The sequence below is a fragment of the Cocleimonas flava genome (assembly GCF_004339015.1).
In the GTDB taxonomy this organism is placed as follows: Bacteria; Pseudomonadota; Gammaproteobacteria; order Thiotrichales; family Thiotrichaceae; genus Cocleimonas; species Cocleimonas flava.
Map to the genome: position 1 here is coordinate 1210629 of NZ_SMFQ01000002.1, position 57671 is coordinate 1268299.

General features: G+C 40.9%; 56 protein-coding genes and 1 tRNA gene (2 of these 57 cut by a window edge). 32 read left to right on the forward strand and 25 right to left on the reverse strand.

Annotation, left to right across the window (positions count from 1 at the left end; genetic code table 11):
- The 8 genes from EV695_RS05520 to EV695_RS05555 all read left to right on the forward strand — a co-directional run.
- A protein-coding gene (locus EV695_RS05520; RefSeq protein ID WP_131904891.1) for an NAD(P)/FAD-dependent oxidoreductase crosses the window boundary here: on the forward strand, nt 1–33 show its 3' end. The gene continues 1344 nt to the left of window position 1, outside the view; the window shows 33 of its 1377 coding nt (coding positions 1345–1377); its start codon lies off the left edge, out of view; it ends in the stop codon at nt 31–33.
- Nucleotides 30–791 carry a DUF1365 domain-containing protein gene (locus EV695_RS05525; RefSeq protein WP_131904892.1) on the forward strand — a complete coding sequence of 254 codons (762 nt, stop codon included), beginning with the start codon at nt 30–32 and terminating at the stop codon, nt 789–791. Before EV695_RS05520 ends, EV695_RS05525 begins: the two co-directional genes overlap by 4 nt.
- 60 nt (nt 792–851) lie before the next feature.
- Nucleotides 852–2090 (forward strand): SAM-dependent methyltransferase, encoded by a 1239-nt coding sequence (locus tag EV695_RS05530; protein ID WP_131904893.1) that lies wholly within the window; start codon nt 852–854, stop codon nt 2088–2090.
- A gap of 4 nt (nt 2091–2094) precedes the next feature.
- Nucleotides 2095–3705 carry an MFS transporter gene (locus EV695_RS05535; RefSeq protein ID WP_131904894.1) on the forward strand — a complete coding sequence of 537 codons (1611 nt, stop codon included), beginning with the start codon at nt 2095–2097 and terminating at the stop codon, nt 3703–3705.
- Between the two features lie 4 nt (nt 3706–3709).
- A complete protein-coding gene (locus EV695_RS05540) occupies nt 3710–4177 on the forward strand; it encodes a DUF3833 domain-containing protein (protein ID WP_243651481.1) in 468 nt (155 codons plus the stop codon).
- 25 nt (nt 4178–4202) lie between these two features.
- Nucleotides 4203–4754, forward strand: coding sequence for a chalcone isomerase family protein (locus EV695_RS05545; protein WP_131904896.1), 552 nt, complete (start codon nt 4203–4205; stop codon nt 4752–4754).
- Nucleotides 4755–4795: 41 nt separating this feature from the next.
- Nucleotides 4796–5146, forward strand: coding sequence for a DUF4174 domain-containing protein (locus EV695_RS05550; RefSeq protein ID WP_165874623.1), 351 nt, complete (start codon nt 4796–4798; stop codon nt 5144–5146).
- Between the two features lie 244 nt (nt 5147–5390).
- The gene (locus EV695_RS05555) at nt 5391–5981 is read left to right on the forward strand and encodes an LON peptidase substrate-binding domain-containing protein (protein ID WP_165874624.1); all 591 of its coding nucleotides are present in this window, start codon (nt 5391–5393) and stop codon (nt 5979–5981) included.
- Between the two features lie 20 nt (nt 5982–6001).
- Here the strand turns inward: EV695_RS05555 and EV695_RS05560 are convergent, their stop codons facing one another.
- The 7 genes from EV695_RS05560 to EV695_RS05590 all read right to left on the reverse strand — a co-directional run bounded on the left by EV695_RS05560 (nt 6002) and on the right by EV695_RS05590 (nt 11211).
- Complete coding sequence (locus EV695_RS05560; protein WP_131904899.1) at nt 6002–6217, reverse strand: TIGR02450 family Trp-rich protein; 216 nt, start codon at nt 6215–6217, stop codon at nt 6002–6004.
- A 3-nt stretch (nt 6218–6220) separates the two neighbouring features.
- Nucleotides 6221–6715, reverse strand: coding sequence for a thiol-disulfide oxidoreductase DCC family protein (locus tag EV695_RS05565; RefSeq protein ID WP_131904900.1), 495 nt, complete (start codon nt 6713–6715; stop codon nt 6221–6223).
- Nucleotides 6702–7232: a CIA30 family protein gene (locus EV695_RS05570; RefSeq protein ID WP_165874625.1), complete on the reverse strand. Its 531-nt coding sequence runs from the start codon at nt 7230–7232 to the stop codon at nt 6702–6704. The genes EV695_RS05565 and EV695_RS05570 overlap by 14 nt, the downstream gene beginning before the upstream one ends.
- A gap of 41 nt (nt 7233–7273) precedes the next feature.
- Nucleotides 7274–7804, reverse strand: a complete 531-nt coding sequence (locus EV695_RS05575) for a lipocalin family protein (RefSeq protein WP_131904902.1) — start codon at nt 7802–7804, stop codon at nt 7274–7276.
- Nucleotides 7801–9129, reverse strand: a complete 1329-nt coding sequence (locus EV695_RS05580) for a sensor histidine kinase (protein ID WP_131904903.1) — start codon at nt 9127–9129, stop codon at nt 7801–7803. The genes EV695_RS05575 and EV695_RS05580 overlap by 4 nt, the downstream gene beginning before the upstream one ends.
- A complete protein-coding gene (locus EV695_RS05585) occupies nt 9110–9814 on the reverse strand; it encodes a response regulator transcription factor (RefSeq protein WP_131904904.1) in 705 nt (234 codons plus the stop codon). Before EV695_RS05585 ends, EV695_RS05580 begins: the two co-directional genes overlap by 20 nt.
- A gap of 80 nt (nt 9815–9894) precedes the next feature.
- Nucleotides 9895–11211: a DUF4397 domain-containing protein gene (locus EV695_RS05590; RefSeq protein WP_131904905.1), complete on the reverse strand. Its 1317-nt coding sequence runs from the start codon at nt 11209–11211 to the stop codon at nt 9895–9897.
- Between the two features lie 217 nt (nt 11212–11428).
- Here EV695_RS05590 and EV695_RS05595 point away from each other — a divergent pair, with 217 nt between their 5' ends.
- The 9 genes from EV695_RS05595 to yidD all read left to right on the forward strand — a co-directional run bounded on the left by EV695_RS05595 (nt 11429) and on the right by yidD (nt 18102).
- Nucleotides 11429–11710, forward strand: a complete 282-nt coding sequence (locus EV695_RS05595; RefSeq protein ID WP_131904906.1) for an HNH endonuclease — start codon at nt 11429–11431, stop codon at nt 11708–11710.
- A 67-nt stretch (nt 11711–11777) separates the two neighbouring features.
- A tRNA-Arg gene (locus tag EV695_RS05600) sits at nt 11778–11854 on the forward strand.
- Between the two features lie 146 nt (nt 11855–12000).
- Nucleotides 12001–13293 (forward strand): acetyl-CoA hydrolase/transferase family protein, encoded by a 1293-nt coding sequence (locus EV695_RS05605; protein WP_131904907.1) that lies wholly within the window; start codon nt 12001–12003, stop codon nt 13291–13293.
- A gap of 226 nt (nt 13294–13519) precedes the next feature.
- Entirely contained in the window at nt 13520–14605 is a 1086-nt protein-coding gene (locus EV695_RS20465) for a c-type cytochrome (protein ID WP_131904908.1), read from the forward strand.
- Nucleotides 14606–14816: 211 nt separating this feature from the next.
- Complete coding sequence (gene hslV / locus EV695_RS05615) at nt 14817–15350, forward strand: ATP-dependent protease subunit HslV (RefSeq protein ID WP_131904909.1); 534 nt, start codon at nt 14817–14819, stop codon at nt 15348–15350.
- A gap of 239 nt (nt 15351–15589) precedes the next feature.
- Entirely contained in the window at nt 15590–16945 is a 1356-nt protein-coding gene (gene hslU, locus EV695_RS05620; protein ID WP_131905079.1) for an ATP-dependent protease ATPase subunit HslU, read from the forward strand.
- Between the two features lie 140 nt (nt 16946–17085).
- Nucleotides 17086–17451: a gamma-butyrobetaine hydroxylase family protein gene (locus tag EV695_RS05625; RefSeq protein WP_131904910.1), complete on the forward strand. Its 366-nt coding sequence runs from the start codon at nt 17086–17088 to the stop codon at nt 17449–17451.
- A 15-nt stretch (nt 17452–17466) separates the two neighbouring features.
- The gene (hisI, locus tag EV695_RS05630; protein ID WP_131904911.1) at nt 17467–17847 is read left to right on the forward strand and encodes a phosphoribosyl-AMP cyclohydrolase; all 381 of its coding nucleotides are present in this window, start codon (nt 17467–17469) and stop codon (nt 17845–17847) included.
- A 6-nt stretch (nt 17848–17853) separates the two neighbouring features.
- Entirely contained in the window at nt 17854–18102 is a 249-nt protein-coding gene (yidD, locus tag EV695_RS05635) for a membrane protein insertion efficiency factor YidD (RefSeq protein WP_131904912.1), read from the forward strand.
- Between the two features lie 46 nt (nt 18103–18148).
- Here the strand turns inward: yidD and EV695_RS05640 are convergent, their stop codons facing one another.
- Complete coding sequence (locus EV695_RS05640; RefSeq protein ID WP_131904913.1) at nt 18149–19534, reverse strand: PhoH family protein; 1386 nt, start codon at nt 19532–19534, stop codon at nt 18149–18151.
- A gap of 291 nt (nt 19535–19825) precedes the next feature.
- Here EV695_RS05640 and olsF point away from each other — a divergent pair, with 291 nt between their 5' ends.
- The 4 genes from olsF (at nt 19826) to EV695_RS05660 (ending at nt 25358) form a co-directional block, all read left to right on the forward strand.
- Nucleotides 19826–21577 carry a bifunctional ornithine lipid synthase OlsF gene (gene olsF / locus EV695_RS05645; protein WP_131904914.1) on the forward strand — a complete coding sequence of 584 codons (1752 nt, stop codon included), beginning with the start codon at nt 19826–19828 and terminating at the stop codon, nt 21575–21577.
- 172 nt (nt 21578–21749) lie between these two features.
- On the forward strand, nt 21750–23258 hold the full coding sequence (locus tag EV695_RS05650) for a Ppx/GppA phosphatase family protein (RefSeq protein ID WP_131904915.1): 1509 nt from the start codon (nt 21750–21752) through the stop codon (nt 23256–23258).
- 142 nt (nt 23259–23400) lie between these two features.
- Entirely contained in the window at nt 23401–24450 is a 1050-nt protein-coding gene (locus EV695_RS05655) for a glycosyltransferase (protein ID WP_131904916.1), read from the forward strand.
- A gap of 119 nt (nt 24451–24569) precedes the next feature.
- On the forward strand, nt 24570–25358 hold the full coding sequence (locus EV695_RS05660; RefSeq protein WP_165874627.1) for a DUF3530 family protein: 789 nt from the start codon (nt 24570–24572) through the stop codon (nt 25356–25358).
- A gap of 90 nt (nt 25359–25448) precedes the next feature.
- Here EV695_RS05660 and dsrE2 read toward each other — a convergent pair whose 3' ends face one another.
- The gene (gene dsrE2, locus EV695_RS05665) at nt 25449–25961 is read right to left on the reverse strand and encodes a sulfur carrier protein DsrE2 (protein ID WP_131904918.1); all 513 of its coding nucleotides are present in this window, start codon (nt 25959–25961) and stop codon (nt 25449–25451) included.
- A 202-nt stretch (nt 25962–26163) separates the two neighbouring features.
- On the opposite strand from dsrE2, the gene EV695_RS05670 reads away from it, so the two are divergent.
- Complete coding sequence (locus tag EV695_RS05670) at nt 26164–26898, forward strand: 16S rRNA (uracil(1498)-N(3))-methyltransferase (protein ID WP_131904919.1); 735 nt, start codon at nt 26164–26166, stop codon at nt 26896–26898.
- Nucleotides 26899–27107: 209 nt separating this feature from the next.
- Nucleotides 27108–27551 carry a c-type cytochrome gene (locus EV695_RS05675; protein ID WP_165874628.1) on the forward strand — a complete coding sequence of 148 codons (444 nt, stop codon included), beginning with the start codon at nt 27108–27110 and terminating at the stop codon, nt 27549–27551.
- On the opposite strand, the gene EV695_RS05680 is transcribed toward EV695_RS05675, so the two are convergent.
- Entirely contained in the window at nt 27536–31840 is a 4305-nt protein-coding gene (locus EV695_RS05680; RefSeq protein ID WP_131904921.1) for a DEAD/DEAH box helicase, read from the reverse strand. The two genes, EV695_RS05675 and EV695_RS05680, sit on opposite strands and share 16 nt — an antisense overlap.
- Before the next feature lie 130 nt (nt 31841–31970).
- Between EV695_RS05680 and EV695_RS05685 the strand changes: the two genes are divergently transcribed.
- Both EV695_RS05685 and EV695_RS05690 read left to right on the forward strand, forming a co-directional pair.
- On the forward strand, nt 31971–32987 hold the full coding sequence (locus EV695_RS05685) for an ion transporter (protein WP_131904922.1): 1017 nt from the start codon (nt 31971–31973) through the stop codon (nt 32985–32987).
- Between the two features lie 4 nt (nt 32988–32991).
- Entirely contained in the window at nt 32992–33426 is a 435-nt protein-coding gene (locus tag EV695_RS05690; RefSeq protein ID WP_131904923.1) for a hemerythrin domain-containing protein, read from the forward strand.
- Between the two features lie 80 nt (nt 33427–33506).
- On the opposite strand, the gene EV695_RS05695 is transcribed toward EV695_RS05690, so the two are convergent.
- Nucleotides 33507–34079 (reverse strand): PhnA domain-containing protein, encoded by a 573-nt coding sequence (locus EV695_RS05695; RefSeq protein ID WP_131904924.1) that lies wholly within the window; start codon nt 34077–34079, stop codon nt 33507–33509.
- Between the two features lie 81 nt (nt 34080–34160).
- Nucleotides 34161–34775 (reverse strand): DUF1131 family protein, encoded by a 615-nt coding sequence (locus EV695_RS05700; protein ID WP_131904925.1) that lies wholly within the window; start codon nt 34773–34775, stop codon nt 34161–34163.
- Nucleotides 34776–35102: 327 nt separating this feature from the next.
- Between EV695_RS05700 and EV695_RS05705 the strand changes: the two genes are divergently transcribed.
- On the forward strand, nt 35103–35705 hold the full coding sequence (locus EV695_RS05705) for a 3D domain-containing protein (RefSeq protein WP_207906956.1): 603 nt from the start codon (nt 35103–35105) through the stop codon (nt 35703–35705).
- Nucleotides 35706–35833: 128 nt separating this feature from the next.
- Here the strand turns inward: EV695_RS05705 and EV695_RS05710 are convergent, their stop codons facing one another.
- The 3 genes from EV695_RS05710 to EV695_RS05720 form a co-directional block, all read right to left on the reverse strand.
- Nucleotides 35834–36406 (reverse strand): YggT family protein, encoded by a 573-nt coding sequence (locus EV695_RS05710; RefSeq protein ID WP_243651483.1) that lies wholly within the window; start codon nt 36404–36406, stop codon nt 35834–35836.
- A gap of 75 nt (nt 36407–36481) precedes the next feature.
- Entirely contained in the window at nt 36482–37297 is an 816-nt protein-coding gene (proC, locus tag EV695_RS05715) for a pyrroline-5-carboxylate reductase (RefSeq protein ID WP_131904926.1), read from the reverse strand.
- Between the two features lie 30 nt (nt 37298–37327).
- Nucleotides 37328–38017 carry a YggS family pyridoxal phosphate-dependent enzyme gene (locus tag EV695_RS05720; RefSeq protein ID WP_131904927.1) on the reverse strand — a complete coding sequence of 230 codons (690 nt, stop codon included), beginning with the start codon at nt 38015–38017 and terminating at the stop codon, nt 37328–37330.
- A gap of 161 nt (nt 38018–38178) precedes the next feature.
- On the opposite strand from EV695_RS05720, the gene EV695_RS05725 reads away from it, so the two are divergent.
- The 4 genes from EV695_RS05725 (at nt 38179) to EV695_RS05740 (ending at nt 42441) form a co-directional block, all read left to right on the forward strand.
- The gene (locus EV695_RS05725) at nt 38179–39225 is read left to right on the forward strand and encodes a type IV pilus twitching motility protein PilT (RefSeq protein ID WP_131904928.1); all 1047 of its coding nucleotides are present in this window, start codon (nt 38179–38181) and stop codon (nt 39223–39225) included.
- 98 nt (nt 39226–39323) lie between these two features.
- On the forward strand, nt 39324–40487 hold the full coding sequence (locus EV695_RS05730; RefSeq protein WP_131904929.1) for a PilT/PilU family type 4a pilus ATPase: 1164 nt from the start codon (nt 39324–39326) through the stop codon (nt 40485–40487).
- Nucleotides 40488–40584: 97 nt separating this feature from the next.
- Complete coding sequence (locus tag EV695_RS05735; RefSeq protein WP_131904930.1) at nt 40585–41715, forward strand: PilT/PilU family type 4a pilus ATPase; 1131 nt, start codon at nt 40585–40587, stop codon at nt 41713–41715.
- A gap of 180 nt (nt 41716–41895) precedes the next feature.
- Nucleotides 41896–42441: a DUF937 domain-containing protein gene (locus tag EV695_RS05740; RefSeq protein ID WP_165874629.1), complete on the forward strand. Its 546-nt coding sequence runs from the start codon at nt 41896–41898 to the stop codon at nt 42439–42441.
- 190 nt (nt 42442–42631) lie between these two features.
- On the opposite strand, the gene hemW is transcribed toward EV695_RS05740, so the two are convergent.
- From hemW to EV695_RS05760, 4 genes are all read right to left on the reverse strand, one after another.
- On the reverse strand, nt 42632–43771 hold the full coding sequence (gene hemW, locus EV695_RS05745; RefSeq protein WP_131904932.1) for a radical SAM family heme chaperone HemW: 1140 nt from the start codon (nt 43769–43771) through the stop codon (nt 42632–42634).
- An 18-nt stretch (nt 43772–43789) separates the two neighbouring features.
- Nucleotides 43790–44614, reverse strand: coding sequence for a 16S rRNA (adenine(1518)-N(6)/adenine(1519)-N(6))-dimethyltransferase RsmA (gene rsmA, locus EV695_RS05750; protein WP_131904933.1), 825 nt, complete (start codon nt 44612–44614; stop codon nt 43790–43792).
- Nucleotides 44615–44701: 87 nt separating this feature from the next.
- Nucleotides 44702–47506, reverse strand: coding sequence for an OmpA family protein (locus EV695_RS05755; protein WP_131904934.1), 2805 nt, complete (start codon nt 47504–47506; stop codon nt 44702–44704).
- Between the two features lie 24 nt (nt 47507–47530).
- A complete protein-coding gene (locus EV695_RS05760; RefSeq protein ID WP_131904935.1) occupies nt 47531–47953 on the reverse strand; it encodes a hypothetical protein in 423 nt (140 codons plus the stop codon).
- Between the two features lie 402 nt (nt 47954–48355).
- Here EV695_RS05760 and EV695_RS05765 point away from each other — a divergent pair, with 402 nt between their 5' ends.
- Nucleotides 48356–52477 carry an Ig-like domain-containing protein gene (locus EV695_RS05765; RefSeq protein WP_131904936.1) on the forward strand — a complete coding sequence of 1374 codons (4122 nt, stop codon included), beginning with the start codon at nt 48356–48358 and terminating at the stop codon, nt 52475–52477.
- Nucleotides 52478–52652: 175 nt separating this feature from the next.
- Complete coding sequence (locus EV695_RS05770; protein WP_131904937.1) at nt 52653–53210, forward strand: protein disulfide oxidoreductase; 558 nt, start codon at nt 52653–52655, stop codon at nt 53208–53210.
- 69 nt (nt 53211–53279) lie between these two features.
- On the opposite strand, the gene yaaA is transcribed toward EV695_RS05770, so the two are convergent.
- From yaaA to rpoZ, 6 genes are all read right to left on the reverse strand, one after another.
- Entirely contained in the window at nt 53280–54062 is a 783-nt protein-coding gene (gene yaaA, locus EV695_RS05775; RefSeq protein ID WP_131904938.1) for a peroxide stress protein YaaA, read from the reverse strand.
- Between the two features lie 5 nt (nt 54063–54067).
- Nucleotides 54068–54316: a YfhL family 4Fe-4S dicluster ferredoxin gene (locus EV695_RS05780; protein WP_131904939.1), complete on the reverse strand. Its 249-nt coding sequence runs from the start codon at nt 54314–54316 to the stop codon at nt 54068–54070.
- A gap of 132 nt (nt 54317–54448) precedes the next feature.
- Nucleotides 54449–54934, reverse strand: a complete 486-nt coding sequence (gene coaD, locus EV695_RS05785; RefSeq protein ID WP_131904940.1) for a pantetheine-phosphate adenylyltransferase — start codon at nt 54932–54934, stop codon at nt 54449–54451.
- Nucleotides 54935–54973: 39 nt separating this feature from the next.
- Nucleotides 54974–55354: a RidA family protein gene (locus tag EV695_RS05790; protein WP_131904941.1), complete on the reverse strand. Its 381-nt coding sequence runs from the start codon at nt 55352–55354 to the stop codon at nt 54974–54976.
- 19 nt (nt 55355–55373) lie between these two features.
- Nucleotides 55374–57536, reverse strand: a complete 2163-nt coding sequence (locus EV695_RS05795; RefSeq protein ID WP_131904942.1) for a RelA/SpoT family protein — start codon at nt 57534–57536, stop codon at nt 55374–55376.
- 63 nt (nt 57537–57599) lie between these two features.
- On the reverse strand, nt 57600–57671 hold the 3' end of the coding sequence (gene rpoZ, locus EV695_RS05800) for a DNA-directed RNA polymerase subunit omega (protein ID WP_131904943.1). The gene runs 192 nt beyond the window's last position; only the last 72 of its 264 coding nucleotides appear in the window; its start codon lies beyond the right edge, outside the window; the stop codon is at nt 57600–57602.

Consider the following 57671-nt stretch of genomic DNA (forward strand, 5'->3'; position numbering starts at 1 on the left):
GAACCACAAACAAGTTTGGGGAGTGCTCAATGAGCTCAGCCGTATCATTATATGAATGCGATGTAATGCACCGCAGGCATTTTCCTCAAAACTATCGTTTTAATTATAAAGTATTTAGTTTTCTGATCGATATTGATGAAGTTAAGCAAAGTAAGGTAAATCCACTGCTTTCATTTAATCGCTTTAATTTATACAGCGTTTATACCAAAGATCATGGCGCTAGAAATGGTTCAGAATGGAGAGCATGGATTGATACGGTTCTGGATGAGCGCAATTTGAGCAAGGCAAAACATCAGGTGAAATTACTGTGTTTCCCTAGAATTTTAGGTTATGCATTTAATCCATTAAGTTTGTGGTACTGCTTCGGTGAAGATGGTCAGCTATATGCAGTTGTTTGCGAAGTCAGCAATACTTTCGGAGAGCATCATCACTACGTTCTACATAACGATAATCAACCCTATAAAGGCAGAGTTAAAGCCCACAAGAAAAAGCATTTTCACGTGTCGCCATTTATCAGTATGGATGCTGAATATAGATTCACCATTGGTACGCCTAAAGACGAATTAATGATAGTGATAAACGAGTATCAGGATAACGAATTGATGTTAACCGCTACTCAAATGGGCGAACAGCAAGAGATAACCACCCCCCACCTTTTAGGCCAATTTTTTCGCTTGCCTCTAATGACATTCAAAATCATGTGGCTGATCCATTGGCAGGCTCTAAAAATATGGATGAGAGGCGGTGTTTATCATAAAAAGCCAGAAGCACCCAAAGAAGACTTTAGTTAGTTTGTTGAATGATTATTAAACGTAATAGTTGATACATCCTGAGATATTCGAGGAATAAATATGAATAATGAAATGACGTTAACTCGTGTTTTACCGCCAAGTTTTGATCATTTGCCGGCATTTAAGCGCTGGTTAATGAAATCTTTAGCAAAAATACATCATGGAACATTGTTCGTGCACATTGATGGGCATTGCTATGCTTGTGGAAATGATGATTCCATAACGGCTACCTTACGAATCCATCAGCCTTTAAAAATGGCATGGCGATGCCTGGCAAAAGGAGACTTGGGTTTTGCAGAAAGTTTCCTAGAGGGAGACTGGAGCAGCGATGACGTAACGCAATTGCTTAAACTGTTTCTTAAAAATAGAAACAAGTTAGGCAATGCTTATGGTGGAAAAAGCATGCTTCGTGCTACCGCTAATATTTATCACAAGTTGCGTAAAAATAGCATAAAGGGGAGCCGAAAGAATATTCAGTATCATTATGATCTGGGTAATGATTTCTACAAGTTGTGGCTCGATGAAGGCATGACTTATTCATCGGCGCTATTTGAATCAGAAGAGACTTACAACGTTGCGCGTGAAGACCAGTCCTTGCTGGAAGCCCAAAATAATAAATACGACAGAATTCTAAATGAAATAGATGCAAAAAAAGGCCAATCGATATTAGAAGTCGGTTGTGGCTGGGGCGGGTTTGCAGAAAAAGCGTTGGAAAAAGGCTGTCATTTACACGGTGTAACACTCTCTGAAGAGCAGTTGGAATTTGCAAAGCAACGTTTGTCTCATTTTGGTGATAACGCCCAATTAGAAATTAAAGACTATCGCGAGATAGATCAGCAATATGATCATATTGTCTCAATAGAGATGTTTGAAGCAGTGGGTGAGCAATACTGGCAAACTTACTTTGAGATGTTGAAGCGTAGCTTGAAGCCGGGTGGTAAAGCGGTATTACAGATCATCACCATCAAAGATCAGTATTACGATTTGTACCAGCGACGTGCGGATTTTATTCAGCGTTATATTTTCCCGGGTGGCATGTTGCCATCTGAAAGTATTTTGTCTGATTTAGTCTCTAAAAATGATTTAAAAGTGGATAACCGTATCAGTTTTGGTCACGACTATGGTGAAACACTGGCTCGCTGGGAGCAGAGCTTCCTGAACGTGATTCCAGAAATGGAAGCCTTAGGTTATGACAAGCGCTTTCAACGTATGTGGTTGTATTACTTAGGTTACTGTCAGGCAGGCTTCGAAGAAGAACGTATCGATGTAATTCAGTTGACGTTGACACATTCGGGATAACATTGTGAGCGGTAAACTCAAATCATATTTGGTTTTTTTATATGGATTACCGGGATTGCCTTTGGCGATGCTAGGGCTTCCCTTATTCGTATACTTGCCAAGTTATTATAGTCAGAACTTGGGTTTATCTTTAACTGCCGTAGGCTTGGCGTTACTGTTAGCGCGTTCTTTGGATGTGATTACTGATCCAATAATTGGGTTGCTGAATGATCGTTATCCTGAGTTTCGATCCGTTTCATGGCGAAGAAAGAGTTTTATCATTGCTGGCATCCCATTGTTGCTGGTTGGGTTGAATTATTTACTTCGACCAGAAGAAACAGCTACGGCCTTTTATTTATTCTTTTGGTCATTCGTCACCTATTTAGGCTGGACTTTAATAAACATTCCCTGGTTAGCCGTAGGTGCTGAAATTAGCGATGATTATCATGAGAAAAGTGCGCTGGCATCCAGTCGGGAGATTTTTGCAGTAATAGGCACTGTTGCGGTCATTAGTTTACCCGTGTTGATGTCGATCGAAACAGATATAAAGTCTGTGTTGTCGATGCTTGCAAATTACCTGACCTTTTTAGTACCGCTGACATTGCTGCCTCTGTTATGGGTGTTATCGCCAAAATTACTGTCTGGCTCAAAACCTGATAAGCAAAGACCAAACAACAAGAAGCTTTTCAGTAAAGAGACGTTTGAACTTTTAAAACATCCTGCAATTAAAAGGTTATTACCTGCTTATTTCATCAATAGCATCGCTAACGCTTTACCTGCAACCTTATTTATTCTTTTTGTCAGCTATGTTCTACAAACGCCAGAGATGATCGGAATACTGTTAGTCAGTTATTTTATATCGGCAATAGTAGGGATTCCTTTCTGGTTATATTTAGCACGCAAAACAGACAAGCATATTAGTTGGTGTACTGCGCTCTACGGTTCTATAGCGAGTTTTATCTGGGTACCTTTCCTGAATACTGGTGACTTTCTGAGTTTTCTATTCATCTGTGTGGCGAGTGGTTTTTGTTTGGGCGCTGATGTTGTTATGCCAGCATCTATTCAGGCGGATATCTCTCAGGATATTTCTGCTAACAAAGCTAACAAAGCTACTCAGCAGTCAGATGATATTTCTAACGTTAAAGAAGGTCAAAATTCAACCGCATTGTTGTTTGGTATCTGGGGCTTGTTGACAAAGCTATCACTCGCGTTAGCCATTGGAATAGCTTTCCCCTTATTAGACATGGTCGGTCTTAAACTGGATGGTTCAACTACTGAAGGTTCTAGTCAGATAGCGGTTGTGACTTTAGTGGTTTTGTATGCGCTGATTCCTATTCTTTTTAAGATATGGGTCCTCTTTCAAATGTGGCATTTCCCATTTAACCGAAGTTATTTCACAACGTCACGACTGGAAAAGCTGTCATTGGAAATGTCTCCACGACAGCCAGCAACACTATTATCAACACCATTAATAGAAGCAACAACAAAATCACAAACTGAAGAACCGATCAAGGCAGTAAAGAATGTATCAACTCAAGAAGCACATGAAAAAGTAGGTAATCACGATGATAAATATAACTCAAAGATTAATTCTCACACTATTTCTTTTGTTACCAATAATGAGCGGATGCAGTAGCGCGATGAAAATTGAAGACTATAAACAGAACAAACCGAGCTTTACTTTGTTTGAGTACTTTCAGGGTAAAACACGTGGCTGGGGAATGTTTCAGGATCGAAGCGGCAATCTTAAACGACAGTTTGTTGTTGATATCAATGGTTATACAAATGACCAGGGTCAGTTGGTTTTAGAAGAAGACTTTGTCTGGAATGATGGTGAAAAATCCAGACGCGTCTGGACAATCAGTAAAGGTAGCGACAATCAATATATCGGTAAAGCTGATGATGTTATTGGCGAAGCTAAGGGAGTTAGTGCAGGTAATGCCCTACATTGGAAGTATGACTTGAGCCTGCCAGTCGATGGTAAAACGTATAAAGTGAGTTTTGATGATTGGATGTTCTTACAACCAGACGGCGTTCTGCTCAATAGGGCAAAAATGAGTAAATTTGGTTTCAGGCTGGGTGAAGTTTTTATCAGCTTCAAAAAGTAGAAAAGACTGATTCTCGGAGTTAATTATGCGCTTATTTAAAACGATATTTCCCTTGATTGTAATGATCATGGTAATGGTATTAAGCACGATTTTTTCTTCAGCATTTGCTTATACCAAACAGTGGCCACTGCACAGCAAGGGTGAAGTGCGTTATTTAAAAATGATAAAGGTTTATGATATTAGTCTTTACAGCCCTAATGCAGTAAAAGCGGAAACGATACTTAACACGAACGTATCAAAATGTTTAAAACTGGATTACGCCGTTGATTTATCGGTGGACAAATTTAGGTTGGCAACATTTAAAGTATTAAGTCGCCAGCACAACGCCGAATACCTTGAGAAAATTAAAGCCCCTTTAGATGCTTTTCAACAAGCTTATAAACCCGTAAAGAAAGGTGATAGTTATAGTCTTTGCTATAACGGTAGAAATCAGCTGATGCGGCTGGATTTAAATGACAAGAACCTAATCGAGATTAAATCTGCAGAATTGGCAAAAGCATATCTGGGTATCTGGTTGTCAAAAAACAAACCAATATCCAATCCTCTGTATCGATCTTTTTTTCCTGTTAGTGGCTAAGGCTGGTTATGAAAAACATCCTGATATTACTATTTATGATTATGTCTTCCACAAGTGTTTCAGCCGCTGAAAAAGCAACTGACAAGGTAAGATTGGCCTTGAACAATTACGCATGGGAAAAACGTCAGCTAATCGTTTTTGCTCCGAGCAATGAGCATCGTCAATATCAACTTTTTAGAAAGCTAGAAGCAGAATTCAGAGATGAGTTTAAAGAACGTAAATTGCACAGTTGGCATGTGATTGGGAACGATCCTGTAAGGTTAGGCGTCAAAGTGCAAACAGGCATAACAAATGGTATATCAAGTCAAGATTTCAGAGAGACTTACAATGTCAGTAATAATGAATTTCGCCTACTATTGATTGGTTATGATCAAGGTGAAAAGCTTAGGTAGGAAAAAGTAAACATCGATTATCTATTTTCTGAGATTGACCAGATGCCGATGCGCATTCAAGAAATGCAGTAGTGGTCTTGTATATTAAGAAAAAATAACAATTATAAAAAAGTGCCCCAAAGTAGGGGGGTGTATTCTAGAAAATTCGCAATAAGGCTATATTAAAGCCTAATCAACAAGGATGAAAATGAGTAAATTAAGTCCATTTATGCAAAGCTTTGATCAGCTTCCCAGCACACTTCCCGTGTTTCCACTGGCAAATGCCGTTGTTATGCCGGGTGGCCATTTGCCCTTGAATATTTTTGAGCCGCGTTACATAAACATGCTGCAAGATGCGATGGAGAATCACCGATTGATTGGCATGATCCAGCCGCGTGACGAAAGCGCCAAACCTGAACTGTATAATATTGGGTGTGCGGCGAGGATTACCCGTTATGAAGAAACCAACGATGGTCGGTTAGAAATTTCTCTGACGGGACTGTGCCGTTTTGAAATAAAAGATGAAATAGTAACAACCCGTGGTTATCGTCTGATCGTTCCAGACTGGTCTAAATTTGCAAGGGATTATGACGATCAATCTGAGCCTGACGTCGCTACGCAAAAATCATTTATTAGTGCGTTAAAATCTTATTTCAATCAAACCGATATGAAATTAGATTGGGAAGTTATGGAGAAATTAGATTCTGAAAATTTACTGAATGCTCTTTTCTATTTTCTTAATTTATCGGATGAAGACAAGCAGATGTTGATTGAAATCGATACCATCGAACAAAGAATAAAAGCGTTAACTGCGATACTGGAGAGTACTAGCAAGATATCTGAAGTTCGTCATTAATCGTCTAATCTGCCCAGTCGTTACTTCCAGCCCATCAACCATTCTTCATTGTTTTTTAAACGTTGCCACTGGATTTCGTAGTGATTCTTGTTAATGACGGCTTCTAATTTACAGCCAATGATTTTCTCTTCTTCATCTTTTATTAATTCAGAAACAATGAAGTGACGCTCCTTGTTTACAGGCGCTGTTGCAGTCCATTTTGATAGTAGCAGCTTTTTTGGATTTATCTGGTTCATGACTCAAACCCCTTTGTTTGTTGTTTTGTTGATCTCGTTATTAGTAGTTTCGTTAGTAGTTTTACAGGTAACTTCAGAAGCAGGTGTAAGCGGCTTTTTACCTGTTAGTGGTAAGCGATACCTGGCAAACACGGTGTAAATGCTTTCCAGAATTGGTAACAGTAAAGGTGTATGCTCGATGACAGGAACGATTCTTCGATAATAAGGCAGTTGTTTCCACACAGTCATAAAGCCTCGGACACCGGATAACATATTCTGGTTTTCGTCTTGCACATGGATTCTTGCCATGGCTTGTTGGTAACTGATGCCGGAGTCTTCTAGCGCTTTTTTATCTTTTGTGATGTCCACCCAGCGTATTGCTTTAGCGGTGTCTAGTTTTTGCATAGTCTTGACTTCAAACTTGCATAAAGGGCAGTCACCATCGTGATACATGGTGACTTTAGATTTCATTGCTTGAGCATCACTTGTGTTTTCAGCGACTGGATTACTGTTTTCCATAAAACCTCACCGAAGCAACACATAAATCCGCATCAAAATTCTTACCTATGGCTACTAATCCAAGGCGCTTGATTTTACTGGCCTGAAATTTTTTGCTGGTTTTATACTGAGTCATCATGCTGAATGGTATTTTTACAATGCCCCATTCAGGTGAGACTTTGAAGCTTGCCCTATACGATTGCCAAGGCATCCAAAGTCCACTGGTACGATAATGCAGGTTATAGACTTCATTATTTCCTGCGATTACGAGTTCCAAGCCTTGGAAATTACTGGCGTCAAACTCTTTGCCATCATTCAAATCCAGCGCCATTTGCACGAAACCGCCATTATTTTCGGTGGATACTTCACCCTGCATTCGTAGACATTTTTTATCCAGATATGATTCTGGAGTTAAGCTGCCTTTTGAAATACCTCCCATCACTCTGTCTGTTACTAGTCGCCAGTCTGCACCTATATTAGAACGGGTGTCTCCAGTGCTGCGGTCGTCAATGATCAGGTCTTGGGCGGATGCATTCATAAGGCAAAAAAGGTAAGTTAAAGTAGTGGCTAGAAGTAGTTTCATCTTGTGGCAAGACTGTGGTCAACATAAATGAGTTTATCTACTGGAAAGCCTAGATTTTTAGCTTTCGCGATAAGCTTTTTTTGTATATTTGGCGCAAGTTTCGGTGTTCGAGATAGAATCCAGAAATAACTACGATCATTTCCTGCAATCATCACGTATTGATAGTTTTGCTTGTCTAGCTCGATAATATTGTAACCACCATAAAATGGTCCAAAGAAGGAAACCTTCAAACTTCCGGTATCACTTGACCCTGTGAATTTGGCTTTGCCTTCAGCGTCTTGCCATTTCTTCTTTTTGATATTGTAACCACGATTAAGTACACGCAAATTGCCATCTTCACGAAGACTATATTCAGCGCTTATATTGTTTAGACCACGTTCGAATGAATGATCCAGGCGTGCAATTTCGTACCATTTTCCTAAATAGCGATTTACTTCAAAGCCAGAGACTGGTTCGATTCCATCAGGAATGCTTGCTGAGCAGCCACTCAAGAATAAAGTGATAATCATAAAGTATAGTTTTTTCATGTGTTGTCCTGAGTCTCTTTTTCTATTTTCGTTAGTGTCGCCAGAATGCCCTGATCTACATTGTTTTGAATGGAAATATCCCAATCAAATTGATCGCACAGCCTTTTAACGATGGCAAGCCCTATGCCTTCACCCGCTTGATGTAGACCCCTGCCTCTTACATGGCGTTCAAATAATTTAGGCAATAATTCATCTGGTATCCCGATTCCGGTATCAGAAACCATGACCTGATTACCTGCCACGGTTACTTCAATGGCACCTCTTTCCGTGTATTTGATGGCATTGCCAAGAATATTACCGATGATTATTTCTAGTGCTTTTCTATGTGTATTGACGCTGAGTTCGTTTTGAATGTTGATTGATAGATCGATTTTGGAAGAATCAATCAGTGAGCTCAGTTTAATTACTTCATTTTCGATGATTTCAGTGACATTGGTTTTGCTGCCGTCAAGCTCTGGCTTTTGTTCTCTAGCCATAAGGAAAAAGGCCGAAGTTAGATCATTTACATCGCTACAAGCACGACGAATCATTTTGACCCGAGCGATGCCTTTGCTGCTGATTCCGGACTCGGTTTCAAGAAATTGTGCTGCACCATCAATAATAGTCATTGGTGTGCGTAACTCATGGCTGACATCTGCGGTAAACTGGCGTTCTCTCTCGACAAATACGTCAATTCGTTTAGCGTATTCATCTAGCGCTTCGGCCAGCTCTTTTGTTTCACCGCTTAAATTTTTTGTTGAGACTTTTAATGCAAAGCTATCGGTGCCTGATGTCCCGGAATTTCTGAGGTTACGGGCGATGTTCAGTACGGGGGAGGCTGCTCGCCACGTTAGCTTGTAGGCTATCCAGCTGCTGGAATAAATAAGAATGAGTAAAATACTCATCGGGATTAAGCCAAAAACACCTACCAGACGATCTATGTTAGCGCCTTCAAAAATCAAATATAGTCGGTTGTTATCAAAGTCTCGTATATATACAGGTACGGGTTTATCACGACCAGATATGATCACTTTAGGATAAAGGCCTGCTGCAAGACCGCTGATTTCAGCAGGGGTTTCTGCTGTTGATTCAGGGGTTGTGAGATAGCCAATAAGGTTTCTGGTTCTTGGTAAAGGAAAGCTTTTATCTTTCTGGTAATGGCTTATAAAAGCATCGGCTTCTAATTCCATCGCTTGCTTGACCAGACTTTTCTCTAATATCCAGGTAATGGTAATGATGCTCACCAGTACAGCGAATATGATAAAAAGTGTTTGTAGTATCCACCGTTTGGAAAAAATTCTATTTAGGTCAAAGCTGTTAGCTAAATTAAGCTGCTTGGTCATCATAAAGACGATACCCCACGCTATGAATGGTATGTAATAACTTGTTCTCGAAGGGTTTGTCTATCGCCTGTCTGATGGCTGATAAATGTGTTCTCAATGCATCGCTTTCTGTTGGGTCATCTCCCCAGATATGTGTTTCCATTTCCCTGCGCGAAACAACGCGATGGGTATTTTCCATTAACAAACGTAGAATTTTGAGCCTAATGGAGTTTAGCTTAATGGCTTGACCTTCTCTAACAACTTCCAGAGTTTCGTAATTGAACGCAAGGTTAGAAACGTTGATGACTGTTTGATTGTCATTATTAGAACGTCTCCACAGCGCTTGTACTCTTGCATATACTTCTAATAGATCGAACGGTTTTACTAAGTAATCATCTGCACCTACATCAAAACCGATTAGTTTTTCATCCAGAGAGTCCCGAGCGGTTAACATTAAAATAGGCGTAGTGGAATGAAGATCTTTGCGTAGCTTCTGACATAAGTTGATCCCATCGATGCCGGGAAGCGCTAAATCAAGCAAAATGACATCGTATTCATTTACGGTAACGAGGTGTAAACCGGTTAATCCATCACTTGCGTAATCGGCAATATGACCTTTGTCGGTAAAGAAATCGACGAGCAAAGAGGCAATGTCAGTATTATCTTCGACTACCAGAATGCGCCCATGAAAATCATTTAAGCTACTCATAAATCCTCGTTAAACTAAAAAACTGAAAAGATCAGATAGATATGATCTTTTCAGTTTTTTATAAATTAACCTCGCAATAATTAATTGAGGTCAGCAAGTAAAATAACACCGAAGTCCGCAGATCCCGGAACAGGGTCTACGGCAAAAGCAGTCCTTATTTGCCCGTCATCCAAGCTTAGTGTGCCAGTATCAATCGCCACTGTTTTGGTGGTCGCCAATGTGATTCTCACTTGGTAATCACCAGCTACAACTTCGAGATAATCTGAGTTATCTTTGAAGTCAAAATTACTGATTGTGGGTGATATCGAATTGATGTCAGCGTCTGGCGCGGTTATGTAGATATCCACTAAACCAGCACTTGGTGCTGCATGTATTAGACGAACTTTCACATTTCCAGCATCGGGAGGCTGGTTGTCATCTAATAAAACGATGGGTTCGATATTGTTTAAAGAGTTTACTGCTGCAATGGTGTAATCCATTTGTGAATCAAATGTAAGATCAGCATTAATCACGCTTGCAGAATTAGCAGCGGCAGCCACATCTATATTGTAAGAGTCACCGAGTATTTCAAGGTAATCAGAGCCTACCCCAAAAGGAACATCACTCAGCACCTCAGAACCATCTACTGAAATATCGACTGGTGGCGCATCTGCCGAAGCATGTACCACGCGTAATCTTGCTCTCGCATCATCCACATTTACAAAAGGTGTAGAGTCTTGATCAGTCAGGATAGTGAGTCCGATTGGCGACAAGCCACCACTAGATTCTGCGGCAATCGCTATGTATTCAATGCCTGATGCTAATGAGATAGTTCCTGAGTCATATATAACAGTACTGTCATCTGCTAATGTAATTCGTACTCTATAATCACCCGCTGGAACTTCTAGCTCACCTGAATTCGCTTTAAAAGCTACACCCTGAAGCGTCGGTGAGAGGCTCGAGAAATCATCGGTGGGTGCAGACAAGTAAACGTCGACTGGGGGAGCTGATGGTGCGCCATGAACAGCAGTTATCGCGGCATAACCGTTTGTTGGGCTTTCAATATCATCTGCAATAACAATAGGCTCAATGTTGGCTACAGTATTCACTGCAAGTACCGTATATTTCATATCTGTTTGTAGCTCGAGTGTTTCATCTATTACTGCGGTAGTCGTGTCTGCTACAAGTATCTTTACGTTATTGCTTCCGGCATCTAAGGATAAGAATCCGCTGGCTTGTCGATACGTAACATTTTCCAACGCGGTATCACCCTCAATGCTTACATCAACTGCTGGCGCATCTGGTGATAAATGTACTGCTCTTAATTGTGGATCGTGTGTATTACTACTCGATCCGCCGCAACCTATGAGTAAGAACGAACTGACTAAAATAAATAATAATGTTGTTATACGTTTCATTTTTGTTCTCCCGAAATTAAGTGTGAATAAGATGATTCACGATCGGTAGCTTCACATCGGGGATGTGAAATGAGTGCGAATTAAATGTGAAATTTGTGCAAAACCATTAATATTGTATCGTTATTGTATAAGATTATATAAAGTAACTCTACTTTTTAACCCGATTTCTTATCATTTATGTATAGGTTTTTTGTTGTTAATTAAGGAAACAGTGAAAATGTATCGAGTTCGTTTACAAGAAAAACTTCGTACTTATAGTCAGGTTGACCCTGTTACAAATTGTTGGGAATGGTTAGGACAAGTTTCCAACAGTGGGCATGGACGCATTACCGTCAGGGATAATCCGCAGTCTATAAACAAAAAACTAACGGCAGAAACCGCCAGTTATACTGCTTTTATCGGTGATATCCCTGACGGGATGTTTGTCGGTCAGAGTTGTGGCAATAGACTTTGCATCAATCCAGATCATCTATGTATTAAAAAAATACCTACCAGGTGAATCGTTTCATCAATAATTAGAAAATTGTCTATGAAGCGTGTACCCGTTTTCGTTAGAATGATTGGATGCGCCTGTAGCTCACTTGGATAGAGTGCAACCCTCCGAAGGTTGAGGCAGCTGGTTCGAATCCAGCCAGGCGCGCCATTTTTTACTCTTTTTTCATTCGAATCAAAGAGCTACTGTTTCCGTAACAAGTGCGATAGCAGTAATTATTACTACCATCACCTACTAAAACGGTACAAATTAATCTGAATATATCTGTGTATAAATAATTAAAGGACTAGACGATTATGAGTAATTGGCAACAACGCTACGACGATAAATTGCTTTCTGCAAAAGATGCGGCAGCCACTATCAAATCGGGCGACCACATTTGGCTGCCGGTTGGTGCGGGAGAGCCTGATGTGTTTTTAAAAGCCTTGATAGATCGTAAGCTCAGTCTTAAGGATGTTGTTACTCACCAGATATTACCTGCAAAGCCCGGTTATTTTGATAAAGAGTCCTCAGCACATATTCGTCATGATTCTCTTTTTGTTAGCGGCGCATCTCGAGAAGCTGTGCATCAAGGGTGGGCTGATTTTACTCCTAGTCATTTTCATGAAATACCTCGACTCATCCGTGATTACTGGCCTGTAGATGTGGTTAGTGTGGTTGTTTCTCCGATGGACGAGCATGGCTATTTTAGTCTAGGCTTGGGTGTCGATTACACGTGGGAAGCGATTAAGAAAGCCAAGTCTGTGATCGTCGAAGTCAACCAGGGAGCACCGCGTTGTTATGGTAATTGCCAGCTTCATATCTCTCAGGTGACTCATGTTGTTGAATGTTCAAATCCTATTCCAGAACTAGCCTGCGCGCCTTTATCTGAACTGGATATCACCATTGGCGGCTACGTGGCAGAGATGATTGACGATGGATCTACCTTGCAAATTGGATTTGGCGGTGTACCGAATGCGGTTTGTGAGGCGCTCAAAGGTAAGAAAGATCTGGGTATTCATACAGAGATGGTTACAGAAGGAATACTCGAGCTTGCTGAATGTGGCGCGGTAAACAATTCTAGAAAAACGTGGAATCCAGGTAAACTTATTGGCACCTTCGCCTGGGGTTCAAAACGTCTTTATGAATTTATGAATAACAATCCGATGATAGAAATGCACCCCGTTGATTATACCAATAACCCCTACAACATCGGTCGGCACGACAATATGGTCGCTATAAATTCCACGATTGAAATTGATTTGTTCGGTCAGTGTTGTTCGGAATCTATGGGCCCTAAACAATGGAGTGGCACAGGTGGCCAAGTAGATTTCTTTAGAGGAGCCAATATCTCAAAAGGCGGTAAAGGCTTTGTTACGATGCCGTCTACCGCTAAAAATGGCACCATCTCTCGTATAGTGCCTATGTTAAAAGAGGGCGCGGTAGTGACCACCAGTAAGAACGATGTGGATCATGTGGTTACTGAATATGGGGTCGCAAAATTACGCGGGAAGTGTCTGCGTGAACGTGCCTTGTCATTAATTTCGATCGCACATCCTGATTTTCGTGATGAACTTCGTGAGTATGCGCAACAGATGCATATCATTTAATTGAGTGAGGTTTTGCCAGTAGAACCAATAACAGAGTGATATTGGTTCTACTTTCGAGAACTAAGAGAATATTTTCTTACTTTTAGCAGTTGGGGATCATTTGTTTCATGATCCACATCAACTATTGCTATGATTAAAAAATCAATCGCACAAAAAAGTAGAGTATATTAGTGCAGTTGAATATAATCCTGCACCTATTGAATACTGGATGTAAGTTGGAGAGAGTATGGCAAGTCAAGCACCTAAGGTGGATAATGTATCTAAGATAATGTTTTTACTTAGTGCACTAGCGATTTTAGCGGTAGTTTACGTTTTAATTTCAAGCTTAATAAATACCTATCAAAGAAATTCACTGAAAGGTGAAGTCGATAATACCCAGTTAGTTCTCAATGCTGAAAATAACATCAAACCGGTTGGTTTCGCTGCAGAAGCGGGTGCTGTTGTTGCAAATGCTGCAGGACGTCCACCTAAAGAAATTTATGATGCTGTATGTACCGCGTGTCATGCGACAGGTGTTTTGGATGCGCCTAAGTTAGGTGATAAGGCAGCTTGGGAAGCACGTGCGGTTAATGGTCTTGCAGGTTTACTGAAATCAGCAACTGAAGGTAAAGGTTCAATGCCAGCTAAAGGTGGTGATCCATCGATTACAGATTCTGAGCTAGAAGCGGTTATTCTTTATATCACTAAAGAATCAGGCTTAGACCTTGGCGGAGCAGAAGAAGAAGAAGCACCTAAAGCGGCAGCAACAGAAGAAACACCAAAAGCAGAAGAAACATCCAACAAAGAGCCTGAAGCAAATAAAGAAGTAGAAGCGGCAACTACAGAAGCACCTAAAGTAGAAGAAGCTCCTGTTGCAACAGCAACTACAGAGGCACCTAAAGCGGAAGAGACTGCAGCAGTTGCAGAAGAAGCGCCAGCTAAAGAAGTTGCGCCAGCTAAAGAAGTAGCACCAACTAAAGAAGTAGCACCAGCTAAAGAAGTAGCACCAGCAAAAGTTGAAGTTCCTGCTGTTCCAGTTACACCTGTTGCAGCAGCTGTACCAGCTCAACAAGCTGTAGCTGCTAAGGACAATGAAGTGGGTAAGAAAATTTACGATACAGCTTGTTTTGCTTGTCACGCGTCAGGCGTTGCAGGTTCTCCGATAATGGGTGATAAAGCATTATGGGCACCAAGAATAGCCCAGGGCATGGACGTTTTATACCAAACCGCAATAGCAGGTAAAGGCGCAATGCCACCTAAGGGCGGTAATATGTCTCTTGAAGATTCAGCAGTAAAAGCTGCGGTTGATTACATGGTTAGTCAGTCACAGTAATTTATCGTCACGATGAATAATGAAAAAGGCGCCTACACGGTGCCTTTTTTGTGCCTGTTATAATCACGTAGATAAATTAAAAACTATCTGTTGAAATTAGTTTATTTAACCCAATTATTTCTTGAATAGATCAAAATAAAGGTTACCCAGAAAAAAGCCCTCAAAGTAGGGGGGTGACCTTAAACTTAACACTAATAAATCTGGACTGAAAATGGAACAATATCGAGGAACAACCATACTATCCGTGCGCCGCAACGGAAAAGTAGTGATTGGTGGAGATGGTCAAGTCTCTTTAGGTAATACCATTATGAAAGGTAATGCACGTAAAGTGCGCCGTATTTATAACGACAAAGTCATCGCAGGTTTCGCAGGCGGAACAGCAGACGCATTTACTCTATTCGAAAAGTTCGAAGCTAAACTGCACGAGCACAATGGCAACCTAACGCGTGCCGCAATCGAGCTTGCAAAAGACTGGCGTACCGATAGAGGTATGCGTCAATTAGAAGCATTGCTTGCTGTAGCAGACAAAGAAACATCACTGATTATTACCGGTAATGGCGATGTCATCGATCCAGAAGATAACTTAATTGCGATAGGTTCAGGCGGACCATTCGCGCAATCAGCAGCGCGTGCGTTACTAGATAATACAGAGTTGTCGGCGCGTGAGATTGTGGAGAAAGGGTTGGGTATTGCAGGTGATATTTGTATCTACACCAACCAGAACCGCACAATCGAAGAATTATAATTTAGAGCATTCATCTTTCGCCCTAGCTCGGCGTTAACATCGTGCTCGAATGGTCACGTATTTAACATACGCTCACATTCTCCGCCCGATGTTGCCTTGATCTAGAACGAAATCTAAACGCTCTAAAATATAATTACAGCATTTTATAAAAAACCTCCTAAAAGTAGGGGGGTGTGTTTTTAAATAGGCACATACCCAATAAAAGAAAATAGCAGCAAAAAACGAGAATTATTATGTCAATGACACCTAGAGAAATTGTTCAAGAATTAGATAAGCACGTGGTAGGGCAGCATGATGCCAAGCGTGCCGTTGCGATAGCTTTGCGTAATCGCTGGCGTAGACAACAGCTTGATGCAGATTTACGCCAAGAAGTAACGCCGAAAAATATTCTTATGATCGGCCCAACGGGTGTGGGTAAAACAGAGATTGCCCGTCGTTTGGCGAAATTGGCAAATGCGCCTTTTATCAAAGTTGAAGCGACTAAGTTCACGGAAGTAGGTTATGTCGGTAAAGAAGTTGATTCGATCATTCGTGACCTTGCTGATGTAGCGATTAAAGTGACTCGCGAGCAGGAAGTGGAGAAGGTTAAGAACCGTGCGGAAGATGCTGCAGAAGATCGCGTGTTAGACATTCTAATACCACGACCTAAAGCAGAAGAAGATGCTAACTGGTTCGGTATGGATAGCGACGGTAACGAGACCGAAAAGAAGCCTGTAGAAGATAGTTCGACACGCCAGAAATTCCGTAAGAAATTACGCGAAGGCGATCTAGACGATAAAGAAATTGAAATTGAAGTTTCTGCCAGCCCATTAGGTGTGGAAATCATGACTCCTCCCGGAATGGAAGACATGGCGAGTCAGTTGCAAGGCATGTTCCAGAACATGGGCAGCACCAAGACTAAAAAACGTAAGCTTAAAATTAAAGATGCGCTGAAAGAGTTGGCAGAAGAAGAAGCGCATAAGCTGGTTAATACCGAAGATCTAAAGCTTAAAGCACTCGAGAATGTGGAGCAAAACGGTATCGTATTCCTCGATGAAATAGACAAAGTGATTCAAAAAGGTGAGCAGGGTGGTGCGGGTGTTTCTCGCGAAGGTGTGCAACGAGATCTTCTACCTCTTATTGAAGGTAGCACGGTAACAACTAAGCACGGTATCATCAAAACAGATCACATTTTGTTTATTGCGTCGGGTGCTTTCCACATGGCTAAGCCTTCTGATTTGATTCCTGAGCTTCAAGGTCGTTTACCGATTCGTGTAGAGCTTGGTGCATTAACAGCGGATGACTTTAAGCGTATTTTGACTGAACCAAACGCATCACTGACTGAGCAATACCAGGGCCTTCTTCAAACAGAAGGTGTAAAAGTAGAGTTTACTGATGATGGTATTCAACGAATCGCGGAAACTGCGTTTCAGGTCAATGCACAAACAGAAAACATTGGTGCGAGACGTTTACATACGATTGTAGAAAGATTGCTTGAAGAAGTATTATTTTGCGCACCGGATTGCACGGAAACCGTGATAGTTGATGCGAAAATGGTTGATGATGTACTGGGCGAACTAATAGAAGATGAAGATCTAAGCAGATACATTCTTTAATTTCTTTATTTATTAGTAACATTAGTAATAAAGAAATTCGTGACGTAAAGAAATAGATGCTTTTATCTAATCGATACTGATTAGGATAAACTAGCAATGATTAGAATTTCGATCATTAACATATTGAAACAGGATTTAGAATGACACCAACAAATATAGCACTACACCAGAAGTCTCGAGTTCTGGAACTTACATGGCCTGATGGCGTGGTTCAAAATCTCCCTTGTGAATACTTGCGCGTTTACTCTCCATCGGCGGAAGTACGTGGTCATGGTCCCGGTCAGGAAGTTTTGCAGCTGGGCAAAGAAAACGTCAATATCAAAGAAATCGAACCCATTGGTCATTATGCTGTAAAACTGGGTTTCGACGACAATCACGACAGTGGCCTCTATGACTGGGGATTATTGCGGGAACTTGGCGACAATTACGAAGAATATTGGGCAGATTATCTAGCTCGATGCGAAGAAGCGAAATATGTACGCAAAGAACCTGGCCAGATAATCTAATAACCTAACGCTATTATGAAATTTATCGACGATTTAAAGTATAACGAAGACGGATTAATCCCTGCAGTTGCCCAGCAATTTGATACTCATGAAGTATTGATGATGGCCTGGATGAATAAAGCGTCGATTGAAGAAACTCTGGAAACGGGACGCGTCTGCTATTGGTCTCGTTCACGCCAGGCATTTTGGCGTAAGGGCGAAAGCTCTGGGCAAGTGCAAATGCTCAAAGAGTTCAGGGTCGATTGTGATGCAGATACACTGTTAATGTTGGTCGATCAAACGGGACCTGCTTGTCATACGGGCAGGCGTTCGTGTTTTTATCAAGTCGTTAAAGATGGCGAATTGATAACCGATTCCGAACCACTCATTGATCCCGAAGAACTCTACAAAAAATAAAATACGATGAGATGGTTTCTTCTTAAAATCATCCGTGGCTATCAGATATTTCTAAGCCCTGTATTGGGCAGTAGTTGTCGTTTCGAACCCACCTGTTCCAGTTATACTCATCAAGCCATCGATAAGCACGGTGCCATCAAAGGCACCTGGTTGGGACTCAAACGTATTGGTAAATGCCACCCGTGGAATGAAGGTGGCTATGATCCGGTTCCCGATAAGAAACAATCAATACCAAAGCCACCCCCCCACTTATAGGGCGTTTTTTACGAGAGTGTTATTGTGACTAAAATGGTCACGCATTCTAATTCTCGCGTTTCTCAAATATCTCTTCGGCGAATTGCGCGAACTTACCACGAACCGATCTTTCCAGTTCAATCGCATACATAGACACTTCTTCGTGTTTATTGGTAGTTTGCTTGAGTAGTGTCGTTAAACCATTGTTGTAGCGATTCAGGTAGATATTATCTATCTGGCGGTTTGAGCCAATGATGATCGCTTTACAGCTTTGATCGAGTCGCGATAAGACCAATTGCGTTGTATTGTTTGAGCTATTTTGCCATTCATCCAGTATCACAATGGCATTGCTTAATGTACGTCCACGCGCTTCGCCCGGCCAGAGCTTTTCTATGTTGTATTTGTTCACCAAATACTCAACCTTCATTTCAAGGGCTTCTTGCTGAAGTACACTTTCGCGGCGCTTCAACTGGGTCTTCGCAATAAATTCCAGCGTGTCATACAAGGCCATATTGTAAACGCGAAACTTTTCATCGTTGCCAGAAAGGAAGCCAACCTCTGCACCTTTGTCTACACTTTCGATGGAGTTTCGAACATAAACGATTTTTTCATAATGCCCCAGATCGATTAATCGCATGGCAGCAGCAAATGCCAGCAAGGTTTTACCACTTCCTGCCTTGGCATCCACGACGGTGATATCGAAATAGTCACTGAGCATCGCCTTCAACAGAAACATTTGCTTCATGTTCATCGGCTTAATGCTGAGCCCATTGAAGTCTTCTTTTTCATTGACGATATCTATTTTTCCGCCTTTACTGACGATGCCGTATTGGCGATTGCCGTCTTTAGAAGCGAATTCGTAGTTAAAATTATCGTTCTGGTAATTATCATCGTAATCGGTGATGTCGCTATTCTGCATGCCATTGAATAAGCTTGAATCGACTTCGATGGATTTGAAAAAATGGAAGGGAGGAAGGTCAGATCTGTCTTCGTATAAGGTCTGAACTTTTATACCGCTGAATAAGCCGAACATGCGGGCATAAATATCCAGAGAGAGAAACACAATCTTGTGTCCTCTGTAATAGCTTTGCGCGGCTTCTGCGACTTCGACGATACGTTTATCGTTAGATTCTGCAATGTGTGCAGCATCCAGATCTGATTCGTATTTGTTTTTTGAGAAAAGGTGGATGGAGGCAGAATGATTAAACCGGAGTTTTACCACTCTGCATTCTTTTTTCTGATCTATTTTATCGACTTTGCAAGCGGCCAACATGCGTGCGAAGCTTCTTGCCTGGTAGCTCAGTTCTCCTGAGCCTTTTTTAAATTCTTCTAATTCAACTAAGACTGTTTCTGGTATTACAACGATATTATTGTTGTCTTGTGATAGTTGTTTGATGCCCTGAGGATTATGCAAAATGATGTTGGTATCGATTACATAGATCTTATCTGCCATATATTAACGCTCCTAAGTAATTGTTTTTAGTAAAGTTTGTAACTGCTAAATAGTAAGGAATAAACGTTCTACTAATGAGTATAGTAAGAACCCAGCAAAGTGTGGGGATGTTATTTAAATTTTTAATTAATAAATAAATCATTGTTGTTTTGATTGTTGCAAAGCAAGGGCTGGCTTACAACGAAGCTGTGTGAAGTCATCAAACTTTAATATTGCATTCATCTTTTTTTAACACGCCAGGTTTATTCTTTGTTGCGATGTTTATTAAAAGAATTCTAAAGGCATAACAAAGTGATTGATTTAGAGAAGAAATTATTAGAAGTGAACCCATCTCTGGCAGATAAGCCGGGCTCAAATTTGTTTTTTAAAACAATCAGGCATTTGTTTCGAGAAAAGGAGATTAATCGATTTATTGCCGAAAACCAGCATCTAGTGGGCTTTGCTTTTTTGGATAAAGTGCTGCAACACTTTAATTTTACCTATCAGGCTACTGCTAAATCTTACGACAATATTCCTGCAGAAGGCAGAGTCATTATCGTTGCCAACCATCCCATTGGTTCGCTAGATGGGCTGGCATTGCTGAAAATGGTTCGATCTGTACGACACGATGTGAAAGTGGTCGCCAATGAATTGCTATCGCAGATCAAGCCCCTAGAATCCTTATTACTTCCTGTTGAAGTCATGTCTGGCAAGGCTGCTTTCAGAGTGCAATTAAAAAGCATGATTCAAGTACTGGAAAACGAACAGGCGTTGATTATTTTTCCTGCGGGTGAAGTATCCCGAGTGAAGCCAAATGGCGTAAGAGATGGCAAGTGGAAAACAGGTTTTTTGAAGCTGGCTCGGCGTACGGGTTCGCCAGTATTGCCGGTGTTTGTTAACGCAAAAAATTCGGCTTTATTTTACAGCATGTCTACGATTTATAAGCCTCTGGGCACAGCGATGCTAGTACATGAGATGTTTAATAAGGAAAATAAACAATTAAACATTCATGTGGGCAAGCCGATTCCTGTTTCAGAATTAATCAGTTCTGATCTGCCCGACAAGCGTATTGCCAAGTTAGTTAAAAAGCAGTTATATCGATTGTCTGGTAAAAACAAACTGCCGCTGTTTAACACGATACAGACTATTGTTCATCCTGCCAGAAGAAAGGCGTTAAAGACTGCGCTTTATCAAGCACCATTATTGGGGGAAACGGATGATGGTAAGAAAATATTTCTTTACGATTACGCCGCAGATTCGCCTGTTATTCACGAAATTGGCAGACTTCGCGAATTGAGTTTTCGTTCTGTCGAAGAAGGTACGGGGAACTCAATAGATATCGATAAGTACGACAGTTATTACCGCCATCTAGTGCTATGGGATGACAACGACTTAGAAATCGTCGGTGCATACCGTATTGGTGAATGTGCAAAAATCATCAATGATAAAGGCGTTGCGGGGCTCTACTCGAGCACCTTATTTAGATTTGAAGAAGCATTTACAGACCATCTGCCAGAAGCGATCGAATTAGGTCGTAGTTTTGTGCAGCCGCGTTACTGGGGTAAGAGAAGCCTTGATTACTTATGGTTCGGAATAGGTGCTTATTTACGCCATAACCCGAACATCAAATACCTGTTCGGTCCTCTTAGCTTGTCTCAAGCTTATTCACGACAGCCTACGGAACTAATCTTGTCTTTTTATAATCTACAGTTCTCCGCTAAACAAAGAATGGCGTCTGCAATGAAACCGTTTGAATTGACGCCTCAGGTTTTAGCGATTGCGGATGAGGATTTTTCTGGTGAATACAAAACCAGTTTCAAACGTTTGAATAAAAAACTCAAACACTATGGAGTCAAAGTCCCAACCTTATACAAACAATACTCAGAAATATGCAAGCCAGGAGGTTGCCAGTTCATTGCTTTTAACATTGATGCAGAGTTCAACTACTGCATAGATAGCTTGATTCTGGTAGATCTTGAGCAAATGAAAGAAAAAAGAAAGAAACGCTATTTAGGAGATATATCCAATGAAAACAAAAATATTGAAGAAAAGAAAACCGCTTAAACGCATCAAAAAAATTAAATACCGTTTTTGGAATGAGTTGCGCGAAGCTCAATCAAAACAGTTCGTGAAGTCTAATGATGAAGAAAGGTGTGATAGACGCCTACTGTGATTATTTCTATCGATATTGATAACACTTATTGATTCAGAATGATTCAGGCGTTATCTTCATGATATGACAAAATCTAGTGATATTGAGCAAAGGAAATACCCCGAAATGATTGCTGCGGTAGACCTTGGCTCAAACAGTTTTCACCTAATTGTAGCGCGCGTTGATGAACATGGTAATTTTTCCATGGTTGATCAAATGAAAGAAATGGTGCGCTTACGAGGTGGTCTTGACGAATACAATAATATGGACAGGGCAGTCGCGCAAAACGCACTGGAATGTCTGCAACGTTTTGGTGATCGTGTTCGGCATTTAAAATCATCAGCGGTCAAAGCGGCGGGTACCAATACACTGCGCACCATGAATAACTCCACAGAGTTTCTGCGTAAGGCAAACAAAGCACTCGGTCATCGTATTGATATTATTCCGGGGCGTGAAGAAGCTCGTCTGGTTTATCTGGGCGTATCGCATACCTTATCCGATGATGAAGGCAAGCAGCTGGTCGTTGATATTGGTGGTGGTAGTACCGAGTTTATTGTCGGCAAAAAATTTGAGCCTAAACGTCTAGAGAGCCTTAATTTCGGTTCGGTCAGTGTCACTAAACGATTTTTCCCCAATGGTGATTTGAGTCCAGCTAATTGGCAGACGGCAAATACCGTTTTACGCCTTGAGATAATGCCGATTCAACGCGAGTATTCTCAACAAAACTGGAAGCGTGCAATAGGTTCTTCGGGAACGATCAAGGCTACGCTGGCTATTATTCAGGAACTTGAACTGGGCCGGTTTGTGATAACGCTAGAGGGTTTATACGAAATTCGGGATAGATTAATCGCTATTGGCAATACCGACGATATAAATTTACCTGGGTTAAATCAAAACCGCGCGCCTGTGTATGCGGGTGGACTTGCTGTGATCATCGCAGTGTTTGAGGCATTGAGCATAGAAGAAATGACTGTGTCTGAAGGGGCACTGCGTGAAGGTTTGCTCTACGATATGCTCGGGCGAATAAATCACGAAGATGTCCGTGATCGTTCTGTAAAAGACCTGATGAGTCGATTTAATATCGATGTTGAGCACGCAGAGCAAGTGAAGAAAACGGCATTGCATTGCTTTTCTCAGGTTAGAAAAGACTGGAGCTTGAATAAAAAGCGTAGCAATACACTGGCCTGGGCGGCAGATTTGCACGAGTTGGGCATGAGCATTACCCACGATAAACATCAATTACAAGGTGCGCATATTCTGGATCATGCTGATATACCCGGTTTTAACCAGAGACGTCAGCATTGGTTGGCGGTCATGGTGCAAACGCATCGTAAAAAAATAGAAAGCGAAATATTCGACACCTTGCTAGAAGATGACCGTCAAACGATCATCTATCTCTGTGTGCTATTACGTATTTCAGTATTATTGCATCGTTCCAGACAGGATAAAGAAATCCTGCCGACTGTTACTGCGTCAAAAAACAGTATGCATATCACTTGTTCTAAGTCGCTTAAAGATCAGGCATTGTTAGAAGCAGACCTGACTCAAGAAAAAGTGTGGTTAGAGAAAATAGGCTTTAATTTAACCTTTTAGCGGTTATTATTCTGCATAAAAGACGCTTTGGTCATTAAGATCATCATTTCGTCTACTAAAATTACCATTTCATGGTTTTTTACTGAATACTTATGCACTGATTGTCTACACAGTAATACAGACAACATAACCGGGGCAATTCATGAAAAAGATCGCAATCATTATCGCGGACCTAGATTTAGGTGGCGGACAACGTGTGGCAATTAATCTTGCTAATGCTTTAGCGAAAGAAAATGAGGTTAGTATCGTTATTTTTCAGGATGACGATATACACTACGATGCTCCCGGAAAGTTGATTCATCTGGATTGCCCACAAAAAGACAACATTATTGGTAAAGCATTCAATGTTTTGAAACGTGCCTATCGTTTAAGAAAGCTGATTAAAAAAGAAAAGTTTAATCATGTTTATGGCTTTATGGAAACCGCTAACTTCCCGACAGCTTTGGTCTTTAATGACGCTGCACTGTCCGTGCATTGTAACCCTCGTGAACTCAGCTTCTTCGAATCTACACTTGTGAAGCTTACTTATCCTCGGGTTAAGAATATTATCGCGGTCTCTGAAGATGTTGCCTCAATACTCAAAACAGATTATTCATTGAGTAATGTTTCTCGTATTTATAATCCGGTTGATGTGGAAGACATTGTTGCGCAGGTCGAAAAACCTTATGAACATCCAAAGCCTTATATCGTTGCACTGGGCAGATTCCACGAAGTAAAACGCTACGACTTGCTAATCAATGCATACGCTAACAGCAAGATGAAGGAGGACTGTGACCTGATTATTGTGGGTGATGGTGACCTGCGAGAAGATCTGGAACGTCAGGTAAATTCATTACAAATCCATCATAAAGTGCATTTTGTAGGAACCCAAAGCAATCCTTTTCCCTATCTCGCCGGTGCTAAATTCCTGACATTAACTAGTCGTACCGAAGCATTTCCGATGGTTCTTATTGAAGCTTTGGCACTTAAAACGCCTGTGGTTGCGACTGATTGCCCGACAGGGCCAAGAGAGATCGTTCGTCATGGTGAAAATGGTCTACTGGTCGAAAATGAAAATACCGAGGCTTTTACCCAAGCCATAGACGACTTGTTTTATAACGAGCTTATGCTGCAAAAGTTTAGAAATAATGCAATCGATTCGATTCAACACCTTTCTGGTGGTGTTATCGCGAAAGAGTGGTTATCACTTTAAGCAAGTCTCTTTTACAAGGACTGAAATATTAGGACTAAAATATTCGACTGGGAATAAGATATTCAATCTTCTTCTGTTCTATCGGTTGTGCTACATTCATTTTAAAAATGGAGCATTTCATGAAAAATAAAAGACACCTCCCCACTTACAGGGCTTTTTTTGCATTGGCTTTAACATGCCTGTTTTCAGTGACCTCTGTGTTTGCCAGTGATCTTGAGAAAGAAAAGCGCTGGGCAGAACAAATCAGTGATTCTTTGTTTGATGGCGAAGCGATAGAGTTGAACGATGGTAGTAATGACTTCTTAGCTATCGATACGCGTGCAGACGAACCAAGTGATGTGGCTGTAATCGTGATCCATGGTATTGGTATTCATCCAGATTGGGAAACCGTCGTAAAGCCACTGCGTGTTGAGTTAGCAGAAAAGGGTTGGAATACGCTCTCACTGCAGATGCCAGTTCTTGCAAATGATGCAGACAGTGAAGACTACGAACCCTTGATGAAAGAAGTACCTGCCAGAATTGATGCGGGGATTCGGTATCTGGCTAAGGAAGGCGCAAAGAAAGTAGTAATCGTTGCGCATAGTCTGGGCGCACGCATGGCTAACTACTACTTATCGCATAAAAAAGTCTATAAAGAAGCGCATACAGAAACGCCGATAGTTGCTTATATTGGTATTGGAATGAATACAGATAATGAGCAGTTTCTAAAAAACATTAAAATTCCGGTTTTAGATTTATATGGGGAAAAAGATCTGGAAGGTGTGTTGAGTTCAACAGAGACTAGAAAACAGGCAGCCTCACAAAACAAAGGATACAAACAGCAGAAAATTGCAGGCGCAAATCACTTCTTTGAGGGCCACGATGATGATTTGGTGAATGCAGTGGTTATAGAGTTACAAAAATATTAGTGTCAGAGTTCTGTTTGAACAATAAAACGATACAAAAAAGCCGACGATAACGTCGGCTTTTTAATGTTCGATTGCGATTACTGTAGCTAGTTAGATGTATAAACAGATATCTGACTCGCCAGCAAAATCAAAGAAAGTTGCTGCACCTACATAGTCCAGACCATCCATAAAATCTTTTTCTGCATCAAAGCCGAAGAGATCAACCGTCATCTGACACGCGAGAAATCTAACTTCTGCTTCCTGACATAACTCACGCAATTCCGAGATTGAAGCCACACCATTATTGGAAATCGTCTTCTTCATTAAGGTCGTCGCAATGGCTTCGTAGCCAGGTAGGTTCGACTGAATAATATTAGGAATATTCCAGTTAATATCCTTGAACCATTTTGGTCCCACTGGCATTTTCATCGGCATACCAGGATTTCCAAGTGGGCTAACTTGTAGATCACTGATGTCTTTCTTTAAAAGTTGTAGGCCATAAAATGTACAAAAAACTTCTACTTCATAACCTAAAGCAGCCGCTGTTGATGCCAGAATAAAAGGAGGGTAAGCCCAGTCCAGTGTGCCTTTAGTGGCGATAATAGCTAGTTTTTTCTGCTCCATTTTTCTACCTCTGAAATTATATGTTTATATCGTAATTTGCCCGAGTATAACAGAAAACAATAATATTCTGAAATACTATAATACATTGTGTGTATAGAATGTATTAATTGCAATATAGCGTCGATTACATAAATATAACGGACAATTTTTATTGCTAGATGCATAATCAATCGGCAAGTAATTTTAACAGGCATATAGACAAATGAGAGTTTCGCGTTTTTATCAGGAAGGTGACATAAAAGTGGGTGAAGAATTGGCGTTAACTCAGGCCAATCATCGTCATGCAGTGCAAGTGTTACGCTTAAAAGAAGGAGATGATCTGATTCTCTTTAATGGACAATCAGGAGAATATGCGGCAAAAGTAAGTGCGACAGATAAGCGAAATTCACAAGTGATTGTGGAAGACTACGATCCTGTAAATCGCGAATCATCACTTTCAATTTCCTTAATATTGGCGAATATCAAGCCTGATAAAATGGATTTTGCGATTCAAAAAGCCGTTGAACTGGGTGTTTCTACGATTCAACCGATGTATACAAAACGCAGTGTCATAAAACTCAAAAGCAACCGCCTCGAAAAAAAGATGCAACATTGGCAAGGCGTTATCATTGCGGCTTGTGAGCAATCAGGGCGAACTGCTATCCCTGCAATAAAAGAACCCTGTGATTTTGACGAAATTTTCTCTGCTTATGATGGGACTACTCAAATTTCAATGCTGCCTGGTTCGGAAAATAAAATACAACAAATGAAACTCGATGAGAGCCATAACGGAGTATCGATAATTATTGGGCCAGAAGGTGGCTTTAGCAATGAAGAAGAGCAATTGATGCAATCAAAAAATGTTCAATCTGTGAATTTTGGTAAACGGATATTACGTGCAGAGACTGCCGTAGTAGCTGGTATAACTGCATGTCAGATGGCCTGGGGTGATTTGTAATTATTATTACCGGTCGCTGTGCTTATGTCTGTTTGCAGTGTTTTTCGTCAACAAATCAACAATTGTAGAAGCGTGTTGTGCTTAATTATGCTTTTATCAACACGTGGGAGAGTGTGCGTTCGAGAGAGTTACTTTATTTTTATAGATATGAAGTGCTTTCAAGTTGAAGTATGGAAATGATATTAATCAATAAGCCTATGGAGACGACTATGATTACGCGACTAATTGCAGGTACTGTATCGACTTTGATCACTTTGTGTTTGATAGCTACAACGAATGTGGCTATTGCAGCAGACAAAACAAGTGCTGATATTGGTAAAAAAGAATTTTTGAATAACTGTGCTGTATGCCATGGTATAACGGGTAAAGGCGATGGTTCTTTTGTTGAATTATTAAAAAAGGCGCCATCTGACCTAACCCTAATCAGCAAACGCAATGGCGGCGTTTACCCCTTAATTAAAGTGTATAACCTAATATCAGGAGTCGACAGAATTGCTTCCCATGGAACGCTGGAAATGCCGATTTGGGGTGAACGATATAATCAAGAGATCGTTAAGGAAGTTGGACCAATGAATACTGGACCAAGTCCATCAGTTCGTGAGCGAATTCTTGAATTAGTTTTCTATATCGGAACTCTTCAGCAAAACCCTTGAAGTTTGAGATCAGAAACGACAGGAACACCATTGATAAATGATATGTTAGTTAGCGGTGTCACTGGCACTTTATCTCCGGGCAGTAGAATACCGATCAAATTTAGTGGATCCGCCGAAGAAATCGTAATCGATTGATCTGCTTTGTTATTTTTACGGGATTTTCGCAGTACATTGAGTGCTTCGGGTAAAGCGAACTGCTCGCCACTGACACCATTTACAAAACGTCCACCACGAATTTCACCGCGCGCTTCCATACGCCAGTAAACGCGTAATAAATCACGCCATTGCGGTAGGTTGTTTTCGCGTTCTAACACTTTACGGAAGATGACGCCGTAACGATGCAGTAGCGTCCATGCGATGAATTCTATTTCATCCTGATTCAGTGAGGCTTGAGTTGTTTCTGTGTTGTTGATTTGTCTGATTAAACTCCAGCGACCGGCATTATCGAAAGGTGAAACTTTGGCGGTGCTTCTTCCGCGCCGTGCGTGAAATTTGGGGCGTTTAGCTGAAGGCGTAATCAATGCACGTAAGCCTACGTAGGCATCTGATGTAACTAATCCCCAATTCACTAACTCGCCCAATGCATCTTCGACCTGAGTACGCAAAATGCCAGTGTGTTGAACAATGTCGAAGAAGAATAAAGCACCATGATTGCTTAACGCTTCAGCGACTTTTTCTGCATAGGGGCTGAGTTTGTATTCGTCGGGTTTTCCTGCGAGTTGTTTCCATTGGGAAAGATGGCTTCGTTGCAATAAGGCAATGGGAGTATTCTTCACGGGTGATTTCTTCTTGGTAAGTTTTTTACTTGAAGAGGCGACATTCAAGCGTAGCCAGTTAATTCTTCCAGAAATACAGAGACTATCTAGCATATCGATACTGAAATTTTTGATGCGCGCTGGCAATACGCCATCTTGCCACGCAGCCGCAGAAAGCGAAATACCTTCCAGTTGTTCGAGTACGTGGGCAAGGGATTCAGTGCCTTCGCCTTTATCCACCAAACCCTGCCATTCAAATAAGAAGGACATATAGTTGGCGAGTGAAACGGGTTCAATTTCACGGCGTAGTCGAGAAATAGTATAGCGATGGATGCGTGCGAGCAGTCTGCGCTCACACCATTCAACTTCGCTATTTTGTCGGGTGAAGTGACCTTGAATAACGAAGCCTTCCTGTTCAAGCGCCAGTAAAACCTGATTGGTTTTATTTGCATCGATTCCTAATGGTTGACCTAGTTGCTCGGCAGTGACAGGACCGAGCCCTTCCAGCCTACTGCGTAAAATTTCCAGTAATGGGTTCTCTGTAGAAAAAGTGCCTATAAGTGGGGGGGTGACATTTTGTTTGTTATTAGTAGATTCGAGGCTAGTTATTTCACGGTTTGATTCAGGTATAACCGCCAGAAACTCGTGTAACCGTTCTGCAGCAACCCATAAAATATCTGCATTACTATCGGAGTGGTTTATCTTAATTTTATGCGCACGACTATCGTTGGCTAGCTCATCAAACATGTGTTGCCAGCCACAATTGCTAATCACGTCGACAGCGCTATTCGATAATACTTTGCCTTGCTCAGTTTCAAGAATAAAACCCAATACCATCAGCGCATCGTGTAATTCATCGGCGGTGCGAACAATCGGCCAGGCTTCTTCACGAACTTTATCTATTGCTGCATTATCTAATTTGCGTAATGAGGCGGCATCCTCCGTGCTCATAAATGGCTGAGATTTAATCGCCATAGTGCGGCGTTCTTCAGCCTCGCCATCGTCGAGGAATGCGTAAGGTTTAGCGGTAATCACTTCTTGTGAAAGCGGCGATGGAGAGGTTAAATCACAACAGGTGATATTGATTTTGCCCGTTTCGATCTTCTGTAAGACATCGATTAAACCATCGATATCCATGGTTTCGTTCAGGCAGTCTTTGATGGTTTGTTCTACCAAAGGATGATCAGGAATTTCGCGTTCACCAGCGATATTTTCCAGACAGGCAATCTGATCGGGAAACACCACGGCCATTAAATCTTCGGCATCAGAGCGCTGAAAGTAGGGGGGTGACCTTCGGCCAAAACGATTGCGTAAAACGGCTAATGAAATCGTCGCATTCCAGCGCCAGCGCGTCGGGAATACAGGCGCATCTAGCATCGCCTGGATTAACACTTCACGCACTGTTTTCGAATTTAGATAACGGGCGACTTCCTCCATGGGGAAGCTATGAGTGGATGACAATGACAGCACAATACTGTCTTCCAGCGCCGCTGCTTGTAATTCGAAATTAAACTTACGGCAAAAGCGTTTTCGTAAAGCCAGACCCCATGCTTTATTGATGCGTGATCCAAAAGTGGAGTGAATCACGAAATGCATATCCCCCACTTCATCAAAGAAGCGTTCGAAAAGCACATTGCTTTGTGTCGGCAGTAAGCCCAACGCCGCTTTGGCAGCAGCCAGATAAGCAACTAATTGTTCGGCAGCACTTCGTGATAAGTGATATTCAGCCCGCAAAAAAGCGATTGCGCATTCTTCGCTTTCGTCGAGTAATTCATCGACCGTTTCACGCAAGGCGGATACGGTTCCTGATAATTCATCGGTACGACCCAATGCATCACCCACCCAGAAAGGAATGTTAGGTGGTTGACCATCCGCATCTTCGACAAACACTTTGCCGATTTCTGATTTTAAAATTCGATAAGAGCGATTACCCAATTGGAAAATATCTCCGGGCAGGCTTTCAAAGGCAAAGTCTTCGCCCACGCTTCCAATACGATAACCTTCAGGTTGCAATACCACATCACAATCGAATTGATCGGGAATTGCGCCGCCATTTGTCAGCGAAATAATACGCGCACTTTTACGTGGTCGAGCACGACGGTTGATACCATCATAATGTATGTAGGCACCGCGTCTGCCGCGTCGCGTAGAAAAACCATCCGCTAGCATCTTTATAATGTCATCGAAGGTTTTTTGCGCAAGCTCGGCGTAGGGTAGTGCTTTTTTAAATGTCTGATAGAGTTCGTCGACGTTCCATTCGCGTGCGCTAACTTCTGCCACGATTTGTTGTGAGAGCACATCCAGCGGTTGTTTGGGAATAATAACCCGATCTAAATCATCCTGATTTGCGGCATGTAATAAGGCGGTGGTTTCAACTAGCTCATCACGACTTAATGGAAAAATACGACCTTTAGGGGTTGCGCCAACGGCATGCCCTGAACGTCCAACGCGTTGTAAAAATGCGGCAATCGACCGAGGTGAACCGAGTTGCACAACCAGATCAATATCACCAATATCGATACCTAATTCTAAGGAGGCTGTGGCGACTAAGCATTTAAGATTACCTGCTTTCAGGCGTTGCTCGGCTTCGAGTCGTTTTTCTTTTGCCATACTGCCATGGTGCGCCATGACGTTTTCTTCGCCTATTCGATCAGCCATGCTTTTGGCAACGCGTTCGGCTAAGCGTCGAGTATTTACAAAGATCAGAACCGATTTATGCGTATTGGAAAAGTATTCGAGGCGCGCGTAAATCTCTTCCCAGATTTCATTCGACATGATTGCGCTAAGTGGTGAGGCTGGCATTTCAATGGCAAGATCGCGCTCGCGAGAATGACCTGTGTCGATAATCGCGCATTCCTCATCGCGATCACCGACTAGAAACTTCGCCATGGTCTCGATGGGTTTCTGTGTGGCGGATAAACCGATGCGTTGCAGATGAGATTCTGGATTGTGTTCTTTAGTGAGCGCTTCCAGTCTTTCTAATGAGAGTGTTAGGTGTGAGCCACGTTTACTCCCTGCGATGGCGTGAATTTCATCGATGATGACGGTTTGCACGGTGCTTAACATTTTTCTGCCAGACTCAGAAGTCAGCATAATGTAGATCGACTCTGGGGTGGTGACGAGGATATGCGGCGGTGTGCGAATCGCTTTGGCACGCTCAGCCTGAGGTGTGTCACCGGTTCTCACCCAGGCGCGCGCATCGACATCGTGTAAACCTAATTCTAATAGTGAATCACGGACGCCTTGCAACGGTTGTTGTAAGTTGATTTGAATATCGTTGGAAAGGGCTTTTAATGGTGAGATATAAAGAACGCGGGTTTCATCTTCCAGCCCGCGTTCCAGTCCTTCTTTTATTAGCTGGTCGATCGCTGATAAAAATGCGGCGAGCGTTTTACCCGAACCTGTTGGCGCTGCGAGTAATGTGTGTTTCCCCTGATTTATTGCAGACCACGATTGCTCCTGAACATCCGTTGCTGCTTTAAAGTTAGAATTAAACCAGCGGGTGATGGCCGGATGGAAACTAGGAGAACTCATTATATGATAATACGCTTTTTGTTCGCTTTTCTCCAGTCTGTAATTATTTTGCCCTTTTAACAGACATTTAGCTGATCTATGTTCTGAAAAAACTCGCTAAAAGTGGGGGGGTGTATTGTAGAATAAAGAAATGAGCGAAACGCGACGTAAATGGCTGTATCAAGTATTAGAAAAAAGTCATAACAGTACTTTTGGGTATGTCATCAATATCAGTTTGATGGTGTTGATTTTTTTGAATGTGGTCAGCATTGTTGCGGCATCTGAGCAGAGTATTCATGATAAGTACGCCGTGTTTTTTCGCTGGATGGATTTGTTTGCATTGGTGGTTTTCACCATTGAATACTTTATGCGTATCTGGGTATCTATCGAAAGAGAATCGAAAGATGAACGTCGCCCGATAATGACTCGTCTACGCTATATGATTACCCCAATGGCACTGGTGGATTTATTGGCGATATTACCGTCTTATTTACTTTTCCTCGGTCACGATTTTCTTATTTTAAGGGCATTGCGATTAATCAGAGTGTTTAAGTTGACGCGTTATTCGCGGTCGATGGAATTGCTCACCACTGTTTTTAAACAAGAAGCCGAGACAATTCTTTCGGCAATATTCGTGTTGATGATTCTTATTGTGATTTCAGCATCGGGTATCCATATTGTTGAAGGAAAAATTCAACCAGAAGAATTCGGAAGCATTCCAAGGGCTTTGTGGTGGGCAACGGTTACATTGACGACGGTAGGTTATGGTGATGTCGTTCCGGTAACCGGAATAGGGCGTGCGCTTGGTATATTAATAGTAATCACCGGTGTCGGTATGGCAGCGTTACCTGCAGGTATATTGGCTGCTGGTTTTACATCGGAAGTGACGCGTAGGAGAGAGCATTTTAAGACTGCGCTGATGGTTTGGGTAGAAGACGGCACTTTTAGTAAACATGAAAATTCCGAATTTATTGAGTTGAGATTGAATCTCGGCATATCTAGAACAGACGCAGCCATCATGCTGCGTGAAGCCAGAGCAATAAATAAACGGAATAAAGTTAAAAAAAATAACACCAGTGTCAACGTCTGCCCCAATTGCGGATTTGATCACAATGAACATGCTGCTGAAGCAGCTAAAGAAAATGCGATTAGCAAAGATAGAGAATAATTAAATGAAAAGAGCGGAACAATTACAAGACTTGTCGAGAGAGCACCACGGATCATTGGTGATGGCTAAACGCATTGCTGAGGTTGCTGAATCTGGAGATGAAGCAGCCATTGCGGAGGCAATCGAAAAGGTTAAAGATTACTATGAAAATGAGCTAGAAGTGCATTTTCAGCACGAAGAGCGAACCATTTTCGCCCCGATCTTTAAAGAGTATAGAGAGCATATTGGCATCGCCACACAGCTATTAAAAGAGCATGGTGCAATGCGAATGTTAATGCCAAAACTTCATGTGGCCAGTGCAAGAGAAGATCTGGCGGAGTTTGCAAGCATGCTAAAAAATCACACGCGTATTGAAGAAAGAGAGTTGTTCCCGATTGTGGAATCAACCTTTAGTGATGAGCAGCTGGATGCAATCCTGAATTTTGTGCCTTTAGATTAATCATAAAAAAACCTCCCCAAAGTGGGGAGGTAGCTATCTGTTTTTTTATACTGTTTACACGAATGGAATCGTTTAGTGAATTAAGCTTTTTTCATGTAAGAGGCGCGAAGTACGATACGAGTACCATTAATGCGCCCTTCGATTTGTGAGGTGTCATCAGTAAGCGATATGCCTTTTACTAAGGTGCCGCGTTTTGCGGTGAAGTTTGCGCCTTGAATCACCAAATCTTTAACCAATGTAACAGAGTCGCCGTTATTTAATGCTGTTCCGTTAACATCTAAGGTTGGTTCATCATTATCTGCGCCTGGACCTACACCTGCCATTGCCCACTTTTTTGTCTCGTCTTCTAAATACATCATATCTAAAAGATCTTGCGGCCAACCTTCACTTTTCAGGCTATTAAGCAGTCTCCATGCCATCACTTGAACGGCTGGTATCTGACTCCACATGCTGTCATTCAAACAACGCCAGTGATTTGCATCCATGCTGGATGGGTTTTCAATTTGGGATTTACAGGTTTCGCAAATTATGATGCTGGTATCAACTGTCGGGTTGGTTTCCGGTGGTACTACAAAAACACTCAGATCATTTTCTGCCGAGCATAGTTCGCATTTGCTTTCACTTCGGTCTTTTAGGGATTGTTCTAGGCTCATCTCTCTCTTCTCGCAATAGTAATCTGTTTTTGGGTGATGCTAAAAAAAACGGGATTATGCCACAGATGAAGAATCAGATGTTTAGGATTTTGGGCGCCAGATAATGGATTCGAGAGACCAGCCTTGTAAAACATCTGCAGGTGGAATTTTGCCTGTAACCGGGTTATCCCACTTGCCATTGAAGACATAGAGAATATTTGGTGTATTCGGAGCGTAGCACAGTACTTTTCCAGACATATCAGAATAGCCTGCCTGGCATTGCTCATTTTGACCGTAGGTATACACTTTATTGTAGAGTGTCCCAAGATGATGACCTAGGCTGTTCTGGATAATGTTGTCTTCAATAATGACTGAGTAAATGTTTTTGTGTGCCGCATCAGGGATGATATTTAATATGGTTTTTACGCCTTCCGAAATGCGTATGGCTGGAAATGGATTACCATCCTGAAAATTGACCTCTTCAACAACACTGTAATCGCTAAATGCCAAGGTCATCTGGTGCATATTGAATGATGTAGTGGCATTGATGGGACCAATACCATCTGCAGATAAAATTATGGTTTTATCTTCCACAGCTGCTGTGGTGTCTTGTTTGGCATCATCATTATCACAAGCTGTTAAGCCTAAAGATAAAATAAGGGTGAATAAGAACACTGATAACGTATTTTTAGATACGTTTAGTACTGCATTTTCCATAATAAATTTTTATCCATATATAGTTGCCTAACTATTGAGCATTCTCTCATAAAGCAATTACGAGAACAATCAGGCGAGAGTGTATATGGGGGACTTGATTGAGGATAAGTTCGATAATTTTGAACTTTCTTTGATGTCTGCTAACTAAAGGGTTTGATGTTATTTACACAATTGTTATTTTTTATATATTTTATTGTTAGAAATGCATAAAAAATAAGCGAAAGAAAGTTTAAATTAAGCTTTATTAGCAAATCATCTTTTGCTAATATGCGCCGAAATTGGCACTTATCCCCCCTTTTGGAGTGTCAGAACGAGGAAGAAATTAAGATGTTTACTAATAAACCCCTTAGCGTTTATGGATTAACGCTAGCTGTGCTATTGAGTTTTGTATTCTCAATGTCAGCAAATGCAAGCCCACGGAATAAGAACAGCGTTATCACTAAAACGAAAACTGCTGAAGAAACCAGGCAACTACAACTAGCATATAAAGCGTTGATTGCAGAGTTTGATAAAAAAGCAGCTTCTGTCAAAGCGAAATTATCATCAGAAAAGAGCAGCGGAAAAGCAAAGTTAGTTAAAGCGTCTTTAACCGCGGCTAACTACTCTGATTATGATAAAAGCCTACATGTGACAGCAACTGCATACACTTCTCATGCTGATCAAACAGATAGCACCCCTAATATTGCTGCATGGGGAGATAGATTGAAGCCCGGTATGAAAGCAATTGCGGTATCTCGTGATCTTTTAAAAGTACACGGATTAAAGCATAAGCAAAAAGTGAGAATCAAAGGCCTAGAAGGCGAATACGTTGTGCTAGATAAAATGAACAAGCGCTGGCGCAAGAAAATCGATATTTATATGGGTATGAACAAACGTAAGGCATTTAAATGGGGTCGTCGAAAAGTAGAAATACTTTGGAACCAAATCTAATTTATACCCTCTAACGTTTAAAGAACATCCCCTTTGGCCTGCAACTTAGCAGGCTTTTTTTATGCCTTTTTTTACGACAATGATTATTATCGTTTTTAGATTACTGGTATTTGCCCATCACTCTCAGGTTAATGGAATAGATTGTTGGCAATTATGAGTAAAATATTTAGCCCAAGAATCGCAACTAACGGTGATAAATCCATCATGCCTACAAGTGGAACAACTTTACGAATAGGTCTTAAAATAGGGTTAGTCAGGCTGTTAATTAATGGCACCAATGGGTTGCCTTGAGCGTTTCCTACCCAGCTCAAAACCGCCTGGATAATAAGAGCAATGATGTAAATCCAGATTATGGTTTTTACCAATTCTCCCAAGGCAAACAGTAAGGTTTCAGGGAACATAATTGCACCCTTACTAATCAGGAACAGTAAACTTAACTTTATCCAGGTTAACGCGTAAGCCAAAACAACCGCAGATGTGTCGACACTTCCGAATGACGGAATAAAGCGTCTGAGTGGCACTAACACAGGGTTTGTTATTTTTACCAAAAACTGTGAGAAAGGGTTATGAAAGCTCGCGCGCGCAAAGCCCAGCAGTAGACGAATCACCACCGCACCGATATATAAAGAAAAAACGGTTTCTATTAAAAAGATAACGATTTGAGAGACGACTGAAAGTCCTAATATTGATAAACCTAACACTGATAACTTCTCCAGTTATTATTGGGTGATAATGTAAAAAAGGGAAAAAAGGCCCCAAAGTAGGGGGGTGGCTTTTTATATTTTACTTAATTCTTTCGAGCGAATTGCAGCTGCAACCAATGCTTCTTCAAAGATGCTAGGTAAGCCGCCATCCACAAGTTTTTTTAAAGCTGCTTCGGTGGTTCCGCCTTTTGATGTGACTCTTTGACGTAACACAGATGCATCATCGCTACTTTCTAAAGCTAGTTTAGCCGCGCCAAACGCAGTTTGTAAGACCAGTAAGCGGGCGTCTTCAGCGCTTAATCCCATTTTTTGCGCGGCTTCCTGCATTGCTTCCATAACCAGGAAGAAATATGCCGGACCGCTACCAGATACAGCGGTAACCGTATCCATTAAACCTTCATTATCTAACCAAAGTGTACTTCCGACTGCGCGCATAATGCTTTCAGCCAGATTCTTTTGTTCTTCTGACACTTGTTCATTCGCAAAAAGCCCTGTCATTCCAGACTGCACCAGCGAAGGTGTATTTGGCATACAGCGAACAACCGCGGGAGAATAACCTCCTAACCACTTTTCAAGATTTTCTAAATTAATGCCTGCCGCGATAGAAATAACCAAGGGATTTTGAGCCTCAAAGACTTCTGCGAGTGGTTCGCACACCATCTGCATAATCTGAGGTTTAACCGCAAGAACAACAACATCCGCACCATCAATAGCTTCGGCGTTATTTACATAAGAGTTTATAGCTGCCCAGTTTGCAGTAATACCCGTCAATTGTTCTTCATTAGGGTCTGAAATACGAATGTTATGCTTACTGCCGTCTTGAACTAAACCTGCTATTAGACTGCGAGACATGTTTCCCGCGCCAATAAAAGTGATCGTTTTTCCCATGCTATTAAGTAATCCCTGTGTGAATGTATTTTAGTATTCGCGTTGACCAAAAATGGCTGTGCCTATTCTAACCATGGTCGAGCCGCCTGCAATAGCGGCTTCTATATCATTACTCATACCCATTGAAAGTGTATCAAGCTCTATCCCTAGTTCAAGGCTTAGTGCCTCTTTTATGGCACTGACTTTAGCAAATACGTCGAGTTGTTTGTCGAAGTCATCTTCAGGAGCGGGAATAACCATCAAGCCTCTAAGAGTCAAATGAGGCAGTTTGATAATTTCTTTCGCTACATTTGTTACTTCATCTACTGAAAGACCAGATTTACTCTCTTCACCGCTGATATTCAATTGAATGCAAACAGAGAGTGGGTCTAGGTTTTCTGGGCGTTGATCATTCAGTCTTTGCGCTATCTTCAGGCGATCAATAGTGTGAACCCAGTCTGCAATTTCAGCTATTTTTTTGGTCTTATTGGATTGTAACGGACCTATAAAGTGCCATTCGATATCTAAGTCAGATAACTCCTGATATTTATCCCAGAGTTCTTGTACGTAATTCTCGCCGAATGCTCTTTGGCCGCATTCATAAGCTTCTCGTATTTTGGTGCTGTCGTGCTTTTTACTTACGGCGAGTAGTTTGACTGAATTTTCTGCTCGATTATATTGCAGTGAATACTTTTTCAGTTTTGCACCGATTGTCTGGAGATTGTCACTTATTTGAGTCATATATGATAAATTTATGGCGTAAATGTCAGTAGTAATAGTTTTTGGCACTGGGGATAGTGCCCTAACTAGCATCTAAATAACAATGGAAACGATGTTATTAGAATAAAAGAATTTAAATACTGACTCCAATAATTAATAACAATAAATAAAAGTAGTCATTTATGGATATTACACAGTTACTCGCTTTCTCGGTAAAAAACAAAGCATCAGATTTACATATTTCAGCAGGGGAGCCACCGATTATTCGTGTCGATGGTGATATGCGTCGAGTCAATATGCCTGAACTAGAGCACAAAGAAGTGCATAGTATGGTGTACGACATCATGAATGACAAACAGCGTAAAGCTTACGAGGAAAATTGGGAAACTGACTTTTCCTTTGAAATTCCCGGTGTGGCTCGTTTTCGTGTAAACGCATTTAATCAGAATCGTGGTGCAGCAGCGGTATTTCGTACCATCCCCAGTAAAGTACTTTCGCTAGAAGACCTAGATGCTCCGGCAATCTTCAAGAAGATTTCTGATAAGCCTCGTGGATTGGTATTGGTTACAGGACCAACAGGTTCTGGTAAATCAACTACGCTGGCGGCAATGATCGACTACAAGAATGAAACCGATCACGGTCACATTCTAACGATCGAAGACCCAATAGAATTTGTTCACAACAGTAAAAAGAGTTTGGTTAACCAGCGTGAAGTTCACCGTGATACGCAAAGTTTTGATGCATCACTTAGATCTGCACTTCGTGAAGATCCAGATACTATTCTGGTTGGTGAGATGCGTGACCTTGAAACGATTCGTTTGGCGCTAACAGCGGCAGAAACAGGTCACTTGGTATTCGGGACACTACATACAACTAGTGCGCCTAAAACCATTGACCGTATTGTTGATGTTTTCCCAGCGGCAGAAAAAGACATGGTGAGATCAATGATTTCTTCATCGTTGCAGGCAATCATTTCACAAACACTACTAAAACGTGTTCAGGGTGGTCGAGTAGCGGCACATGAAATATTGATTGGTACTAACGCAATTCGCAGCATGATTAAAGAAAACAAGCTGGCACAAATGCGTTCTGCCCTTCAAACAGGTGCAGCAGACGGTATGCAGACACTGGATCAAAGTCTACAGAAGTTAATGACCTTGGGTCATATCTCTCGTGATGTTGCTATGAAGAAGGCAGATAATCCACAAGCGATTATGGAACGAAGCTAATTTTTAGCCAATCGGATAAAAATCTGCATAAGAATGGCTTGTTGATACAAAAGCAATCACATTAAGAATAATAACGATTATAAAAGTGAAGAATAAAAATGGATAAAGAAAGCGCGATAAGTTACGTCCACCAGTTGTTAGATTCAACTCTGGATAAGAATGCATCTGACTTGTTTATTACTTCGATGGCTGCCCCATCAATTAAAGTTGATGGTCAAATGAAGCCTCTGTCGAACCAGAAGCTGAATGCAGAGCAGGCAGGTTTTATTGTTCGTTCGATTTTAAATGATAAGCAATTGAAAGAATTCGAAGAGCACATGGAGTGTAACTTCGCGATTAGCTTGCCAGGTAAAGCCCGTTTTCGTGTGAATACATTTACACAACGTGGCGCGCCAGGCATGGTTTTACGACATATCCCTGATTATATTCCTTCGTTTAAAGAGTTAGTACTTCCACCCGTTTTGAAAGACATTGCGATGACAAAACGTGGTTTGGTTATCATGGTGGGTGCGACAGGTTCTGGTAAATCTACCAGCTTGGCTTCGATGATCGATTACAGAAATAAAAACTCAATGGGTCACATTGTTACGATTGAAGACCCGATTGAATTCACTCACGAGCATCATCAGTGCTTAGTGACTCAACGTGAAGTGGGTGTTGATACAGATAGCTATGAAATAGCGATGAAAAACACCTTACGACAAGCACCAGACGTTATTCTGCTAGGTGAGGTAAGAGATAGAGAAACCATGGAGTATGCGATCGCTTACGCAGAAACGGGACATCTATGTTTGACCACATTGCATGCAAACAGTACCAACCAGGCACTTGATAGAATTATCAACTTCTTCCCGGAAGAACGTCGTGATCAATTGCTTATGGATTTGTCATTAAACCTCAAAGGTGTGGTATCACAACGCCTCGTAAGAAAAGTTAAAGATGACGGTCGTTTACCTGCGGTAGAAGTGATGTTGAATACACCGATGATGGCAGACTTGATTTACAGAGGTGATATTCCAGCGATTAAAGAATTAATTTCTAAATCTAACCAGTTGGGCATGTGTACTTTCGATCAGGCGCTATTCCGCTTAATTGATGCTGGTATGATTACGGTTAAGGAAGGTTTACGCAATGCTGATTCGGTGAATGATTTACGTCTTCAGTTGAAGTTGAATAGCCGTCAGGCGAAGAAAGGTGATTTCTTTAAGGGTACTGAGTCACTTGCGATGGAAACATTGGACGAGTACACACCTAAACTATAATAAACCTTAGGGCTTAAACAGTAGCGTTACTAGAATCGTTAATAAAAAATAACTAATAAAAAATCACATTGATTGATCTTTCAAGGCTGAAAACATTATGAAACTAATCCCCTATCTAGAGCTTATGGTCAAAAGAGAAGCTTCTGACTTGTACTTAACTACAGGTGCTTTTGCTTCTATCAAAGTCATGGGAAGCCTTGAGAGCATTTCAAAAAATAAATTGATGCCTGGCGTTATCGCCGCATTTGCCAAAGAGTTGTTATCCGATAAAGAATGGGCCGTTTTTCATCGTACCAAAGAGATGAATAAAGGTGTTTCGGTCAGAGACCTTGGTCGCTTCCGAGTCAATGTCTACTTTCAGCGTGGCGAAGTATCGATGGTTATTCGTTATGTAAGATCAGATATTCTGGCTCCTGAAGCCTTGGGATTACCGGAAGTTTTAAAAGATTTGGTGATGAAAAAAGAAGGTTTATTCTTGTTCGTAGGCTCTACCGGTGCGGGTAAATCAACGTCGATGTCATCACTGATTCAATACAGAAATCAACGTGCTTCGGGGCATATTCTAACCATTGAAGATCCTATCGAATTTACTTACCGGCATGATAAATCCATTATCGGACAGCGCGAAGTAGGGTTTGATACACACTCTTATGAAAATGCCATGCGAGAAGCCATGCGTGAAGCACCTGATGTCATTATGGTAGGTGAGATTAGAAGTACTGCAACCGTAGAAGCAGCAATGGGTTTTGCCGATACTGGTCACCTCGTTATCAGTACCCTGCATGCAACAAACTCGATTCAGGCACTGGAACGTTTAATTTACTTGCTGCCTGCTGATCAAAAAGACCGTGTGTTAATGGATCTATCTTTGAACCTGAATGCGATCATTGCGCAGCGTCTTATTCCAAGTCTGGATGGTCGTTATGCCCTTGCTACTGAAGTGTTGGTGAATTCACCGTTTTCAGCAGAAGTTATTCGAAAAGGACGTATGCAAGAGCTTAAAGATATCATTGAGAAAGGTGGCGCGGATGGTATGCACACCTTCGACCAGTCACTTGCTGAGTTATTTAAAGCGGGTAAAATATCTCGTGAAAATGCACTTGAACATGCGAGTTCTAAAAACAACCTTGAATGGATGCTTAGCTTTGACGGTAAAGCCGAAGAGCAGAATGAGCGTTCCATCAATAGTAAACCTGTATTATCTGGGGCCTTACCAGAGATTTCTTAAACCATTCTTTACTGAGCCTTCTTTGGATTCACTCTCAAGAAGGCTCTTTTCTCTTCGTTCTTAAGAAATACCACTTACTCAACAAACACCATTAAAGAAACTTTTATTGAGAAATAAAGGTTTACTATCTATAGTAATAGCTCGCTTAATTTCTTTTATACAAAGTACGAGGAGCCTTACTTGAATATCAATGACTTGCTTTTTGATAAAAACAATACAGATGCAATTTCGGAATTTGCCAATAATTTTGGTGTCAATGAATCTGAAGCCAAAGACGCAATCTCATCTTTAGCAGACTCTCTTTCCCGCGGTCTCGGAGCAAATACACAAGAGGTTAAAGGCCTTGATAGCTTGATGGAGGCTTTAGAGAAAGGAAACCATTCCCGTTACCTGGATGACCCTTCTTTATTGGGTAAGAAAGAAACGACTCAAGAAGGAAACGACATCCTCGGTCATATTTTTGGCGATAAAGATGTTAGCCGTCATGTGGCGAAACGTTCATCGAAAGAAACAGGACTAGGAAGTAGTTTATTGAAGAAGATGTTGCCTGTTGTAGCAACAATGGTAATGGCTTCTTTAGGCAAGAAGATGCTTGGTGGTAGTAAAACTGCGCCATCTAGACAGGAATCTTCAGGTTTTCTGACTAATTTACTCGATGCCGATAAAGACGGTTCTATGATAGATGATGTTTTAGGCATGGCGTTTAAAGCATTTATGGCACGTTAAAAAGTACCTGGTTCTGCATAAATTCTATATACATTTTCGAATAACAAAAACGTAATAACATTCAGAAGTGTGGAGGTGGCTATTTTCTAGCTGATAATTGCTTTGAAAATAACGAAAGCCACCCCCCTACTTTGGGGCGGTTTTTTTAGTAATGCCTTGTGTAACGACAAATGGCTGGACGATTTAATCGTTAAATAAAGCTATTGACGATGTCATTAACGAAATGCCAGCCTTTATCTGTTGGTTTATATTTTTCATTGTCGTATTCGATCAATTCTTTTTGTATTAATGTATTTAATTTCTCTTCAACAGCAGAAAAAGAAAGCAGCGTTCTGGTCTCAAACAGCTCTTTAGTGAAGCCTTCTTTTAATCGCGCAGCATTCAACATAAATTCAAAATCAAGGTCTTCTGTGGCCAGTTTTTTCTCGCTGGAACGAGCTTTGCCATTAATACCTTCACCCATATATTTTTCTGGATGACGATATTTTGTGTGACGCTTAATCTCACCATCAGGCATGCTGATTTTTCCATGAGCACCAGCGCCAATCCCCAAGTAATCCCCAAACTGCCAATAATTTAGATTGTGTCGACACTGTTTGCCTTCTTTGGCATAAGCGGATACTTCATACTGATAATAACCAGCATCCGCTAGAAGTTTTTGACCTCGTTGTTGCATCTCCCAGAGTATTTCATCGTTTGGAGTAACCGGTGGAGAGTGATGAAATAGGGTGTTTTCTTCGATGGTTAATTGGTACCACGAGATATGAGTGGGGTTGGCATCTATTGCTTGTTGAAGGTCAGCAATGGCTTGATCTATTGTTTGTTTAGGTAAGCCATACATAATATCCAGATTAAAATTATCGAAGCCTGCCTGTTTCGCAATGTGAGTCGATTTTTGTGCTTCATTTGCACCGTGAATTCTTCCTAAGGCTTTCAGGTGCTTGTTATTAAAACTCTGGATGCCAATGGAAAGACGGTTGATTCCTGCTTGTCGATAAGCACTAAAACGCTCTTGTTCAAAAGTACCAGGATTAGCTTCCATGGTAATTTCTGTATTCGGGCGAATAGTTAGCCTTTCTCTTAAGCTGGATAAGAGTTGATCCATAGCCTTAGCTGAATACAGGCTAGGGGTTCCGCCGCCGATAAAAATCGATTCAATTGATCTGCCCCATATTTGAGGTAGTTCTGATTCCAAGTCGTTGATCAGTGCATCCGAGTATTGTGCTTCAGGGATTTCTCCCTTGGCTTGATGTGAGTTGAAATCACAATATGGGCATTTTTTTACACACCAGGGGATGTGAACATAGAGGCTTAACGGAATAGGTGTCATTTAGGTTTTGATGCTATTTTATTTTTTACTGTCATTCTTGCTCTCAATATTGCTCTCAATATTGCTCTCAATATTACTAAGAGTAACAAAGTCTTTCACACTCAGGCTTTCTGCCCTTAAAGAAGGGTCTATCCCAGCAGCTTCAATTTGCTCGGCAGTCAGCATTTTCTTCAAATTATTGCGCAGTGTTTTGCGTCTCATTGAAAAGGCTTGTGCTACTAATCGAGACAGATGTTCCTCGTCATTCGCTTGATGAGGAGGCTTGTCCCACGGTGTTAACTTTAAAATAGCAGAGTCAACTTTAGGCGGCGGTGAAAATGATTCTGGCCCGACAAAAAACAAGTATTCACAATTGCAAAAATATTGGACCATTACAGAAAGTCGACCAAAGGTTTTTGAGCCAGGATCCGCTGTTATCCTATTAACCACTTCATTTTGTAACATAAAGTGCATATCAGATATTTGATGTCTGTATTCAAGCAAATGAAAGATGAGTGGCGTGGAAATATTGTAAGGGAGATTACCTACTACTCTTAACTTCGTGTCACTGCTTTCATCTTGAAGTAAGGTTCTAAAATCGAACTTCAAAGCATCGACGCCATGAATATTGAGTTTAGGATTATTCTTTTGCTGGAGTCGGGCAATCACATCTCTGTCTATTTCCACAACGTTAAGCGAATCTATTTTATCTAGAAGTGGAAATGTTAATGCGCCAAGACCTGGGCCGATTTCAACAATTTTTTCATTGGGTTTAGGGTTAATTTCATAGATCAACTTTTCAATCACAGAGTGATCGTTCAGAAAATGTTGTCCGAAGCGTTTTTTTGTTTTGTAGTCCTGCATGTATTTACTCCGGAAAAAATTAAGCCCCCAAAAAGGGGGCTAATTATAACCTGTTCTATCGCTTTGTTACTGTTTCTTTGAAAGAGATTAGTTAATGATTTTTAATTCAACGCGACGATTATTTGCACGTCCACTTTCAGTTTTATTGTCAGCAACAGGCTCTTTTTCACCATAGCCGCTTGCGGTTAGTTTGTTTGCATTAACGCCTTGTTTGATTAATTCAATCATCACTGAATTTGCTCTGCGTTTTGATAAGCGTTTGTTCACTAAAGCAAGTCCTTGATTGTCAGTGTAGCCAGCAACCTCAATATTTAAATTAGGGTTTTGTTTAATCGTAGCAGCTGCAGCTTTGATTATTGGGAGCGAGCTTGGTGTTAAATTTGCCGAACCAGTGGCAAAGTTAACACCTTTTAGTGTGATATTTTCGGTCGGAGTACAGCCAAATCCATTAACTTCTGAGCCAGCTTCTGATGTTGGGCAAAGGTCATTTGCATCGGCTATACCATCTTTGTCAGTGTCGACAATATTTGGACAGCCCTCTATATTTACTTCCTGTCCCGAAGGTGTTGCTGGGCACTTATCTTTGCTATCAATGACACTATCATTGTCAGAATCAGCCGTTGCAGCTTTTAGCTTTGCACTTAAATCGTCCTCTTTAGAGCTTAAGTCTTTATACGCACTTTTCAGTGCATCTAATTCGCTGGTGGTTGCCATTAAAGTGGCTATTTTTTGGCTTTGCTCAGATGAGTTATTTTCCAAAGTCGAGATTTTTTCTAATAAAGACGTTTTTGCGTCTTCAGATTCTTTTAGTTTAGCTTGTAACTTATCTATTTCGAGTTTACGAGAATTCGCCGTTTGTTGAGCTGCAGAGAGTTCATCAAGTTTTTGCTTGAGTGCGGTATTTTCATCGTTCTTGGTTTTATAAGCACTTTTTAGCGCGTCAAGTTCAACTGCTGATTTTCCAAAAGCGGTTAGTTTTCTGGTTTGAGAGCTAATGCTAGCAGTCGCTGTTGAGAGTTGAGATTTCAGTGTCTTATGGGAATTATCAAGCTCTGATAAGCGTTTTTTAAGTAATGCATTTTCTTCGTTGAGTTTTGAGTAGGTGCTTTTTAGTGCTTCTAGTTCTGCCGTAGATTTTCCTAAAGCAGTTAATTTAGTCGTTTGTGTGCTGATATTAGCTGTGGCTGTTTCTAGCTTTGCTTGTAGTGATTTATATGAGTTATCAAGCTCGGATAATTGTTTCTTAAGCGCAACGTTTTCGTCATTACGTTCTTTGTATGCGCTTTGTAATGCGGTCAGCTCATTGGATGCTTGAGTCAGCGCTGTAATTTTCCTTGTTTGCTCGCTTGCGTTTTTGTTGGCTAAATCAAGCTGGCTTTTAAAGCTAATACTGGCATCTTTTGCTGCACTCAGCTCTTTTTGTAACTTATCAATTGTTTCTTTGGCCTGAGTTGATTTTAATGTGATGGCTGTTTTTTCAGTATCGAAAAGTGTTTGAATGTTGGATTTTTCTTTATCAAGTTCGGCTAACTGTTGCTTAAGTAGCGTGTTTTCGTCGTTTCGCTCTTTGAATGTGTTTTTTAAAGCAGTTAGCTCGGCTGCTGATTGACTTAAAATATTGAGTTTCTGTAAGGTGCTAGCAGCTTCACTTTGTGTTTGCATTAACTGAGAACTCAATGACTTGTTAAAGCCATCAAGTTTCGAAAGACTATCTTTGAGCTGCATGTTTTCTTCATTGCGTTCTTTAAAAGTGCTTTTTAATGCTGTGAGTTCGACATCTGTTTGAGCTAATGCGGTTAATTTTCTCGCCTGATTACTTGCCTCACTTTCTAATGACGCAAACTTAGACTGTAATGTTTTATATTCATCGTCTAGTTTTGCCAGTTTCTCTTTTAGTGTGGCTACCTCTTCACTTCTATCTTTGTAAGCACTTTTAAGAGCCGTTAATTCCACATCGGATTGTCCAAGTGCGGTTAATTTTCTTGCTTGGTTACTAGCTTCGGTTTCTAAAGAGGCAAACTGCGACTGTAGAGATTTGTAATCATTATCTAGTTTTTCTAACTCAGTTTTTAACGTGGTTGTTTCATCATCCTTTGCTATGAAATCACTTTTTAAAGTATTCAGTTCTGCATCACTTTGTTTTAAAGAAGTAATCATGAGAGCTTGAGACCCTGCCTGTTCTTCAGCAGTTGATAAGCGAGCTTGTAAATCTTTATTAGCAACTTCAAGGTTGCTTATTGTCTTGTTTAACTCTTCTAGTACTTGTTTTTCTTTGTTTGCTTCAGTATCTGATTTGGCTTGTGTGGCCTTGAAATCAGATATCTGTTTTTCTAGCTCGTTTACCTTTTCTTTTAGTGCGATGTTTTCATTACTACCGGCACTAATTATTTTTTGACTATCGGAGAATTGGTTTTGTGTATCTGCAATAACTTGATTCAATTCTGCAATTTTCTGTTTCGATGCCGATGATGCTGCATCATATTTTTGTTGTAAGTTTTGGAGTTTTTCGTCACTTGCGCATTTGTGCTGCAACTCTGGGGCTGATGTTTGAGTTTTGGCTTGAATAGGCGGAGCAGTATTGAAAAAAGGGCTTGGAGGTGGCAGTAAGCCAAGGGGTTCATTCTGAGTAGGGTATGGTATTACTTCTGGTATCGGCACAGGTTGTGGAAAACCGATATTGCTTCCTAAGTTTTCCATTGGGTAGATTGCATGAGGCATGTTTATTGGTGCAACAGGAACTGGTACGCAGTCTCCCCAGGCTATAAGGCCATGATTGTTTCCCCAGATGGGAGAGGGCATTTCAAAATTTTGTGGATAACCTTCTGCGTTACTTTGTTGAATTGTTAAGCCTAAAAAGCTGCTTATTAACAATGTTTTGATAGTTACGTGCATTAAATGCCTCCAAAATTATATAAATTATTCTCTGCCGCCTAGAGCAAAATCGCGACGTGCCGCGGCTATTGTGATTGTGAAACCAGCTATAACATCTATAAATGACATTATGGTTAAAAATAGAAATGTAGAGTCCCCTTTGTCGCCAATAGACCAGGGAAATACCATCCAGGATACAAGAAATCCTACAAATACAATGGTAGATAAAGTGTGATCTACGATTGAGATACTTGATGTCCGAGTTGATTTAAATATCTCAATATACAGTGTGATAAGACCAGTCAACGTTACTACATCACTCCAGGTAGGCTTCCAAACTGACCCTGATGGCAAACCAACATGGAATAACACATGATTTAATCTTTCAGGGAAGTAGCCTATTTGATGTAGCCCCCAGAATGCTATTAGTAAAAAAGCAAAAAGTGGAAAAATTTTAAAAATAAACATGCTAGTACCCTTCCTATAAAGGATTGTAATTTCAAGCGTGAAATTGTTCACAATCAAATATATACGAGAACTAAAATTGATTCTCTTATTTCTCAAAAACTAGTCTACATTCAAGCCATATAACTACGTGTCATCAGTATACCTAAAGTTCAGATTGCATTCTCAAATTGGATTAATAAATAAGCTTGTTTGATCTTGCTTGTAAAAATACTGGCATCAATTCACTGATGAAAGGTACTAATCGCCTATTTGCTCTGACAGGTGGAATTCTTTCACATTACAACTCATTAGATAATTCTCACATGCTAAATGCGTATTGGACGTAAGCGGTAGATAGCCATCGACCCAATGTATGAAGCGATGATTATTTACACCTATTAACTTTGTATAGAGAGAAAAGTAATGAGAAATAAAACTACAACATACAAATGGGCATATTTACCGTTTGTTTTTAGTTCAGCAGCTATATTAGCAACTCAAGCTACAGCAGGACCTGTAGCAGGAAGTCAGCAATATCAAGATGCTAAACAAGTAAATAGAGCCAACCACGAATATGTTGGTGGTAACACACAGATTGGATTTGGTATTACAGATGAAGGTGATACTGACGTTGAATTCAATCAAGTACTTTCTGAAAGCGATAATCACAGCACAAGTGCTGGTTTATGGGCTGGATATGACTTGCAAGGCGACGAAAAAGGCCTGCTAGGTCGTGGTGCACAAATTAATCACAACTGGGTATCACGTGATGCATCAGGTCGTGCTACACGAGTTAATAAAGTATTCGCTGCTTATGATCGTAATGAAGATGATCATGAAAAAGCAACAGTTGGTTACGGCCAGGAAAATGAGCATTTATTCTGGGAAGGTCACGTAAGTAAAGGGCTTTCAGGCAGACAAAATACTCGAAGCAATGGCGTTTCTGATCGTGCATACGCATGGGGCGCTGGTGGTAGTGTTGGTAAATTCATTCCAGAAGCTAACTTGCGTGTTCGTGCGGGTTTAGACCATGAGTGGAGTGATAAAGTTGGTGTTGGTGAGAAAGATGCTAGAAATACAACGCTTTCTGCTGGTATAGAAAAATTCTTCCAGGGAACAGGACATAGCGTATCTTTAGATGTAGCTGGTTCTAAGCAATCTGGTGGTTACCTAGATGGTGGAACAGATGATACTGATGTAACGGGTAGACTTGGTTATAAGTATGACTTCGGTGGTGCAAGTATTTATCAGCCTGATAGACGTTACCGTCGTGTTCGTGTAGAAGTTCCTGGAAAAGCGACTCCTCCACGTTATGTACAGAAGCAACAATTTAAGCGTGTTCCTACGTATAAGACTGTTCCTGTATATGGTAAGAAAACAGTTAAGAAGCCTTACAAGCAATTAGTGAAGAGCACTATGGAGCTCGAAGGTCAGACTTTCTTTAAATTGAATAGCTCTAAGCTTATTCCTTCTGCTCAAACTCGTTTGAAGCAAATTGCAGCTCAAATTCGTAAGTCAGGATATAAAGGTTCTATCAGAATTACAGGTAATACATGTGGTCTAGGTGATCCAGTATATGACCAAATCCTATCTGAGAAGCGTGCGAAAGCGGTTAAAAACTTCTTAATCAAGAACGGATTTAACCCTGATCATTTAGTTGCACGTGGTTTAGGTAAAGGACATCCAAAGTACCCACGTACTCCTGATCAAGACTTCAAAAACCGTCGTGTTGATATCGAGTATGTTTCTGAGAAGCAAATTTACAAAACAGGTTACAGAACAGAGACACAAAATGTTCAAACAGGTACACGTCAAGTAGCTACAGGCTTTAAGAATGTTCCTGCTGGTTCTAAGAATGTAATGATTGATAATGGTAAAGCGGGAAGTCCTCGTGTAGTTTGGAGAACAGAAGCAATACCTACATCTCCTGCATGGATCAAGCGTGCACTGCATAACAACATTAAGCATGATAGAAATATCAATACTTATGAGACAACTGAAGGCAGCACGCTAGGTAATAGTAACAATGGTCCAGTAGCTGTAGATGACTCAACTAAAGTATCTTGTAATGGCGGTCCGGTAACTATTAATGCACTAGGTAATGACAGTGATGCTGATAATGATGCATTGTCTGTAATTGGATTTACCCAGCCTGCAAATGGTACAGTTACTCAAGTGTCTAATGGTGTATTTGAATACACACCAAATGCTGGCACATGTGGAATAGATGATGAGTTTACTTACACGATTTCTGATGGAAATGGTGGTACGGATACTGCAACTGTAACGGTTTCTGTAGATGCAGAAGTAGATGACACAGTTAAAGCAGCAAATGATTCGGCTACCACAGACCAAGGTCAAGCGGTAACAATTGATGTGCTTGATAATGATGATGCGGATGCTTCAATTACACGTATCGTTACTGGTCCTTCTAACGGAACTGCAATTATCGTTAATGACCAAATCGTTTACACGCCTAATGCAGACTTCACAGGAACTGATACATTAACGTATGAAGTTGAAGATCCAAGCGGCAACGTAGCGACGGCAACAGTAACTATCACTGTTAATGGTCCAGTTGACGATTCTGTTAATGCTGCAAATGACACCAAAAATACGGGTAAAGATGTACCTGTTACGATTGATGTGTTGTCGAACGATGATGCAGATGCAACTATCGTACCCGGCTCATTAAGCACACCTACAAATGGCGGCACAGTAAGTATTGTTGATGGTAAAGTTTTATATACACCAGCAGCGGGATATGTCGGTACAGATACCTTTACTTACCAGGTGACAGATGCAGCCGGAAATGTTGATACTGCAACAGTAACGGTAACAATCACTGAAACGGATACTTCTGTTAATGCTGTAAACGATACAAGAACAACTGATAAAGATTCACCTATCACGATTAATGTTCTAGCTAATGACGACTCAGATGCAACGATTGTTCCTGGTTCTTTAAGCACCCCAGAAAACGGCGGTACAGTTACTATCGTTGGTGGACAAGTTCTATACACTCCAGCAGCAGGTTACGTTGGTACAGATACATTTACTTATCAGGTAACAGATGCAGCAGGAAATGTAGATACTGCAACAGTTACAGTGACGATTACCGAAACTGATACTTCTGTAAATGCAGAGAATGATTCTGAAACGACTGATAAAGATGAGTCTATCAAAATTAATGTTCTAGCTAATGATGACTCAGATGCAACTATCGTAGCGGGCTCTTTAAGCACTCCAGCAAATGGTGGTACGGTTAGTATCGTTGGTGGTCAGGTTCTATACACACCAGCACCAGGTTACGTTGGTACAGATACCTTTACTTACCAAGTAACGGATGCAGCAGGAAATGTTGATACTGCAACTGTGACAGTAACGATCGAAGAGACAGATACATCTGTAAATGCAGAGAATGATTCTGAAACGACTAATAAAGATGAGTCTATCAAAATTAATGTTCTAGCTAATGATGATTCAGATGCAACTATCGTTGCAGGCTCTTTAAGTACTCCAGCAAATGGTGGTACTGTTAGTATCGTTGGTGGTCAGGTTATGTACACGCCAGCACCAGGTTATGTTGGTACAGATACATTTACTTATCAGATCACGGATGCAGCAGGAAATGTAGATACTGCAACGGTAACAGTAACCATTTTAGAGACTGACAAATCAGTTGATGCTAAGAATGATGTTAGAACAACTGACTTAAATACTCCTCTGACTATTGATGTTCTAAGTAACGATGATGATGATGCTGAATTAGTTCCTGGGTCGCTTAGTACACCAACTAAAGGTGGAACCGTTAGTATCGTAGGTGATGAAATTAAGTACACCCCGGCAACAGGATTCATTGGTGTTGAGACGTTTACTTACCAAGTGACAGATGCTGCTGGAAATACAGATACTGCGACTGTAACAGTCACAGTAGAGGGACCAGCTAATACGGCTCCGATTGCGAAAGATGATTCAGCTACAGCAGCTTGTAGTGCCATTAATATAGATGTGCTAAATAATGACACAGACGCTGACGCAGATGATGTTTTGAGTATTATTGGAGTAGATGGTGTAAGTATTGGAGCTATGGCTTCAATCGTAGGTGGAATGATCGTTTATACGCCTAACCCAGATACTTGTGGCAAAGGTGGTTCAGATAGCTTTACTTACACAATTTCTGATGGTGCAGGCCACACTGCTTCTGCCACGGTTGACATAAGTCTTAAAGGTGTATCAGGTGGAACTATTAATGCTGAGCCTGATGATGTTATGACGAATCAAGACACCTCTGTAGATATACACCCTCTACGTAATGATACTGGTTCGGGTATTAAAATCATCGCAGTTGATGCTCCTAAGAACGGAACAGTTACTTTTACTGGTAGTAAGGTAACTTACACTCCAAACCCAGGATACACAGGTTCGGATAGCTTCTGGTACGACATCGTGAATACGACAGGTCCTAATAAAGGTGAAGGCACTGCTGCATTGATCTATGTAGATGTTGTCGAAGGATGTGCTACTGGTTACAAGTGTAATTAAACCGAGTTAGTAGGATGTAAATTGATCAAGGATGATCGGAAAAGCCACAGTTTATACTGTGGCTTTTTTTTGTTTATAGACTTCATAAAAAACTTAGTTTGAAATCTTCAAGGATATTAACGTTGGAATTCTTAGCTATGTTAAGCTTCTTAAAATTTATAAATCCCCTTTAATCATGTCCAAGAATAAAACGAGTAATACGCCAGTAAAAGCATCCAGAAAACGACGATGGTTTCGTTTTCTAATTGAAATACTTTTAATCGTAGGTATAGTTGTCGGAATTCGAGCCTGGCAACAAAAAGACTTGGTGAGCGGAGTTGCCCCAAGCTTTCAAAGTGTCATGATTGATGGCAAAACAGTGAATCTTGAAGACTATACGGGAAAGCCTTTATTGCTTCATTTCTGGGCGAGCTGGTGCCCTTTTTGTGAGTTTGAAGAAAGCAGTATTACCGATATTCAACAAGATTGGTCGGTATTGAGTGTTGCTTACCAATCCGGTGATAAAGACGAAGTCGTTAAGCATATGCAAGAAAAAGGCATAGAAAGCTGGCCAACAATCATCGATGCTGACAGTAGGTTGGCAGATCTATTTGGCGTTAAAGGTGTACCAACAAGTTACATTATCGATGGAAATGGAAACATACGATTTACAGAAGTTGGTTTAACGAGTGGATGGGGTTTAAGAGCAAGAATGTGGTGGGCTGATAAATTTAAAATTAAGAACGCTGATTAATAAAAAATGTGCCCGTAAGTAGGGGGGTGTATAAACCCTTAATCCGCGTCTAATTTGCTAGAGATTTTCTTACTTCTTAGCTGGTTGTGGCCTTGAAAACACCCAGTTGTTATCTGTTGATTCTTTAGCATCAAATTTATAGCCATCCGAACCAAAGTCCTTGATATCTTCAGGATGCTCAATGCGATTTCTTAAAATGAAATCTGCCATCATTCCACGAGCCTTTTTAGCAAAAATAGCGATTACTCGCGTTTTTCCATCTTTAGTTTCTTTAAAATTAACAGATAGAATTTTGCCATCTAAAATCTTAGGCTTTACTGATTTAAAGTATTCGTTAGAAGCCAGGTTGATAAGGACTTTTTCGGTTTGTCCTTCCAGGCTTTCATTTAACTGCTGAGTTATTTTATCGCCCCAGAATTGGTACAGATTATCACCACGTGGGTTTTTTAGTCTGGTCTTCATTTCTAGGCGGTAGGGTTGAATAAGGTCCATAGGACGAAGTGCGCCATATAGGCCGGATAAAATTCTAAGATGGTTTTGTGCGTAGGCTAAATCATCGTCGTTATAGCTCTCTTTTTGAATACCCGAATACACGTCACCTTTGAAAGCAAACAGAGCTGCTTTGGCATTTTGTGTATTAAAGTCACGATTCCAGTCTTGAAATCGTTGAACATTCAAATTTGATATATTCTCGCTCACATCCATAAGCTCACTGACATCTTCCGAACTGAGCTTTTTAGCTTCATTGATCAGAAGTTGTGAATCAGCGAGTTGATCAGGAAGAGTGTGAATATCCGAGGGTGTCGGGGTTTCAAAATCTTGTCCTTTGGATGGAGAGAGAGTAATTATCATAAAATTTATTCAGCCATTAATCTCTCATACTTGAGCATTAACTGGTCTTCGGTTTCTTCGTTGTTTGGATCTTTTGGAATACAATCAACTGGACAAACTTCAACACATTGTGGTTCATCGTAATGTCCCACGCACTCTGTACATTTGTCCTTATCTATTTCGTATATTTCTTCACCCATGTAAATCGCTTCATTAGGGCATTCTGGTTCGCATACATCGCAGTTGATGCATTCATCAGTAATTAATAATGACATCTGAAATCCTTATTTCTTAGCTAGTCGTATATTTGGTGTGATTTTAACAGTACACCATTAAAAAAACAGTAACCTTTATCAATATATGCTTATATAAGGATGATAATGGGAAAAGCAAATAGAGAGTCTACACTATTTGTTTTTTAAGGCTTCATTCACTAGCGGGTGAACAAAGTTAGAAACATCACCACCAAGTGACGCAACCTCTTTTACAAGAGAAGAAGAGATAAATGAATATTCATCTGCGGGCATCATAAATATTGATTCAATATCAGGTGCCAGATTTCTATTCATGCTGGCAAGCTGGAACTCGTATTCGAAATCTGAGATCGCGCGTAAGCCCCGTATTAATACCATGGCATTTTCTTTTTTTGCAAAATCAACGAGTAACTCTTTGAATCCTTTTACTCTGACATTAGGGCAATCTGCTAATGCTTTCTCTGCCATATCTATGCGTTCCTCTAGAGAGAACTTAGGATTCTTTTTGGAGTTGGTTGCTATCGCCACAATAACATCGTCAAACATTTTTCCAGCACGTTGAACGAGATCAATATGACCATTAGTAATAGGGTCAAAAGTCCCAGGATAAATTGCTGTTTTATTGTCTCTATTGGTCATATCAATCTCTAACTTCAAATGTTTGTTTAACTCTATCTATTAGAGCGCCATTACTGCATCAGCTTCAATTTCAACACCTTTAGGCAGTGCTGATATTTGTAAAGCGGCACGCGCAGGATAAGGTTGTGACATAAACTCAGCCATGACTTCATTTACGGTTGCAAAGTTACTCAGGTCCGTTAAGAAAATATTGATTTTTACTATATCGTTAATTGTTCCGCCTGCAGCTTCTGTTATAGCAGCCAGGTTTCTGAAGACTTGGCGTGCGTTTTCAGCGAAATCGCCTTCAACAACTTCCATTGTTTCAGGTACTAAAGGAATCTGCCCTGAAATATAAACCGTATTGTCAACTTTAACAGCTTGAGAATAAGTGCCTATAGCTTGTGGTGCATTTGTCGTTGAAATTATTTCCTTGCTCATTTTAAATCCTAATAATGTATTAACTGGTTTTTTCGAAAACTCTGGCAACATCAAGTACATGATGTAGGTTATTTATAGCTTCTGCAATTTTTCTAAGGTGATTTGCGTCGCTAACTTGTATTAAAAAATACATGTCTTTTATATCACGATCACCGCTGATATTTATATCTTCTATATTAACCTGCATTTTCTCTAACAGGTCAGTAATGTGTGAAAGTACGCCAACCCGATTTCTTACCTGCACATTTAATGCAGCAAGAAAATGACTTTCCTGGCTAGTATCATCAACCCAGGCGATACTGAAAATATCTTTTTGATTGAGGCGTGAGTTACGTGATAAAGCGGGACAATTTGCACGGTGTACTTCTAAACCACTTTGCTCATCAAGCCTTGCGACGATCATATCATTGGGAATAGGGTAGCAGCAGGGCTGTAGGTGTACAGCAAGCCCTTCGGTTCCTTTGATGAGTAATAGCTGATCTTTATTTTCTTCTTCGCTGAGCGGAATCAATCGATCATCATTAAGTAAACGCCTAGCCACTAACTTTGCCGATTGGCTGCCTTTTGCTACGCTGATATATAAGGCGTCAGTGTTTTTAAGGTCGAGGGCCTTGAGTGTTAAATCAAAGTTTTCTTTAGGTATGGACTTTAATGTGTGGTTATAAGGTTGTAATGCTTTATCAAGGATCTGTTTGCCTAAAGATAAGAACTCATGTGTTTTACGTTTATTTATCCAGCCGCGAATAGACGAGCGGGCTTTTGCCGTAATCACATAATTTAACCAGGACGAATGAGGCGTAGCTTCTTCATCGGTAAGAATTAAAACTGTAGCGCCATTGGGTAAAGCCGTATTGAGTCTTGCAGGTTCACCATCGATAACTGCAGAAACACATTTGTCACCAACTTCAGTATGAATTGAGTAAGCAAAATCAATGGGGGTTGCACCTTTGGGTAAAACTTTTACCTCCCCTCGGGGAGTTGATACATATATTTCGCTTAAGAATAAATCAGCTTTCATGTCCTCCAGAAATTCTGCGGCATTCCCAGTAACTTTCTGTATTTCTTCGACTTGCTGTAACCATCGATTGAGATACATTTGTGACTTATCGGAAGACTTTAGTAATTCTGGATAGCGTTTAGGTGCCACGATACCGTATTGAGCAATCTGGTACATTTCATGGCTTTGTATTTGTACAAAAATCAGCTGTCTTTGAGGTGTTAACAGAGCAGTTTGCAACGCTTGGAAACCATAGCCTTTAGGGGTTGCAATGAAATCTTTAAAAGAGCCCAGTTTAGGGTGAAATAGCTGATGTAGAATGCCTAATGTCAGATAGCATTCGTTGGTTGTATCAACTAAAACTCTAACTTCAAGCGCTTCTTTGCTATTGATGATGCGCTTTCTACCATTGCTTCTTTCTATGCGTTTGTAGACTTTGTAGATGTTTTTATTCCAGCGGAATACTTGAGCTTTAAGGTTGTTTTCAGATAAGGCTTGGGAAATATTAGAAACAATTTCCTGATGTTTTTCTTCGTTATCCGCATTAAATTTCTCTAATGCTTGTGCCAGTAGTTTGGCGCGCCAGGGGTGTAAGTGTTTGAAGGCATTGATTTGTAGATCTTTGCGCATGGTGTTCATTCCCATGCGTCGGGCTAGTGGTACATGAATGTCTAAGGTTTCTTTGGCGATTCGTCGGCGCGATGCGGGGCTTCTTACGCCCAGTGTTTTTACATTGTGTAGCCGGTCGGCAAGTTTAATCAAAACGACTCGATAATCTTGAGTCATAGCTGCCATCATTTTCTGAAAGCTAGCAGCTGCGGCTTCTTGTTTGGTGTTAAATTCACCACCTGCAAGTTTTGTAACGCCGTCAACCAGGTCGGCAACTACTTTGCCAAATTGCTTCGTTATATCTTCTTTGGAAAAATCGGTGTCTTCAATAACATCATGTAGCAACGCGGCACAGACAGTGTCGGCGTCCATGTGAAATTCTGCCAGTGTGTGGGCAACTTCGAGGGGGTGAAAAATATAAAATTCGCCGGACTTTCTAACAACGCCTTCATGCGCTTCTGCGGCTAAGAGAAAAGCGCTGTAGACTCTACTGATGTCTTCAGCGCTCATGTAGCGCGAAACTACCTCCGTAAGATCGGATGCCTTAATTAGAGGTGGTTTGGCTTCCTCGGACATAATCTGGTGCTCTTTACTCAGCTTTTAAAAACTAAGGTGCAAGGAAGCTGAATAAAAAACTTATTAACCAATACTAATTTCAACAGGTTCTTGAGACTGGTCTTGATCTAATGTCATTTCATGAGGAGCTTCTAA

Coding starts and splice junctions, on each gene's coding strand:
- EV695_RS05525 (WP_131904892.1), top strand. CDS start 30: ATGAGCTCAGCCGTATCATTATATGAATGCGATGTAATGCACCGCAGG.
- EV695_RS05530 (WP_131904893.1), top strand. CDS start 852: ATGAATAATGAAATGACGTTAACTCGTGTTTTACCGCCAAGTTTTGAT.
- EV695_RS05540 (WP_243651481.1), top strand. CDS start 3,710: ATGAAAATTGAAGACTATAAACAGAACAAACCGAGCTTTACTTTGTTT.
- EV695_RS05545 (WP_131904896.1), top strand. CDS start 4,203: ATGCGCTTATTTAAAACGATATTTCCCTTGATTGTAATGATCATGGTA.
- EV695_RS05550 (WP_165874623.1), top strand. CDS start 4,796: ATGTCTTCCACAAGTGTTTCAGCCGCTGAAAAAGCAACTGACAAGGTA.
- EV695_RS05560 (WP_131904899.1), bottom strand. CDS start 6,217: ATGAACCAGATAAATCCAAAAAAGCTGCTACTATCAAAATGGACTGCA.
- EV695_RS05565 (WP_131904900.1), bottom strand. CDS start 6,715: ATGGAAAACAGTAATCCAGTCGCTGAAAACACAAGTGATGCTCAAGCA.
- EV695_RS05570 (WP_165874625.1), bottom strand. CDS start 7,232: ATGAATGCATCCGCCCAAGACCTGATCATTGACGACCGCAGCACTGGA.
- EV695_RS05575 (WP_131904902.1), bottom strand. CDS start 7,804: ATGAAAAAACTATACTTTATGATTATCACTTTATTCTTGAGTGGCTGC.
- EV695_RS05580 (WP_131904903.1), bottom strand. CDS start 9,129: ATGATGACCAAGCAGCTTAATTTAGCTAACAGCTTTGACCTAAATAGA.
- EV695_RS05585 (WP_131904904.1), bottom strand. CDS start 9,814: ATGAGTAGCTTAAATGATTTTCATGGGCGCATTCTGGTAGTCGAAGAT.
- EV695_RS05590 (WP_131904905.1), bottom strand. CDS start 11,211: ATGAAACGTATAACAACATTATTATTTATTTTAGTCAGTTCGTTCTTA.
- EV695_RS05595 (WP_131904906.1), top strand. CDS start 11,429: ATGTATCGAGTTCGTTTACAAGAAAAACTTCGTACTTATAGTCAGGTT.
- EV695_RS05605 (WP_131904907.1), top strand. CDS start 12,001: ATGAGTAATTGGCAACAACGCTACGACGATAAATTGCTTTCTGCAAAA.
- EV695_RS20465 (WP_131904908.1), top strand. CDS start 13,520: ATGGCAAGTCAAGCACCTAAGGTGGATAATGTATCTAAGATAATGTTT.
- hslV (WP_131904909.1), top strand. CDS start 14,817: ATGGAACAATATCGAGGAACAACCATACTATCCGTGCGCCGCAACGGA.
- hslU (WP_131905079.1), top strand. CDS start 15,590: ATGACACCTAGAGAAATTGTTCAAGAATTAGATAAGCACGTGGTAGGG.
- EV695_RS05625 (WP_131904910.1), top strand. CDS start 17,086: ATGACACCAACAAATATAGCACTACACCAGAAGTCTCGAGTTCTGGAA.
- hisI (WP_131904911.1), top strand. CDS start 17,467: ATGAAATTTATCGACGATTTAAAGTATAACGAAGACGGATTAATCCCT.
- yidD (WP_131904912.1), top strand. CDS start 17,854: ATGAGATGGTTTCTTCTTAAAATCATCCGTGGCTATCAGATATTTCTA.
- EV695_RS05640 (WP_131904913.1), bottom strand. CDS start 19,534: ATGGCAGATAAGATCTATGTAATCGATACCAACATCATTTTGCATAAT.
- EV695_RS05650 (WP_131904915.1), top strand. CDS start 21,750: ATGACAAAATCTAGTGATATTGAGCAAAGGAAATACCCCGAAATGATT.
- EV695_RS05655 (WP_131904916.1), top strand. CDS start 23,401: ATGAAAAAGATCGCAATCATTATCGCGGACCTAGATTTAGGTGGCGGA.
- EV695_RS05660 (WP_165874627.1), top strand. CDS start 24,570: ATGAAAAATAAAAGACACCTCCCCACTTACAGGGCTTTTTTTGCATTG.
- dsrE2 (WP_131904918.1), bottom strand. CDS start 25,961: ATGGAGCAGAAAAAACTAGCTATTATCGCCACTAAAGGCACACTGGAC.
- EV695_RS05670 (WP_131904919.1), top strand. CDS start 26,164: ATGAGAGTTTCGCGTTTTTATCAGGAAGGTGACATAAAAGTGGGTGAA.
- EV695_RS05675 (WP_165874628.1), top strand. CDS start 27,108: ATGATTACGCGACTAATTGCAGGTACTGTATCGACTTTGATCACTTTG.
- EV695_RS05680 (WP_131904921.1), bottom strand. CDS start 31,840: ATGAGTTCTCCTAGTTTCCATCCGGCCATCACCCGCTGGTTTAATTCT.
- EV695_RS05685 (WP_131904922.1), top strand. CDS start 31,971: ATGAGCGAAACGCGACGTAAATGGCTGTATCAAGTATTAGAAAAAAGT.
- EV695_RS05690 (WP_131904923.1), top strand. CDS start 32,992: ATGAAAAGAGCGGAACAATTACAAGACTTGTCGAGAGAGCACCACGGA.
- EV695_RS05695 (WP_131904924.1), bottom strand. CDS start 34,079: ATGAGCCTAGAACAATCCCTAAAAGACCGAAGTGAAAGCAAATGCGAA.
- EV695_RS05700 (WP_131904925.1), bottom strand. CDS start 34,775: ATGGAAAATGCAGTACTAAACGTATCTAAAAATACGTTATCAGTGTTC.
- EV695_RS05705 (WP_207906956.1), top strand. CDS start 35,103: ATGTTTACTAATAAACCCCTTAGCGTTTATGGATTAACGCTAGCTGTG.
- proC (WP_131904926.1), bottom strand. CDS start 37,297: ATGGGAAAAACGATCACTTTTATTGGCGCGGGAAACATGTCTCGCAGT.
- EV695_RS05720 (WP_131904927.1), bottom strand. CDS start 38,017: ATGACTCAAATAAGTGACAATCTCCAGACAATCGGTGCAAAACTGAAA.
- EV695_RS05725 (WP_131904928.1), top strand. CDS start 38,179: ATGGATATTACACAGTTACTCGCTTTCTCGGTAAAAAACAAAGCATCA.
- EV695_RS05730 (WP_131904929.1), top strand. CDS start 39,324: ATGGATAAAGAAAGCGCGATAAGTTACGTCCACCAGTTGTTAGATTCA.
- EV695_RS05735 (WP_131904930.1), top strand. CDS start 40,585: ATGAAACTAATCCCCTATCTAGAGCTTATGGTCAAAAGAGAAGCTTCT.
- hemW (WP_131904932.1), bottom strand. CDS start 43,771: ATGACACCTATTCCGTTAAGCCTCTATGTTCACATCCCCTGGTGTGTA.
- rsmA (WP_131904933.1), bottom strand. CDS start 44,614: ATGCAGGACTACAAAACAAAAAAACGCTTCGGACAACATTTTCTGAAC.
- EV695_RS05755 (WP_131904934.1), bottom strand. CDS start 47,506: ATGCACGTAACTATCAAAACATTGTTAATAAGCAGCTTTTTAGGCTTA.
- EV695_RS05760 (WP_131904935.1), bottom strand. CDS start 47,953: ATGTTTATTTTTAAAATTTTTCCACTTTTTGCTTTTTTACTAATAGCA.
- EV695_RS05765 (WP_131904936.1), top strand. CDS start 48,356: ATGAGAAATAAAACTACAACATACAAATGGGCATATTTACCGTTTGTT.
- EV695_RS05770 (WP_131904937.1), top strand. CDS start 52,653: ATGTCCAAGAATAAAACGAGTAATACGCCAGTAAAAGCATCCAGAAAA.
- yaaA (WP_131904938.1), bottom strand. CDS start 54,062: ATGATAATTACTCTCTCTCCATCCAAAGGACAAGATTTTGAAACCCCG.
- EV695_RS05780 (WP_131904939.1), bottom strand. CDS start 54,316: ATGTCATTATTAATTACTGATGAATGCATCAACTGCGATGTATGCGAA.
- coaD (WP_131904940.1), bottom strand. CDS start 54,934: ATGACCAATAGAGACAATAAAACAGCAATTTATCCTGGGACTTTTGAC.
- EV695_RS05790 (WP_131904941.1), bottom strand. CDS start 55,354: ATGAGCAAGGAAATAATTTCAACGACAAATGCACCACAAGCTATAGGC.
- EV695_RS05795 (WP_131904942.1), bottom strand. CDS start 57,536: ATGTCCGAGGAAGCCAAACCACCTCTAATTAAGGCATCCGATCTTACG.